The 55,178-nt window shown below is 66.1% G+C and carries 57 protein-coding genes, 1 other RNA gene and 1 riboswitch (1 of these 59 only partly in view); of the genes, 34 read left to right on the top strand and 24 right to left on the bottom strand.

Features of this window, described 5'->3' with window-relative positions; all coding sequences use genetic code 11:
* Positions 1-257, top strand: the 3' portion of a protein-coding gene (locus tag GGQ90_RS15800) for a molybdopterin oxidoreductase family protein (protein ID WP_188083032.1). Its footprint begins 1,378 nt before the window's first position; 257 of the gene's 1,635 nt are visible here — the last part of the coding sequence; its start codon lies off the left edge, out of view; its stop codon occupies positions 255-257.
* Here the strand turns inward: GGQ90_RS15800 and GGQ90_RS15795 are convergent.
* A complete protein-coding gene (locus GGQ90_RS15795; RefSeq protein WP_188083053.1) occupies positions 254-1,768 on the bottom strand; it encodes a M20/M25/M40 family metallo-hydrolase in 1,515 nt (504 codons plus the stop codon). The two genes, GGQ90_RS15800 and GGQ90_RS15795, sit on opposite strands and share 4 nt — an antisense overlap.
* 416 nt (positions 1,769-2,184) lie before the next feature.
* On the opposite strand from GGQ90_RS15795, the gene GGQ90_RS15790 reads away from it, so the two are divergent.
* Positions 2,185-2,970: a spermidine synthase family protein gene (locus GGQ90_RS15790; protein WP_246428264.1), complete on the top strand. Its 786-nt coding sequence runs from the start codon at positions 2,185-2,187 to the stop codon at positions 2,968-2,970.
* A gap of 96 nt (positions 2,971-3,066) precedes the next feature.
* Here the strand turns inward: GGQ90_RS15790 and GGQ90_RS15785 are convergent, their stop codons facing one another.
* Positions 3,067-4,266: a glycosyltransferase gene (locus GGQ90_RS15785; RefSeq protein WP_188083031.1), complete on the bottom strand. Its 1,200-nt coding sequence runs from the start codon at positions 4,264-4,266 to the stop codon at positions 3,067-3,069.
* Positions 4,267-4,323: 57 nt separating this feature from the next.
* Positions 4,324-4,887: a helix-turn-helix domain-containing protein gene (locus GGQ90_RS15780; protein WP_188083030.1), complete on the bottom strand. Its 564-nt coding sequence runs from the start codon at positions 4,885-4,887 to the stop codon at positions 4,324-4,326.
* 100 nt (positions 4,888-4,987) lie between these two features.
* Here GGQ90_RS15780 and GGQ90_RS15775 point away from each other — a divergent pair, with 100 nt between their 5' ends.
* Positions 4,988-5,446 (top strand): DUF6456 domain-containing protein, encoded by a 459-nt coding sequence (locus GGQ90_RS15775; RefSeq protein WP_188083029.1) that lies wholly within the window; start codon positions 4,988-4,990, stop codon positions 5,444-5,446.
* Between the two features lie 111 nt (positions 5,447-5,557).
* On the opposite strand, the gene GGQ90_RS15770 is transcribed toward GGQ90_RS15775, so the two are convergent.
* Genes GGQ90_RS15770 through GGQ90_RS15755 form a run of 4 tightly spaced genes read right to left on the bottom strand, consistent with a single transcriptional unit; the run spans position 5,558 to position 8,187 of the window.
* A complete protein-coding gene (locus GGQ90_RS15770) occupies positions 5,558-6,100 on the bottom strand; it encodes an NUDIX hydrolase (RefSeq protein ID WP_188083028.1) in 543 nt (180 codons plus the stop codon).
* Positions 6,097-6,723, bottom strand: coding sequence for a TPM domain-containing protein (locus GGQ90_RS15765; RefSeq protein ID WP_188083051.1), 627 nt, complete (start codon positions 6,721-6,723; stop codon positions 6,097-6,099). The genes GGQ90_RS15770 and GGQ90_RS15765 overlap by 4 nt, the downstream gene beginning before the upstream one ends.
* A gap of 50 nt (positions 6,724-6,773) precedes the next feature.
* Entirely contained in the window at positions 6,774-7,574 is an 801-nt protein-coding gene (locus tag GGQ90_RS15760; protein WP_188083027.1) for a TPM domain-containing protein, read from the bottom strand.
* Positions 7,575-7,584: 10 nt separating this feature from the next.
* Positions 7,585-8,187 (bottom strand): LemA family protein, encoded by a 603-nt coding sequence (locus GGQ90_RS15755; RefSeq protein WP_188083026.1) that lies wholly within the window; start codon positions 8,185-8,187, stop codon positions 7,585-7,587.
* 101 nt (positions 8,188-8,288) lie between these two features.
* On the opposite strand from GGQ90_RS15755, the gene mscL reads away from it, so the two are divergent.
* The 14 genes from mscL (at position 8,289) to GGQ90_RS15685 (ending at position 20,701) form a co-directional block, all read left to right on the top strand.
* On the top strand, positions 8,289-8,723 hold the full coding sequence (gene mscL / locus GGQ90_RS15750) for a large conductance mechanosensitive channel protein MscL (RefSeq protein ID WP_188083025.1): 435 nt from the start codon (positions 8,289-8,291) through the stop codon (positions 8,721-8,723).
* A gap of 143 nt (positions 8,724-8,866) precedes the next feature.
* Positions 8,867-9,139 (top strand): hypothetical protein, encoded by a 273-nt coding sequence (locus GGQ90_RS15745; protein ID WP_188083024.1) that lies wholly within the window; start codon positions 8,867-8,869, stop codon positions 9,137-9,139.
* A gap of 138 nt (positions 9,140-9,277) precedes the next feature.
* Positions 9,278-11,647: a chemotaxis protein CheA gene (locus tag GGQ90_RS15740; RefSeq protein WP_188083023.1), complete on the top strand. Its 2,370-nt coding sequence runs from the start codon at positions 9,278-9,280 to the stop codon at positions 11,645-11,647.
* A gap of 11 nt (positions 11,648-11,658) precedes the next feature.
* Positions 11,659-12,096 carry a chemotaxis protein CheW gene (locus tag GGQ90_RS15735; protein ID WP_188083022.1) on the top strand — a complete coding sequence of 146 codons (438 nt, stop codon included), beginning with the start codon at positions 11,659-11,661 and terminating at the stop codon, positions 12,094-12,096.
* Positions 12,097-12,180: 84 nt separating this feature from the next.
* Positions 12,181-12,546: a response regulator gene (locus tag GGQ90_RS15730; RefSeq protein ID WP_188083021.1), complete on the top strand. Its 366-nt coding sequence runs from the start codon at positions 12,181-12,183 to the stop codon at positions 12,544-12,546.
* A gap of 64 nt (positions 12,547-12,610) precedes the next feature.
* Positions 12,611-13,696 (top strand): chemotaxis protein CheB, encoded by a 1,086-nt coding sequence (locus tag GGQ90_RS15725; RefSeq protein ID WP_188083020.1) that lies wholly within the window; start codon positions 12,611-12,613, stop codon positions 13,694-13,696.
* Positions 13,696-14,565 (top strand): CheR family methyltransferase, encoded by an 870-nt coding sequence (locus tag GGQ90_RS15720; protein ID WP_188083019.1) that lies wholly within the window; start codon positions 13,696-13,698, stop codon positions 14,563-14,565. The genes GGQ90_RS15725 and GGQ90_RS15720 overlap by 1 nt, the downstream gene beginning before the upstream one ends.
* A 136-nt stretch (positions 14,566-14,701) precedes the next feature.
* Positions 14,702-15,400 (top strand): N-acetylmuramoyl-L-alanine amidase, encoded by a 699-nt coding sequence (locus GGQ90_RS15715; RefSeq protein WP_188083018.1) that lies wholly within the window; start codon positions 14,702-14,704, stop codon positions 15,398-15,400.
* A 29-nt stretch (positions 15,401-15,429) separates the two neighbouring features.
* An RNA gene (gene rnpB / locus GGQ90_RS15710) (RNase P RNA component class A) lies at positions 15,430-15,815 on the top strand.
* 82 nt (positions 15,816-15,897) lie between these two features.
* The gene (locus GGQ90_RS15705; RefSeq protein WP_188083050.1) at positions 15,898-17,859 is read left to right on the top strand and encodes a hypothetical protein; all 1,962 of its coding nucleotides are present in this window, start codon (positions 15,898-15,900) and stop codon (positions 17,857-17,859) included.
* Between the two features lie 49 nt (positions 17,860-17,908).
* Positions 17,909-18,457: a J domain-containing protein gene (locus GGQ90_RS15700; protein ID WP_125997175.1), complete on the top strand. Its 549-nt coding sequence runs from the start codon at positions 17,909-17,911 to the stop codon at positions 18,455-18,457.
* Complete coding sequence (locus GGQ90_RS15695; protein ID WP_188083049.1) at positions 18,430-18,780, top strand: (2Fe-2S) ferredoxin domain-containing protein; 351 nt, start codon at positions 18,430-18,432, stop codon at positions 18,778-18,780. The genes GGQ90_RS15700 and GGQ90_RS15695 overlap by 28 nt, the downstream gene beginning before the upstream one ends.
* 71 nt (positions 18,781-18,851) lie before the next feature.
* The gene (locus tag GGQ90_RS15690) at positions 18,852-19,172 is read left to right on the top strand and encodes a hypothetical protein (RefSeq protein ID WP_188083017.1); all 321 of its coding nucleotides are present in this window, start codon (positions 18,852-18,854) and stop codon (positions 19,170-19,172) included.
* Positions 19,172-20,701 (top strand): methyl-accepting chemotaxis protein, encoded by a 1,530-nt coding sequence (locus tag GGQ90_RS15685; RefSeq protein ID WP_188083016.1) that lies wholly within the window; start codon positions 19,172-19,174, stop codon positions 20,699-20,701. The genes GGQ90_RS15690 and GGQ90_RS15685 overlap by 1 nt, the downstream gene beginning before the upstream one ends.
* Before the next feature lie 7 nt (positions 20,702-20,708).
* On the opposite strand, the gene GGQ90_RS15680 is transcribed toward GGQ90_RS15685, so the two are convergent.
* Both GGQ90_RS15680 and GGQ90_RS15675 read right to left on the bottom strand, forming a co-directional pair.
* Positions 20,709-21,146 carry a hemerythrin domain-containing protein gene (locus GGQ90_RS15680; protein WP_188083015.1) on the bottom strand — a complete coding sequence of 146 codons (438 nt, stop codon included), beginning with the start codon at positions 21,144-21,146 and terminating at the stop codon, positions 20,709-20,711.
* Positions 21,147-21,324: 178 nt separating this feature from the next.
* Positions 21,325-21,939, bottom strand: coding sequence for a superoxide dismutase (locus tag GGQ90_RS15675; protein ID WP_188083014.1), 615 nt, complete (start codon positions 21,937-21,939; stop codon positions 21,325-21,327).
* A gap of 420 nt (positions 21,940-22,359) precedes the next feature.
* On the opposite strand from GGQ90_RS15675, the gene rnk reads away from it, so the two are divergent.
* Positions 22,360-22,764: a nucleoside diphosphate kinase regulator gene (gene rnk / locus GGQ90_RS15670; RefSeq protein ID WP_188083013.1), complete on the top strand. Its 405-nt coding sequence runs from the start codon at positions 22,360-22,362 to the stop codon at positions 22,762-22,764.
* A 120-nt stretch (positions 22,765-22,884) separates the two neighbouring features.
* Here the strand turns inward: rnk and ispZ are convergent, their stop codons facing one another.
* The 5 genes from ispZ to GGQ90_RS15645 all read right to left on the bottom strand — a co-directional run bounded on the left by ispZ (position 22,885) and on the right by GGQ90_RS15645 (position 27,685).
* The gene (gene ispZ / locus GGQ90_RS15665; protein WP_188083012.1) at positions 22,885-23,553 is read right to left on the bottom strand and encodes a septation protein IspZ; all 669 of its coding nucleotides are present in this window, start codon (positions 23,551-23,553) and stop codon (positions 22,885-22,887) included.
* 104 nt (positions 23,554-23,657) lie between these two features.
* Entirely contained in the window at positions 23,658-24,596 is a 939-nt protein-coding gene (ftsY, locus tag GGQ90_RS15660; RefSeq protein ID WP_188083011.1) for a signal recognition particle-docking protein FtsY, read from the bottom strand.
* Positions 24,596-25,837: a tRNA (N(6)-L-threonylcarbamoyladenosine(37)-C(2))-methylthiotransferase MtaB gene (mtaB, locus tag GGQ90_RS15655; RefSeq protein ID WP_188083010.1), complete on the bottom strand. Its 1,242-nt coding sequence runs from the start codon at positions 25,835-25,837 to the stop codon at positions 24,596-24,598. The genes ftsY and mtaB overlap by 1 nt, the downstream gene beginning before the upstream one ends.
* Before the next feature lie 2 nt (positions 25,838-25,839).
* A complete protein-coding gene (gene dapF, locus GGQ90_RS15650; RefSeq protein ID WP_188083009.1) occupies positions 25,840-26,652 on the bottom strand; it encodes a diaminopimelate epimerase in 813 nt (270 codons plus the stop codon).
* Positions 26,653-26,692: 40 nt separating this feature from the next.
* On the bottom strand, positions 26,693-27,685 hold the full coding sequence (locus GGQ90_RS15645) for a threonine ammonia-lyase (RefSeq protein WP_188083008.1): 993 nt from the start codon (positions 27,683-27,685) through the stop codon (positions 26,693-26,695).
* A 139-nt stretch (positions 27,686-27,824) separates the two neighbouring features.
* Positions 27,825-28,058: riboswitch (cobalamin riboswitch) on the top strand.
* A gap of 170 nt (positions 28,059-28,228) precedes the next feature.
* On the opposite strand from GGQ90_RS15645, the gene GGQ90_RS15640 reads away from it, so the two are divergent.
* Genes GGQ90_RS15640 through GGQ90_RS15630 form a run of 3 tightly spaced genes read left to right on the top strand, consistent with a single transcriptional unit; the run spans position 28,229 to position 31,848 of the window.
* Positions 28,229-30,073, top strand: a complete 1,845-nt coding sequence (locus GGQ90_RS15640) for a TonB-dependent receptor plug domain-containing protein (protein WP_188083007.1) — start codon at positions 28,229-28,231, stop codon at positions 30,071-30,073.
* A 12-nt stretch (positions 30,074-30,085) separates the two neighbouring features.
* A complete protein-coding gene (locus tag GGQ90_RS15635) occupies positions 30,086-31,081 on the top strand; it encodes a FecCD family ABC transporter permease (RefSeq protein WP_188083006.1) in 996 nt (331 codons plus the stop codon).
* Complete coding sequence (locus tag GGQ90_RS15630; RefSeq protein ID WP_188083005.1) at positions 31,075-31,848, top strand: ABC transporter ATP-binding protein; 774 nt, start codon at positions 31,075-31,077, stop codon at positions 31,846-31,848. The genes GGQ90_RS15635 and GGQ90_RS15630 overlap by 7 nt, the downstream gene beginning before the upstream one ends.
* A gap of 36 nt (positions 31,849-31,884) precedes the next feature.
* Here GGQ90_RS15630 and GGQ90_RS15625 read toward each other — a convergent pair whose 3' ends face one another.
* Positions 31,885-33,090, bottom strand: coding sequence for a penicillin-binding protein activator (locus GGQ90_RS15625; protein ID WP_380766733.1), 1,206 nt, complete (start codon positions 33,088-33,090; stop codon positions 31,885-31,887).
* An 11-nt stretch (positions 33,091-33,101) separates the two neighbouring features.
* Here GGQ90_RS15625 and rsmI point away from each other — a divergent pair, with 11 nt between their 5' ends.
* From rsmI to GGQ90_RS15605, 4 genes are all read left to right on the top strand, one after another.
* Complete coding sequence (rsmI, locus tag GGQ90_RS15620; protein WP_188083004.1) at positions 33,102-33,959, top strand: 16S rRNA (cytidine(1402)-2'-O)-methyltransferase; 858 nt, start codon at positions 33,102-33,104, stop codon at positions 33,957-33,959.
* The gene (locus GGQ90_RS15615) at positions 33,956-34,309 is read left to right on the top strand and encodes a YraN family protein (protein ID WP_188083003.1); all 354 of its coding nucleotides are present in this window, start codon (positions 33,956-33,958) and stop codon (positions 34,307-34,309) included. The genes rsmI and GGQ90_RS15615 overlap by 4 nt, the downstream gene beginning before the upstream one ends.
* 147 nt (positions 34,310-34,456) lie before the next feature.
* A complete protein-coding gene (gene gshB, locus GGQ90_RS15610) occupies positions 34,457-35,431 on the top strand; it encodes a glutathione synthase (RefSeq protein ID WP_188083002.1) in 975 nt (324 codons plus the stop codon).
* Positions 35,432-35,572: 141 nt separating this feature from the next.
* Positions 35,573-36,172, top strand: a complete 600-nt coding sequence (locus GGQ90_RS15605) for a DedA family protein (protein WP_188083001.1) — start codon at positions 35,573-35,575, stop codon at positions 36,170-36,172.
* Positions 36,173-36,187: 15 nt separating this feature from the next.
* Here the strand turns inward: GGQ90_RS15605 and GGQ90_RS15600 are convergent, their stop codons facing one another.
* Positions 36,188-37,078 (bottom strand): tyrosine recombinase XerC, encoded by an 891-nt coding sequence (locus GGQ90_RS15600; protein ID WP_188083000.1) that lies wholly within the window; start codon positions 37,076-37,078, stop codon positions 36,188-36,190.
* Positions 37,079-37,283: 205 nt separating this feature from the next.
* Positions 37,284-37,574: a GIY-YIG nuclease family protein gene (locus GGQ90_RS15595; protein WP_188082999.1), complete on the bottom strand. Its 291-nt coding sequence runs from the start codon at positions 37,572-37,574 to the stop codon at positions 37,284-37,286.
* 111 nt (positions 37,575-37,685) lie between these two features.
* Here GGQ90_RS15595 and GGQ90_RS15590 point away from each other — a divergent pair, with 111 nt between their 5' ends.
* The 8 genes from GGQ90_RS15590 to GGQ90_RS15555 are packed head-to-tail and all read left to right on the top strand — an operon-like array spanning position 37,686 to position 45,838.
* Complete coding sequence (locus GGQ90_RS15590; protein ID WP_188083047.1) at positions 37,686-38,564, top strand: MBL fold metallo-hydrolase; 879 nt, start codon at positions 37,686-37,688, stop codon at positions 38,562-38,564.
* Positions 38,549-39,262, top strand: a complete 714-nt coding sequence (locus GGQ90_RS15585) for a DUF4230 domain-containing protein (RefSeq protein ID WP_188082998.1) — start codon at positions 38,549-38,551, stop codon at positions 39,260-39,262. Before GGQ90_RS15590 ends, GGQ90_RS15585 begins: the two co-directional genes overlap by 16 nt.
* 31 nt (positions 39,263-39,293) lie before the next feature.
* Positions 39,294-40,280: a quinolinate synthase NadA gene (gene nadA, locus GGQ90_RS15580; RefSeq protein ID WP_188082997.1), complete on the top strand. Its 987-nt coding sequence runs from the start codon at positions 39,294-39,296 to the stop codon at positions 40,278-40,280.
* A gap of 24 nt (positions 40,281-40,304) precedes the next feature.
* Complete coding sequence (gene cls, locus GGQ90_RS15575; protein ID WP_188082996.1) at positions 40,305-41,720, top strand: cardiolipin synthase; 1,416 nt, start codon at positions 40,305-40,307, stop codon at positions 41,718-41,720.
* A gap of 32 nt (positions 41,721-41,752) precedes the next feature.
* Positions 41,753-43,879 carry a prolyl oligopeptidase family serine peptidase gene (locus GGQ90_RS15570; protein WP_188082995.1) on the top strand — a complete coding sequence of 709 codons (2,127 nt, stop codon included), beginning with the start codon at positions 41,753-41,755 and terminating at the stop codon, positions 43,877-43,879.
* 12 nt (positions 43,880-43,891) lie between these two features.
* Positions 43,892-44,170 carry a hypothetical protein gene (locus GGQ90_RS15565; RefSeq protein ID WP_004210462.1) on the top strand — a complete coding sequence of 93 codons (279 nt, stop codon included), beginning with the start codon at positions 43,892-43,894 and terminating at the stop codon, positions 44,168-44,170.
* Positions 44,155-45,018, top strand: coding sequence for a carboxylating nicotinate-nucleotide diphosphorylase (gene nadC / locus GGQ90_RS15560; protein WP_188082994.1), 864 nt, complete (start codon positions 44,155-44,157; stop codon positions 45,016-45,018). Before GGQ90_RS15565 ends, nadC begins: the two co-directional genes overlap by 16 nt.
* A complete protein-coding gene (locus GGQ90_RS15555) occupies positions 45,011-45,838 on the top strand; it encodes a ribonuclease T2 family protein (protein ID WP_188082993.1) in 828 nt (275 codons plus the stop codon). Before nadC ends, GGQ90_RS15555 begins: the two co-directional genes overlap by 8 nt.
* A gap of 6 nt (positions 45,839-45,844) precedes the next feature.
* On the opposite strand, the gene GGQ90_RS15550 is transcribed toward GGQ90_RS15555, so the two are convergent.
* Positions 45,845-46,267 (bottom strand): DUF4112 domain-containing protein, encoded by a 423-nt coding sequence (locus GGQ90_RS15550; protein ID WP_188082992.1) that lies wholly within the window; start codon positions 46,265-46,267, stop codon positions 45,845-45,847.
* A gap of 65 nt (positions 46,268-46,332) precedes the next feature.
* Entirely contained in the window at positions 46,333-47,841 is a 1,509-nt protein-coding gene (locus tag GGQ90_RS15545; protein ID WP_188082991.1) for an ABC transporter substrate-binding protein, read from the bottom strand.
* A gap of 246 nt (positions 47,842-48,087) precedes the next feature.
* On the opposite strand from GGQ90_RS15545, the gene GGQ90_RS15540 reads away from it, so the two are divergent.
* Positions 48,088-49,527: a porin gene (locus tag GGQ90_RS15540; protein ID WP_188082990.1), complete on the top strand. Its 1,440-nt coding sequence runs from the start codon at positions 48,088-48,090 to the stop codon at positions 49,525-49,527.
* A gap of 15 nt (positions 49,528-49,542) precedes the next feature.
* Here GGQ90_RS15540 and GGQ90_RS15535 read toward each other — a convergent pair whose 3' ends face one another.
* The 5 genes from GGQ90_RS15535 to GGQ90_RS15515 form a co-directional block, all read right to left on the bottom strand.
* Complete coding sequence (locus GGQ90_RS15535; RefSeq protein WP_188082989.1) at positions 49,543-50,964, bottom strand: carboxylesterase/lipase family protein; 1,422 nt, start codon at positions 50,962-50,964, stop codon at positions 49,543-49,545.
* A 180-nt stretch (positions 50,965-51,144) separates the two neighbouring features.
* Positions 51,145-51,516: a 50S ribosomal protein L7/L12 gene (gene rplL / locus GGQ90_RS15530; RefSeq protein WP_188082988.1), complete on the bottom strand. Its 372-nt coding sequence runs from the start codon at positions 51,514-51,516 to the stop codon at positions 51,145-51,147.
* Positions 51,517-51,591: 75 nt separating this feature from the next.
* Entirely contained in the window at positions 51,592-52,107 is a 516-nt protein-coding gene (gene rplJ / locus GGQ90_RS15525; protein ID WP_188082987.1) for a 50S ribosomal protein L10, read from the bottom strand.
* A 602-nt stretch (positions 52,108-52,709) separates the two neighbouring features.
* Entirely contained in the window at positions 52,710-52,964 is a 255-nt protein-coding gene (locus GGQ90_RS15520) for a hypothetical protein (protein WP_188082986.1), read from the bottom strand.
* A gap of 6 nt (positions 52,965-52,970) precedes the next feature.
* Positions 52,971-55,076, bottom strand: a complete 2,106-nt coding sequence (locus GGQ90_RS15515; protein ID WP_188082985.1) for a RelA/SpoT family protein — start codon at positions 55,074-55,076, stop codon at positions 52,971-52,973.
* Positions 55,077-55,178 lie beyond the last annotated feature (102 nt).

Below are 55,178 nucleotides of genomic sequence, written 5' to 3'. Positions count from 1 at the left end.
GGATCGTCACCCGGGTCGCGCGCGCCATGGGCTGGCAGGCGGCATTTCATTATGAATGGGCGGCGGAAATCTATCGCGAGCATGTGCGGCTGACCGCCTATGGCAATGACGGCGCGCGGCTGCTCAACCTGCGCCGCCATGCCCCGATTTCCAACCCCGCCTATGAGGAACTGACCCCCTGGCGCTGGGGCGAGCTGCCGTTCGACGAGGGGCGGTTCCCGACGCCGGACGGCAAGGCCCGCCTGCTGCCGCTCTAAACCATGGCCATCTGGTAGAGAAAATCGACGAAGCCGGCGGTGGCGCCGTCATAGCCCATCACCTTGGGATTGCTGCTGTCGATCAGCAGATATTCGTCCGGCGCATGGGCGCCTGATCCATGGCCCAGGCCAAACTGGCCGGCGGGCAGCGACACCGGGGCGGAGGTGAAGACATAGCCGGGCCATGACCCGGCGAGGCGCGGATAGACGCTGGTTTTTACCCCGGCGCGTTCATAGGTGGCGCGTTCCGCCTTGATGAGCGGGCTGTCCTCCGCTGTCTCGGTCGGGTCATAGCCGCCCGAGACATTGACCGCGATGTCGCCATAGCCGCGCTTGGCGAGATGCGCCTTCAGCTTGGCAACGCAATCCTCCATCGTCTGGTTCGGCACCAGCCGCAGGTCGAGCTTGGCCACGGCGCGGCCGGGCAGGATGGTCTTGCCGCCCGGCCCGGTATAGCCCGACACCAGCCCCTCGATATTGACGGTCGGCATCGCCGCCAGCCGCTCCAGCGTCTCCTGCCAGCCGGTCTCGCCGACCCATTGCTTGACGCCGAGCTGCTTCAGCTCGTCGGCGGAAGAACGCTTGGCCGCGCTCCCGGCGATCAGCGCCTTTTCACGGGGCGTAAGCGGCCTCACCTTGTCGAACCAGCCATCGATCGCGGGCGTGTTGCCGTCAGGCGTGACGAGCGTACCCAGCGCCTCGACCAGGCGCCAGGCGGGGCTGTCGACGATCGCCTTGTAGCTGGAATGGATGTTCTTGGCCGGACCCCGGCCCCAGGCCTCGCCCGACGCGACCAGTTCCAGTTCGACCACGCCCTTGGCACCCAGATTGATCGCCACGCCGCCATCGACCGGGCTTTGCCAGGAGGCGGGGATGATTACGCCGCTGCACGGCTTGAGCGCGGCCAGCACATCGGGGCGGCGGACGATCTGGGCGAAATGGGGCGATCCGATCTCCTCCTCGCCCTCCGCCACCAGCACCAGGTTGACCGGCGGCCTGATGCCGGCGGTGCGGAAGGCGTGGAGCGCGGCGAGCATCGCGCTTTCCGGCCCCTTCTGGTTGGTGGCGCCGCGACCGACCATCACCTTGCCCAGCCCCGGCCTGTCGACGATCCGCCCTTCGAGCGGGGGCGAACTCCATTCGGCCGGGTCATATTGCTTGACGTCATACATGAAATAGAGGCCGAGCGTGCGCCTGGCGCGGTTGTCCATGGTGGCAAAGACGCCGGGCGCGCCGTCGGTCGGCACCCGCTCCACCTTCTGGAAGCCGGCCTCCTTGGCCAGCATCATCATATGGGCGCAGCCCTTTTCCATGTCGCGGTCCTCGGCCGCGATCGAGGGTAGGGCGATCCAGTCGCGCAGCCGGGCGACGGCGGCGTCATGATTGGCGGCGATCGCCCGGTCGAGCTTCGCCCGGTCGCCGCCGGCGGCGGCCAACCCCGCACCCGGCGCCAGCAGCGCCGCCCCCATCGCCGCGCCCTTCAACATGGTCCGTCGATCCGCCTGTTCCATCATGAGTATCTCCCCTGTGAAGCGGCCATGGTTGCGGATCGGCGGCGGGAAGAAAAGGGGGCTGGTGCATCGGCGCGACGCGACAGCGCGACGTTCATAGCGTTGCGCGGCATGCGCCGGGCATTTTTGGACGGATTTGCGTGAAGCAGGTGCAATCGCCGCGATGAGGCGCGCGCCTATGGGGCTATAGCTAAGCGATGATGAGGCAACACTGAAGCGCTACCGGGGGCAGTGGGACAGGCGAAAAAGGAAAGAGGTGGCACGCCATATTACATTTTCGGGAAAGTGTCGGGAGGCATGCTCAGCCGAGCCGCCCTTGCCATGCTTGCCGGCGCCGGGCATGGTCGATCGTCACCGCGTAATGGATGCCATCCTGGTTTACGTCGCGATTGATTTACGAGCGCGGCAGGAAAAGCATGAATCGTATCGAAGCGCGCAGTCCTCGATCATCGGATCGGGCAAGCGTCGTCCCATGCCAAGTGTCGCATCGGGCCACTGAAGATCGGCTGGACGAGATCGGACCCGATGTTCGGCCCCCTATAATCACCGTGGATATTGCAGACATACCCGGCGGTGGGCAGCTCCATTTGCTGCGATGCGGCAAGGAGTTTTCCATCCAGTTCGGCGATGATGAACTCATGGGCAGCCAGGATCATATATCCGAAAAGGCGCTGGCGACGCTCACAAGCGAACGTCTGAGGCGCCAGGATGGACATATTCTGATCGGCGGTCTTGGCATGGGGTTTACGCTGGATGCGGCGCTCAAGGCATGGAGCACCGAGGCATCGGTAACCGTTGCGGAGCTGGTTCCCAAGATATTGACCTGGGCAAAAGGCCCTTTGTCTCACCTGTTTGGCGCAAGTCTCAAGGATCCGCGGGTGAAGCTGCGCATGGCGGATGTCTATGATGTGATTGTCGAAAAGCGGGAACGGTTTGATGCAATCCTGCTGGACGTCGATAACGGACCGGATGGCTTTATCACCGTGGCGAACGATAGGCTCTATTCTTCGAACGGTCTGGCCGCAGCCCATGCCGCGCTGAAACCCGGGGGCCTGCTGTCGATCTGGTCATCCTATGGCGATGACCTCTTCGCGGAAAGGCTGGAGCAGGCGGGTTTTTCTGTCGATGAGATCATCTTGCCGGCCTATGTCGGCAGTTCGGAGCGCTGGCATAATATATGGTTCGCAGCCAAAAGTGCATGATTGAAGGATTGCGGTAGGCCTGGTGCCAACGCGATCCGGCTGCATCGGCTCGGTCGTAAATCTGATGGGCGTATCATCCAGTTTATTGTGATGGATTTAAGTGCTTCCGTTGATTGACGTGGATTTGTGCATCCGCGCGATTCCCTGCAGATGATCGAACAGGGCGTCGCCATTGGCGGTCCAGGTGAAGCGCAGGGCCGCGGCGCGGACGGCTTCGCGCTCGGGCGGGTCGGCGAGCAGGTCGCCGATCGCTTCGCCCAGGGCTTCGGGTTCGCGCTCGACGATCTTGCCGGCTTCCGGGCGGTCGAGCAACTCGCGGGCACCGCCGACATCGGTGATGACAATGGGCGTGCCGCAGGCGAGCGATTCCACCCAGGCATTTGCGAGCCCTTCGGATTCGGACGGCAGCGCCATCACGTCGGCGGCGGCATAGAGACGCGGCAAGCGGTCATGCGGCACCGAGCCAAGAAAGCCGATGCGCCGTTCGACGCCCAGTTCCTGCGCGAGATTTTCGAGCATCCGGCGATATTGGCCCTGGCCGGCGAGCAGCAGGGTGGCGCCGGGCAATTGGGGCAGGGCGCGGACCAGAATATCCTGGCCCTTGCGCGGAATGAGCGCGCCGACGCAGAGGATGAGCGGGCCTTCGAAGCCGAGTGCGGCTTTGGCCTGATCGCGGTCGGCGATTTCGAAGCGGTCGAGATCGACGCCGGTATAATGCACCCGGATCTTGTCGGCATCGATGCCCATCCGGCCCATGGAGCGGCGCATCGCGGCCGATACGGCGAGCAGGCCGGCAGCGCCGTCGGCCGCGCGCTTCACCATCTTCTTGGTGCCGCGTTGCGTGCCCCAATAATGGATATCGGCACCGCGCGCCTTGACCGAATAGGGGATGCCGAGCGCCTTGGACAGGCGCTGGGCCACTGGACCGTCGGGGAAGAAGAAGCTGGCGTCGATCACGTCGAATGGGGTCTGGGCGTGCAGCCGCCTGACCAGTGGGAGGATGGCGCGGGTCATGGTGAGCACATTGGTGCGGCCACCGAATTTCGGGATGATCGGGAAGGTCGGCCGATAGACGGTCAGATCCTTCCACCGCTCCTTGGCCGGCAGGGCGCGCAGCGGGGCGTAGCGGCCGGCGCGTGATAGCGGCCAGGGCGGCATGCCGATCGGGGCGACGACGGTGACGCTGACGTCGGGGCGGCTCGCCAGTTCGCGCGCCTGTCGCTCCACGAAAACGCCGAAATTGGGCCGGCTCATGTCCGGGAAGAGCGTGGAAAGCGTGAGGACGTTGAGTGTCATGGGCCTTCCCTACTGCACGGCGGTTAAGCGAGGCTTAGGCATGGCGGCGGCGCTTGGCTATAGCCGTCGGACGAGTTGCACTGCCACTGCGCCCCAGGGCGGGTCGGTGAGCACCTGTTGCCGGGCGCCATGGCCGAGTGGCAGGATCTGGAGCCGGTCACCCTCGCGCCCGATGAGACGGCCGAACAGGTAGCGGCCGGCGGGGCGGGGGAAGAGGACGTCGCGGTTCAAGGCGCTGGCGAAATCGGCCGGGGCGATGCGGCGGCACCAGATGGCGTCGCCGCTGCGATAGTCGCCGATGCTGGCATTGACCTGGATGCCGATCATGCCGTCGGCGGGCACGGGCGGCGGGAAGGACAGGGCGCGGACGGGCGCGCGCGCGCCCTCCGGCCCGAGCAGCGCGGCGACCGGCACTTCGCTCTGGCCGGGCAGGGCGACCAGTTCGGCGCTGGTGACGCCGAGCGCGTCGGCGATGCGGTTCAGCCATTTGACCGAGACGGTGCGGGTGCCGGTTTCGAGCCGGCCGATCGTCTGGGCGGTGGTGGGCGGCACGCAGAGCAGGCCTACCTGTTCCAGCGTCAGGCCCTTGGCCTTGCGGACCTCGCGGATGCGGGTGATCATGGCAGTCCTCGGATTGATAACCTATTTGGTTTTCTCTTTCCTACAGATTATCCGTCATGGCAAGCCCCTGGCCTTTCCCATCCTGTCAGGAGATGCCGCCATGGCCGCCCATTTTGTCGACCAGATGATCGAAGACCCTGCCGGCACGATGCAGGCGGTGAAGCTGCATCTGGGGGAATCGCCGCTCGGCTGGCTGCATGCGCGGGGCCATGTGAGCGACCGGCAGCTTGCGGCGGGCGAGAGGCTGCGGCGCGACTGGGAGCAGGCGGGACTGGGCGCGCGGGTGACGATGCGCTGGGACGGGGCGCCGGCGGAACGGCGACGGGGCGGTGCGGCGGCGATGCCCGATCCGAGCGCCGCGCAGCTCTCGGCGCGCGAGCGGTTCGACGACGCGGTGCGGGCGGCGGGGCCGGGACTGGCCGATATATTATGGCGAGTGGTGTGCGCGGGCGAGGGGCTGGGGCCGGCGGAGAAGGCGCTGGGCTGGCCCAGCCGCGCCGGCAAGCTGGTGCTGGGGCTGGCGCTCGACCGGGTGGCGGACTGGTATCGGGTGGGGTGAGGGGGGGGGATGCTGCGCAAGCGGCGGTCCACATCGATGGGGCAGAAGCTCGCTGCGCTCGCTACCCACCCCAACCCCTCCCTGGAAGGGAGGGGCGCGGTATGTTTGCATTCAGGCCATGAACCCCGCGCCGAGGAGCAGGAGCAGTTTCACGTCCATGGCGAAGCCCTGTTCGCGCCAGGCGGCGATCTGGTCCGGCAGGGTGGCGAGGGGGATGCGGTGGACGCGGATATCCTCGCTGTCGCCGCCGCCGCCCTCGCCGGTCTTTACCAGATCATGGGCGCGGAACAGGGTGAAGCTTTCCGAGACCATGCCGGGCGAGCTGAAAAATTCGCCGAGCGATTCGAGGCGGCCGGGAAGATAGCCGGTCTCCTCCTCCAGTTCGCGGCTGGCGGCGAGGCTGGCGTCCTCGCCGGCGTCATGATCGCCGACCAGGCCGGCCGGCAGTTCGATGCAGCGCTTGCCGAGCGGCACGCGATACTGGTCGACCAGCAGGACATGGCGGCCGTCCGCATCCTCGTCGATCGCCAGGATGACGGCGGCGCGTATGCCGCGGGCGCGGCCGACATATTCCCATTTGCCGCGCTTCTTCGCGGTGATGAAGCGCCCGGTCCACATGATTTCCTCGGGCGCGTTCCAGTCATTGTCGCTCATAATTCGATCAGTCTGTCCGGCAGTTCGTTGATGTCGTCGGCGGCGCGGGGGAAGTGCGGCGCCAGGATCGCGCCGACCCGGCCGATGGCAAGGGCAAGCCCTTCGCCCGGCCGGTCGTCGCGCACCGCATCGATCAGCAGCGCCATCGCCTCGCCCCAGGTTTCGGGCGTGACGCGATCGTTGATCGCCTTGTCGGCGACGATTTCGGCGCGATGCTCGTCGAGCGAGAGATAGATGAGCACGCCGGTGCGGCCGGCAGTGCGGGCCTCGGCGGCGGCGCGGAACAGCAATATGGCGCGGCGGCGGACCCGGCGCGCCTTGGTCGCGCGCGGGGTGAGCGCCATGCGGAGCGGCATGATCGCGAGCAGATAGCGCACCACGAGGAAGTCGAGGATGAGGTCGCCGAGCAATATGGTCAGCATCTTCCAGTCGGCGACCTGATGGTCCCAATCGCCCATCAGCCGGCCGGCCAGGTCGCGCAGATAGTCCGGGAAGACGGCGAAGAAGGCGAGGGCGACGAAGACGGTGCCGATCGCCCAGTGCAGGCCGACATCATGATAGGCGTCGGACCGGCGCGCGACGATCGGCACGATCTCGCCCGATGTCTGCTTTTCGGCCTCCATCACGGCGGCCGAGACAAGGTCATGATCGCGTTCGCTGAACTGTACCGGCTTCACCAGCTGCCTCCCGCACCGCCGCCGCCAAAGCTGCCGCCGCCGCCGGAAAAGCCGCCGCCATCGCTGCCGCCCCAGCCACCACCGCCGCTGCCCCAGCCGGAACCACCGCCGCCGCCCCAGCCGCTGTCGGACGGGCCCCAGATGATGACCGGGCCGGCGCCGCCCCTATAACGCCTTCCGCGACCGCCGCGGCTGGCGAACATGGAGATGGCGACGATGACGATCACGATGACCCAGAAGACCAGCATCACGGCGCCGCCGCCGCTGTCGCCCTTGCGCTCATCCGCCTCGGCCGCGGCGGCGCGTGCCTTTGCCTCCTCGGGCGGCAGGGTCAGCAGGGTGGCGAGTTCGTTCACGCCCGCATCGATGCCGCCGGGAAAGTCGCCCGCCTTGAAGCGCGGGATGATGGCGGTGCGATAGATGCGCGAGGCAAGCGCGTCAGTGACGATGCCCTCGACACCATAGCCGGTGGCGATCCACACCTTGCGCTCGTTCGGGGCGACCAGCAGGATCGTGCCGTCGTCCTTCTCCTTGCTGCCGATGCCCCAGCTGCGGCCGAGCTGATAGGCATAGTCGCCAATCTCATAGCCCTGGAGATCGGGGACGGTCGCGACCACCACTTGCCGGCCGCTCTGCTTGTCGAGCGCGGCGAGCTTGGCGGTCAGCGCCTGTTCCTGCTGCGGCGAGAGCAGGTTGGCGGCATCGACCACCTGGCCGGTCAGTTTAGGGAACGTCTGTGCCTGCGCCGCCGGTATGAAGACCAGCAGCGCAAGGACCAGAAGCAGGCGCCTGAGCATCGTTATCGGCTCAATTGCCGAAGTCGACCTTGGGCGCTTCTTCCGCGCCGGGCGTGACCGCCTGGAACGGAGCCATCGGCTTGGCGCCGTGGATCAGCTTCGCGCCGATCGCGTCGGGGAAGGTGCGGATGCGGGTATTATAGGCCTGCACCGCTTCATTATAGTCGCGGATCGAGACGGCGATGCGGTTTTCCGTGCCTTCCAGCTGCGACTGGAGTTGCAGGAAATTCTCGTTGGTCTTGAGGTCGGGATAGGCCTCGACCGAGGCGAGCAGGCGGCCAAGCCCCTGGCTGAGCTGCGCCTGTGCGGCCTGATATTGCGCGACCTTGGCCGGATCGGACAGGTCGGTGGCATTGATCTGGATCGAGGTCGCCTTGGCGCGCGCTTCCGTCACGGCGGTCAGGGTCGCCTGTTCCTGCTTGCCAGCCGCCTTGACCGTGGCGACGAGGTTGCCGGTCAGGTTGGCGCGGCGCTGATATTGCGCCTGGACGTCGGCCCATTTGGCCTTGGCATTTTCCTCGGCAGAGGGGACGCTGTTGATGCCGCAGGCGGACAGCGCGAGCGCGCCCATGACCGGCAGCAAAAGGCGGGAGAGGCGACGCGGGAAAAGCATGGAACATCCTCGGCTCTGTTTCGCTGACGGAAATAGGGCGTTGTCGGATGGCGCGCAACGGGCCATGCAGAGTTTATCGAAGGCAGGACAAGAGGTTCGTCATGGGGCTGATTTCGGAATTCAAGACTTTCATCAATCGCGGCAATGTCATGGACCTTGCGGTCGGTGTCATCATCGGTGGCGCTTTTGCCACCATCACCAAGTCGCTGACCGATGATCTGATCATGCCAGTGGTCGGCTATCTTTTCGGTGGTGCGGATTTTTCGGGCTACTTCCTGCGCCTGGGCGACCTGCCCGAGGGGTTCAAGGGCAATCCCAACAGCTATGCCGACCTGAAGGCGGCGGGCGTCGCGATGTTCGGCTGGGGCCAGTTCCTGACCGTGCTGGTCAATTTCATCATCCTGGCCTTCATCATCTTCCTGCTGGTGAAGCTGGTGAACAAGGTTCTGACCAAGCCCGAGGAAGCGCCGGCACCGGCTGTCACGCCGGAAGATATCGTGCTGCTGCGCGAGATTCGCGACTCGCTGAAAAAATAAGCGATTGCGACGAATCGAGGCCCTGACGGGAACCATTGGGGACGCGGCCGGTTGATCGGCGTCAGGGTTCGGGATGGCGACGATCATCCCGAACCTCGTGTCGAACATGTCAGCCCTGAGGGGGCGCAACAGGAGAAAACGCTGTGAAAAGCTTCGTCGCAATCCTTGGCCTTGCCAGCATGGTCTCGCTCGCCGCGTGCGATTCCAAGCAGGAAAACAAGGTCGAGAATGCCTACGAGAATCAGGCGGACGCTCTCGACAACCAGGCCGCGAACATGGAAGCGATGGCCGACAACCTGTCGGGTAACGCCGAAAACGCTGCCGAAAACGCGGCCGACGCGCTGGAGAACAAGGCCGACGCCACCCGCGAAGCGGGCGAAGCGGCCGCCGATGCGGTGGAGAAGAAGCAGCCCTGATCCGCTGCGGCACCGACTATCGGGCCAAAAGGGGGCGTCGCGCTTGCGACGCCCTTTTTCTTTGCCTGTCCGCGCCTTTAACGGCCCCTTAACCACGGCCGGCCATGGTGCCCTCGCGCGCATCCAAAGGTCGTGGGAATGGACGAGTTACTTCAGGAATTCATATCCGAAACGCAGGAAACGCTGGAGGCTCTGGCGGGCGAGGTCGTCGCCTGGGAGGCCAATCCGGCCGACAGCCAGCGGCTGGACGCCATTTTCCGCTTCTTTCACACGGTCAAGGGGAGCTGCGGCTTCCTCAATCTGCCGCGCTTCGAGAAATTGAGTCATGCGGCCGAAGATGTGCTGTCGGAGATTCGCGCCGGCAATCGCAAGCCCGATCCCGCGACCGTCAGCGCGGTGCTGGCGATCATGGACCGGATCGGCGAACTGGCCGAGGCGGTAGCGCGCGGTGCGGCCCTGCCCAACGAGAATGATGAATATCTGATCGGGGCGCTGACGCAGGTGGAGGCGCCGGCCGCGCCCGCGGCGGAAGCGGAGCCGGAAGAACCGGCAGCCCCGGTCGCGGCCGTGCGCCAGGGCCAGGCGCTGCGCACCATCCGCCTGCCGCTGTCGCTGATCGACCAGTTGATGAACGGCGTGTCGGACATGGTGCTGGCGCGCAACGAATTGTCGCGCAAGCTGCGCGACCGGTCCGCCGATCCCGAACTGGACAGCGCGTTCGAGCGGCTGTCCACCTGTGTCGCGGACATGCGCGACGTGATTTCCAAGACCCGCATGCAGCGGGTCGAGCGCCTGTTCGCGGCGATGCCGCGCATGGTGCGCGACCTGAGCCGCGATCTCGACAAGCGCATCGACCTGACGCTGGAGGGTGGCGACGTCGAGATGGACCGCGAGATGGTGGAGATGGTCGTCGACCCGCTCACCCATATCGTGCGCAACAGCATCGACCATGGCATCGAGACACCCGAGCGGCGGCGCGCGGCGGGCAAGCCGGAGGCCGGTCGGCTGCGGCTGGAGGCGCGCCAGTCGGGCAATCAGATCGTGATCGAGATCGGCGACGATGGCGCCGGCATCAACACCGCGCGGCTGGTGGAAAAGGCGATCGCCTCCGGGCGGCTGACGCCCGATGCGGCGGCGCGGATGACCGAGCAGGACAAGCTGGACCTGATCTTTCAGCCGGGACTGACGACGGCCGCCAAGGTGACGGCGGTGTCGGGCCGTGGCGTCGGCATGGACGTGGTGCGCGCCAATATCGAACGGATCGGTGGCGTCATCGCGCTCGACAATCATCCGGGACAAGGGCTGCGCATCACGCTGCGCGTGCCGCTGACGCTGACCATCATTCCGGGCCTGATCGTGCGCGCCGGCGGGCTGCATTTCGCGATCCCGCGCGCGGCGGTGGTCGAGATACTGCATGACAATAACGAGATGATGCAAATTGCCGATGTCGGTGGCGCCAAGATCGCGACGATCCGGTCGCTCCGCCATTCGATGATCGACCTGGAAGATGTGCTGGGCATGGACAAGCCGCAGCAGGTCGGGCCGCGCGCCGTGATGGTGGTGCGATCGGCGACCGGCGTGCCCTTTGCCATGGGCGTGTCCGCCGTGGAGAATCATGAGGAACTGGTGATCCGTCCCGCATCGCCGCTGGTGATGGCGAGCGGCGTCTATGCCGGCATGACCTTGCCCGACAATGGCAAGCCGATGCTGCTGCTGGATGCGGCGGGCCTGGCCAATGCGGCGCGGTTGCCGAACCTGATCGACGATCGCGCCCATGGCGCGGTGGCGGACGCTGCAGCCGAGGAGGCTGGCGTCGAAATGGTGGCGGCGCTGCGTTTCGAGGAATTGTCGGGCGAACGGCGCCTGCTGCGCCTTTCGCTGATCGAGCGGGTCGAGGATATCGATGCCGGGCTGTTCGGCCGGTCGGGCGGTCAGGCGTTCGTCCGGCTGGACGAGCGGCTGGTGCCGGTCGTGAACGGGCAGCATGGCTTTGACGATGGCAAGGTCTGCGCGCTGCGCCTGCGCGATGGCAGCCTGGAAGCCTGCTATCCGGTCGCGGCGGTGTTGGACATCGTCCAGATGCCGCTGGTGCCCGACATGGTGGCGATGCACGGCGTATTGAGCGGTGTCGCGGTGGTCGATGGCGAACATCTGGAGGTCATCAACCCCTTCGCCCTGTTCGCCGCGCTGCCGCAGGAGCCGATCGCGCCGCACAGCCGGGGCCGTTGCCTGCTGGCCGATGCGGAGGATGGCTGGACCCGCGAGATATTGGCACCGTTGCTGCGCCAGGCGGGGCATGAAGTGGTGCTGGGCCTGCCGGGCGACGCCGTCGATGCGCAGGATATCGTGCTCTATTCGGCGGGTGATGTCGGCCAGGTGGCCGAGATCATGGGCTGTCGGGTGGTGCATCTGCGCGCCACGCCGCGGGGCACCGGGCCAATGGATGCCAGCATCTACCGCTATGACCAGGATGCGCTGATGGCGGCGCTGTCCGGCACGCGCGGATAAGAGGAAGAGCGATGGAGCAACTTTATCTGTTGGCGACGCTGGCGGGCGCCCGCATCGCGGTCGATGCCAGTGAGGTCGAGGCGGTTGTCAAACTGATCGATGTATCCCCGGTGCCGGGCATGGGCGCGCATGTGGCGGGCCTGTCCGCGCTGCGCAGCCGGGTGCTGACCATCATCGACGTCGCCGCGCTGATTCACGGTCATGCCACGCCGGCCGACCAGCGCGACCTGGCCGTCATCGCCAATATCAGCGGCCATAGCTATGGCCTGATGGTCGATGGCGTGTCGGATATCTGCCGCGTGCCCGAAGGGGAACTGCCGCTGCGGGGGCAACTCGATTCGGCCTGGATGCCCTTTGCGCGCGGCGTCGTGGAACATGAGGGCATCCCCCATCTGCTCGTTTCGCTGGCCGGTTTCATCGAGGCCGGCGCGCAGGCGCAGGCGGCCTGATCGCTTGGCCGCGTCGTTTACCATTTCCTCGCCTTTGGCGTTTACGCCTCTCCTCCCGGCACGTAAAAATCAAAGGGACGCTTCATGAAGAACTGCCTGGTCGTCGATGATTCCAAGGTCATCCGCAAAGTGGCACGCCACATATTGGAATCGCTGGACCTGACCGTGACCGAAGCGGTGGACGGGCAGGATGCCCTGACCCAGTGCGAGGCCAGCCTGCCCGACGTGGTGCTGCTGGACTGGAACATGCCGGTGATGAGCGGGATGGAATTTCTGCAGGCGCTGTCGGCCACCAAGATGGAGGCCCGGCCCAAGATCATCTTCTGCACCACGGAAAATGGCATCGGCCATATCAAGGCGGCGGTGGAAGCCGGGGCCGACGAATATGTGATGAAGCCGTTCGATCGCGAGACGCTGGAAAGCAAGCTGGCGATCGTCGGGGTCATCTAGGCCCGGTCCCTCCTTTCGAGGATATCGCCGTCTTTCCCAGCCCCTTCGTTCTGAAAGCCCGTCAATGACCGCCTTTGTGCCGACCATGGTCAGCCTCAGCCGTAACACCGCTGCCGCGGTGCGCACGCTGGTGGTGGACGATTCGGTGGTGGTGCGCACGGTGATCGAGCGCATCCTGAACGCCGATCCGGCCTTTAGCGTGGTCCACAAGACCAACAGCGCGGAAAATGCGCTGCGCTATCTGGCCGAGCATAGCGTCGACCTGGTGCTGCTCGACATCGAGCTGCCGGGGCAGAGCGGCCTTGCGGCATTGCCCGCGATCCTGCGGTCCAATCCGCAGGGCAAGGTGGCGATCCTGTCCGGGCGTTGCGAAGAGGGAAGCTCTGCAGCGATCGAGGCGCTGGCGTTGGGCGCGAGCGACATTCTTTCGAAACCGGGCAGCGGCAGCTTTGGCGAACAGTTTCCTCAGGCATTGATTGATCGGCTCGGCCGGTTGTTTGGCGGCGATGCGCCGGTGCCCATGCCCCAGCGTCCGGCCCCTTCATTGTCGGTCGATCGAGGCATCGAACCGCTGGCATGTCTGGGTATCGGTGCCTCGACCGGCGGCATCCATGCGCTTAGCCAGTTGTTTGGCGGCCTGACCGCGCCGCTGGGCGTGCCGATCCTGCTGACCCAGCATCTGCCGGTCAGCTTCACCGTCTATTTTGCGCAGCAACTGGCACGCATGACCAGCCTGCGGGTCAAGGTGGCGGAGGCCGGCGACCAGCTGGCGCCCGACACCGTCTATGTCGCGCCGGGCGACGCCAATCTGCTGCTGCGGCGCGGGCTGCATGGCCGGGTGAGCGTGGTGCTGGACCCGGAGCGGACGCCGTCGGGCAATCTGCCGGGCGTCGACCCGATGTTCGCCGCCATGGCCGAAGTCTATGGCGCGGGCGCGGCGGGGATCGTGCTGACCGGCATGGGCCGCGACGGCACGGCGGGCGCACGGGATATCGTGGCGGCGGGTGGCTGGATCGTCGCCCAGGATGAAGCAAGCAGCGTGGTGTGGGGAATGCCGGGATCGGTCGCGGGGGCGGGGCTGACCTGTGCCCTGATGGAACCCCATGCGATCATGGATTTTGTCGCACGACGCGGAAAGATGAACGACTGATGGCCTTGCCCCCTTCCAGAATGGGATCGGGCGCTGCCCGGATTTTGACAGGTCTGCTGGAAGCGCGGACCGGCCAGGTTCTGTCCGAGGGGCGGGCCTGGCGCATGGAGACGGCGCTCAAGCCCGTGCTGCGCGACCATGGCTTGCAGGATATCGACGAACTGGCGGGCAAGCTGCTCCGCAGCCGGAACTCACGCCTGGACGAGGATGTGGTGAACGCGCTGCTGAACAACGAAAGCAGCTTCTTTCGCGACCTGCAGATTTTCGACCTCATCCACCGGCAGATATTGCCGCGCATCCAGGATGAGCGGGGCGACCGCGTGCTGCGGATCTGGAGCGCGGGCTGTTCGACCGGGCAGGAAGCCTATTCGCTGGCGATCCGTTTCTGCAACGAGGCGGCGCGCTGGGCGGGCTGGCGGATCGAGATATTGGCGACCGATATTTCCAGCGCGGCGATCGACCAGGCGCGCAGCGGCGTCTTTTCGCAGATGGACGTGCAGCGTGGCCTGCCGATCGGCGACCTGATCAAATGGTTCGAGCCGGCCGGCGACGATTGGCGCGCGAACCCGGAGCTGCGGCGGATGATCGATTTCCGCCAGGATAATCTGTTTGCCGCGCGCGTGCCGACCGGCGCCTATGACCTGCTGCTGTGCCGCAATGTGCTGCTCTATTTCTCGCCCGAACGGCGGCAGAGCGTGTTCGACCTGCTGGCCCGGCACAGCCATGACCGGTCGGTGCTACTTCTGGGCGCGGGCGAGGCGGTGATCGGCCAGAGCGAGGAATTCGTGCCGCATCCCGAATTTCGCGGCAGCTATGCGCGGCGGGGGCCATCGGCCGATGCCGGCAATTCGGCCCGGCGCGCGGGCTAATCGTCCGCCGATCATTTACCACGCTTGATTGCCGCGCCGGTCTCGGCCATGATTCCCCTGTGGCTGCATGACGCGGCGCGACGCAGGGCGGAACAGGGCGTGAGACTGGACTTTTCGTGGTGACAGGCCCTTTGCGATGACCGACATCCCCATGATCGAGACACCGTCGCCCAATTATGACGAGCGCAGCCTGCCGATCACCATGCTGGTGCTCCATTATACCGGTATGCCGGATGCGGCGAGCGCCATCAACTGGCTGGCTAACGCCGAATCCAAGGTGTCGGCCCATTATGTCGTGACCGAGGATGGCCAGATCATCCGCATGGTGGCCGAGGACAAACGCGCCTGGCATGCCGGCCGGTCGCACTGGCGCGGGATCGACGATGTGAACAGCGCCAGCATCGGCATCGAGATCGTCAACCCTGGCCATGAATGGGGCTATCGTCCTTTCCCCGAGGCGCAGATGGGATCGCTGATCCCGCTGGTCCATGACATCGTCCAGCGGCACCGGATCACGCGCGGCAATATTGTCGGGCACAGCGACATCGCGCCCGCGCGCAAGCAGGATCCGGGCGAGCTTTTCCCCTGGGCGCAACTGGCGCGGTTGCGGCTGGCGCTGCCCCGACCGACCAAGAATCTGATGGACCCGCATTGGACCGATAGCGGCTTCATGCTGGCGCTCGAACGCTTCGGCTATGACATCGCCGAGCCGGAGCCGGCGGTCGTCGCCTTCCAGCGGCGCTTCCGCCCCGAACTGATCGACGGCGTCATCGACGGCGAATGTCGGGCGATTTTGCTCGCCCTGCTGCTGCCCAAGCCGACAGGGGATGACTGACCCGATTTTTGCGCCTATAGGCGCCTGTGCCAGAGGGCCGGGCGGCTGCGGCGTGGCGGGTAACTTCCACGGCGAGGAAAGTCCGGGCTCCACGAAATGACGGTGCCGGCTAACGGCCGGCTGGAGTGATCCAAGGGACAGTGCAACAGAAAGCAGGTCACTAAGGCTTCGGCCCAGTGAAATTGAAAGGGTGCGGTAAGAGCGCACCGCGTCTGCGGCAACGCAAGACGGCACGGTAAACCCCACCGGGAGCAAGACCGAATAGGGGCGGCGCGCAGCTTGACTGCTAGGTCTGTTTCGACTGAGACCGCCCGGGTTGGTTGCTTGAGGGACGGAGCAATCCGTCCCCTAGAGGAATGGTCGCCTATCCCCCTTTGGGGGTGGACAGAACCCGGCTTACAGGCCCTCTGGCATTTCCCCTGTTGCGAGGTTATCGCAATAATCGGTCCGCGGTCTTGGGGGGATTCGGTTTGCGTAACAGATATTTGGCCTTGCTGATGGCGATGGCCGCCATGCCCGCTATCGGGCATGCGATGCAGCAGGCGGCGCCGGCAGCGCCCGCGCCCGCAACTGGCACGATCCAGCAATTGTTCGAGCAATCGACGCAAGCCACCGAGGCGGCGGACTATCCCCGCGCGCTCGAAATCCTGACCACGCTGGAGGGACGGGTGGTGCGCAATCCGCGCAGCCTGGCAATCGTGCGCGTGCGCAAGGCGATGGTGCTGGCGGAACTGTCGCGCTGGGCCGAGGCGCGCGACTTGCTGAACCAGGCGGCGCCGGCCCTGCCCAGGGATGATGCCAGCCTGTCGACCGACCGCTATCGTGCCGCCTATACGCTGGGCCGCGTGTCGATGGGCGACCTCGACTATGTCGGTGCGCTGGCCCATTTCGGCGCGGCGCTGGCCGAAGCGGAGGGGCCGGCGGCGCGCATCCAGGCGCTGCTGGGGCAGGCGCAGGCCGGCACGTTCGTCGATCCGGCCGAAGCATTGAAGGCCGCCGAGGCAGCCAATGCCATCGCGGTCGCGGACCCCAAGATGTTCGACAAGGCGTCGCTGGCGCATATCGACCTGATCCGGGGACGGGTGCTGCTCAATCTGGGCCAGTTCGATCCGGCCGAAAGGCTGTTCGCGCGGGCGGTGAAGCAGCAGGGCGGGTTGACCACCAGGGTCGATTTCGATGATCTGGTGACCCGGTCGGATGCGTCGATCGCCGCCATGCTGGCCGGCCATCGCGACACGGCGCGCAATTATCTAGTCTATACCGGTGCCGGGCGCATGCCGCAGCAGGACTTTACCCAGGGCGCGGATATGGCGCTGCCGCGCTGTGGCGAGGATGGCATCCAGCCGGACGATTATGCCGTGGTCGAATTCGGCATCAGCGATAGCGGCGCCGTTTCCTATGCGCGTCCGGTCTATGGATCGCGTCCCGGCCCTTCGGCGCTGGCGTTCGCGCGGGCGGTGCGGGACTGGTCGTGGAGGCCCGATGACGTGAAGAAGATCCCCGCGCTGTTCCGGTTCGTGACGCGGTTGGAACTGCGTTGTTCGACGGCGGAAGGCGGCCCGTCGATGCTGGCAGGGCCGACCAAGGCGCTGGCCGACTGGCTGGAGGCCAAGCGCGTTCCCGGACCGGTGCTGGACAATGTGCCGATGGCCCGGCAGCGCGCCCTGCTGTTGCAGCAGGCGCAGCTGATCCGCAGCCAGAAGGGCGATGCGGCGGTGGAACTGGTGCCGGTGCTGATTCCACTGCTCGCCGGATCGATGGCCGCGCGCGAGGATGTCGAGAGCTATGGCCCGCTGCTGCGCCAGGTGGTGCGGACGGCGGATGCCCCGCCGCTGGCGCAATTGCTGGTCGACCGCCTGGTTCATGATGCCGCCGAGCATGTGGATATCCGTATCCGGGCCGATTCTCCCTATGCGTTGCGCGCCGCCGATTATCAGGCCGAAGCCGATTCACGGGCGACCTTCGCGATCCTGGCCTATGACGATCTGAGGCCCCGAGAAAAGGCCGGGTCGCAGGCGCTGCTCAACGCGGTGATCGACGATGGCGCCTTGCCGGCCAATGATCCGCTGCGCGTGGCAGCGCTGGTGCGGCGGGCGAGCCTGCAGGCGACCGGCGGCAATCTGGAAGCGGCACGGGCCGATTATGCCGCGACCGGATTGTCGGCGCAGCAATGTTCGATCGTCGATGCCAAGCCCAGCCTGCGCAGTGCGCCGGTGTCCTCCGCCGATTATCCCACGGACATGGTGTCCGTCGGGGTCGAGGGATGGACGCGGGTCCAGTTCGACATTGCGGCGGACGGCACGACCCGCAACCAGCGGGCCGTCATCACCTATCCGCCGATGATCTTTGGCACCAACGGCACGAAGATCGTGACGCGCGCGAAATATGAGCAAAGCTATCGCCCCGATGGTGGCCTTGGCTGCGGCGGCAACATGCAGGGTGTGACTTTCCGCCGTTAATCCCGGCGCGGGGCTGGCTTTCCGGGCGCGGCTTCCCTAATTTGGCCCGATGGCAAGACAGAGCCGATCCAATGACTGGGGTTTTCCTCGCTGGCGTGCCTATGGCGCGACGCGGGAAGCGCAGCGCGTGCGCATCTGCGACCGTTTCGGCTGTGACCAGCCGGGTAACTGCCCCGCGCCCAAATCGCCCAACAGCCCGGACCGCTGGTATTTCTGCAGCGAGCATGCGGCCGAATATAACCGCAACTGGGACTATTTTCAGGGGCTGGACGAGGAAGAGCGGGCCGAGCGGGAGCGCACCGAGCGGCGCGATGCCGGCGGCTATCAGTCGAGCGCCCATCATAGCTGGGGCGGTCCCGGCGACGGCAGCCGGTCGCGCGACGAGATGCACGCGCTGCAGGCGCTGGGGCTGGAGGATGACGCCGATTTCGAGGCGGTGCGCAAGAGCTGGCGGAGCCTGGCCAAGGAATATCATCCCGACGTGAAGCCGGGCGATGCCGAGGCGGCGGTGCAGTTCCAGACGATCCAGGCCGCCTATGAGGTGCTGCGCGCGGCTGAGGAACGGCGCACCTGGAAGCCGCGGGGCGCCAGCGATTGAAGGATCATGTCCGGTCCAACTGGCATAATGCCGTGCTGGTCTGCCGCAAATGCTCGAAGAAGCTGGACGGCGGCTTCGGCAAGGATGGCGAGGAGCGGCTGGCCAAGGCGCTACGGCGGCATTTGTCGCTGAAGAAGGGGCGCAAGGCGGCGGCCGGCATCATCGAGGTGAATTGCCTGGGTATCTGTCCCAGGGGCGCGATCACAGTGGTCAATGGCGCCGCGAGCCGCGACTGGATGCTGGTGCGGCCGGGGACGGATCTGGATGAACTGGCGGTGGCGCTGGACCTGACAGCATCGGCGGATGCCCGCGATCCGGACTGACTTACGCAAAATGCGTAAATTCTGGGTGAGTGTTAAGCCTATCCTTACCAACATTGCCTAGGTCGGGCGCCATGCGGATATGGCTTCCTTCCTCGCGCGGAGTGGTGTTGCTGGCTCAGCTTGCAATCATCCTCCTTGGCCTCGCCCTGCTCTACGGCAATCCGCCGGCACAGGGGCGTATCCTGTTGATCCCGATGACGGCCGGCGCACGCGCGCATCTGGTGCCCGATGCGGTGGCTCATGGCGCCCGGCTGGTGGCGAGCGGACGCCTGCCCGGATCGATGGTGGTGGAGGGGCAGCGCGACGCGCTGCTACCCTTGTTGCGGGGCGGCATATTGCCGCTGCGGGCCTTTGCCGCGGCCTGTGGCGAACCAGTAGAGGGGATCGCCTGATGGCACTCAAAAGCCTCGACAGCCTGCGCTTGCATGGCCTGCGCATCCTGCTGCTGTGCAGCCTGATCTGGACCGTGGTCATTGGTATTGGCGGCATGATGATCGGCAATGAGCGGGCGGCGCCCGCGCTGCTGCTGTCGGCGCTGGCCAACATCTTGCCGACCTGGATGGTGATGCGGCGTCGCAACGACCTGGAGGTGCGGCTGGCGATGGGGACGCTGGCGGCGGTGCAGCCGGCGATCACCCTGTTCCTGCTGAGCGGCCATGTCTGGCAGATGGACGCGCACATGTATTTCTTCGTGGCGCTCGCCTCGCTGGCGGTACTCTACGACTGGCGGCCGATCCTGCTGGCGTCGGTGCTGATCGCGCTGCATCATCTGGTGCTGACCTATGTCGCGCCCAATTGGGTATTTTCGGGCCAGGCGGAGCTTGGCCGGGTCATCGTCCATGGCTTTGCCGTGATATTGCAGGGCACGATCCTGGGCTATCTCAGCATCAAATTGCATGCGCTGCTGCTGGCGCAGGACGCGCATGTGGCGGATACAGCGCGGCTGGCGCGGGAGGCGCAGGCGGGGCGCAATGCGGCGGAATCGGCGATGGATGCCCAGCGCCAGTCCGACGCGCGCGAGGCGCAGTTGCGGGTCGACCGGGATGCCGAAAAGACACGGATGGCGCAGGACCGGCGCAGCGAGACGCTGGCGCTGGTCGGCGCGTTCCGCCAGTCGGTGGCAGGCGTGGTGAGCGCTGTCAGCGCGGCGACGGGCGAACTCAAGGAATCTGCCGGGCTGCTGCATGATCTGGCGCGCCGGGCGAGCATGGGCACGGGCGAGACGATGACGGCGGCGGGGCAATCCTCGGCCAGCGCGGCGATGCTGGCGCAGCGGATCGAGCAATTGTCGGAATCGATCAGCGCGATCGCAGCAGCGGCCAGCCAGCAGGCGAGCCTGGGCGGGGCGGCGCAGCGTGTGTCGGTGGCGGGGCATGAAGCGATGCAGGCGATGGAAGGGCGCACCGCCTCGATCACCAGCTTTGCCGATTCGATCACCGAGATCGCATCGCGCACCAATTTGCTGGCGCTCAATGCCACGATCGAGGCGGCACGGGCGGGCGAGGTCGGGCGCGGCTTTGCCGTGGTGGCCGGCGAGGTGAAACAGCTGGCCAGCCAGACGGCGAGTGCGACGGGGGAAATCCAGTCGCTGGCCTGGTCTGCGCGGCAGGGTGCCGGCGTGGCGCAGGAAGCCTTGTCGGACGTGGCGGGCAGTGTCGAGGAACTGGCGCAGGCGGCGCAGGCGATCCAGCGCGCGGTGGCGGACCAGCGCGATGCGACGGCGGCGATCGGCCAATCGGCGCGCGATACCGCCCGCGATGCCGATCATATGGCGCAGCGCATGGCGACCGTCGCCGATGTCGCGCGCAATACCGAGAATCTGTCGGATCGGGTGTCGATCGCGGCGGCCGGCCTGTCGCGCACGGCGCAGGAGTTGCAGCGCGCGACCGATTTGTTCGTGGCGCAGCTGGAAGCGGCCTGATCGCCGTTCAGCCGGCGCGGGCTATCTTGCTTGTCGTTTGGTCGTCGACGGAGCGCGCCAGCGGATAGAGGATGCGTTCTTCCCGATCGATCCTCCGGCCGAGGGTATCCAATATCCGGCCGCTGTCGGCGCAGAAGCCGCGCCAGTCGCGGGTGATCCGCTCGTCGGTCCAGGCCGCCATGTAGCGGGCGAAACTCTCGGCCAGGGCGCCGATTTCGGCCTGGATGCGCGCGGCGGTGGCGCGGACGCGATCGTCGCCCTGGCGCTGGAGCGCGGGGTAGAGGATGCGATCCTCCAGCGCGAGATGGGCCATCAGCTTGCGCGCCAGTTGCCAGCGCAGCGCGCTCACCGCCTGGGGCTGGTCGGAATCGGCGATCGCTTGGCGCAGTTGCGCGGCGATCAGGGCGATCTCCTCATGCTGCGTGCCCAACTCGTCCATGTTCATCGCGATCGTCCTCCCTGCCCCGTGCGATCATGCGTCGGCCGGCGTTAAGAGGGGATTGGAGCGCCGGGCGGGCAAAGCGCGCAAAGCCTGTAAAAAGAAAGACCGCCCGGCGCCTGCGCACCGGACGGTCTTTCTGTCATCGATCCTGTGGATCAGGCCCTGACCGGGCCTGCCGCAATCAGGCCGACTGGTCGGCGCGGCTGGCGCCCTGGCCGTCGAGATTGAGGGCAGCGAAGTCCCAGTTGATCGCTTCCTTCAGCAGCTTTTCGGCATAGGCCGGGCGCAGGTTGCGATAGTCGATATAGTAAGCATGTTCCCACACATCGAGGATCAGCAGCGGTGCGTGGCCTTCATGTGCGACCGGGGTGTCGGCGTCATGATAGCTGGTCACTTCCAGCTTGCCGTCCTTCAGGATCAGCGCGGCCCAGCCGCTGGCGAAGTGGCCGACGGCCTCTGCCTTGAGCTTCTCGATCAGCGAGTCGACCGAACCGAAGGCCTCCTCGATCTTGGCGAGCAGTTCGCCGGTCGGGGCGGTCTTCACCGGCGACAGCGAGTTCCAGTAGAAGGTGTGGTTCCAGATCTGGCCGACCTGGTTGAACAGGCCGCCCTTCGACGACTTGATCAGTTCGACCAGCGATTTGCCCTGCAGGCTCTCGTCGGCGGCGACCAGTTCATTGGCCTTCACGACATAGGCATTGTGATGCTTGCCGTGGTGGAAGTCGAAGGTTTCGACCGACAGGATGTCGCCAAAGGCGTCCTTGGCATAGGGAAGGTCGGGCAGAACAAAAGCCATGGCGGAACTCCTCGGGTTCGTTATGGGGCGGCCGGGCAATGGCTGGCGCGGCCGGTTGATTCTATGGTCCGGGCGGGGCGTTGACGCCTCCGACGCTTCCCATATGCGCACCCAACGCCCAAGAAAACCAATATGTGCCTATTGCGAAACGATCGCAGAAACAGGCGGTTGGCGGGGCTTTCGGGCGGTGACGGCCGGGGCAGGGGCGGGGCGGCTTGCTTGACAGGCGGGACGGGGCCGAACATGATCCCGGCCATGCCGTTCAAGGTCATCTTTGCACGCTTCCGCCATCATGGGGGACAGCTTCTCGCGGGCCATCCGCCCCGGACCTGACAGGCGCGCTGCCGGCAGATCCGGGGCACCCTTCTTGACGCTTTGCGTCCGAGCACCGGGCGCGCACCCCTATCAGGAAGTTTTCCCATGACCCTGCAACAGAAGTGGGCGGCCGTGCCGCCGATCCATATTGTCGAATCCGAAGCCGACATGATTTCCGATCTGGCCTGGGCGGCGCGCGACCGCTTCCCCGATGCCAGCCAGTTGCTGCTGGAGGAGGTCGGCCGGGCGCAATTGTGCAGCCGGGCGGCGCTGCCGGCCGATGTCGCGGCGATGGGATCGACCATTCTCTATCGCGATGGTGCGCGCGGAGCGCCGCGCCGGGTGGAGCTGGTCTATCCCAGCCATGCCGATGTGGCGCTGGGCCGGATATCGATCCTGACGCCGGTCGGCGCCGCGCTGATCGGGATGCGGGCAGGCAATGCCATCCTGTGGCCGGACCGCGACGGCCATCTGCGCGATATCCTGGTGGATGAAGTGGTTCAGGTGTGAAGCTAGTCCAGCTTCACATCCGTCATCCTGACGGAAGTCAGGATCCATTCGGCGCTACGCCCGAGAGCGAGCGCAGAATGGATCCCGGATCAAGTCCGGGATGACGGCAGTTTTTAGGGGTCAGCCCTGCGGCGGGGTGGTTTCGCCCACCTCGTCGCTGTCGAGGCCGTCGTCCAGGGTCAGGCCGTGGCGCAGCAGCATCGGAATGTTGGCGCCAGCGAAGACGACCGAGACGATGGTGACGCCCCAGACCTTGACCGCAAGCCAGGTGTCGAAGCTCATCGACCGGCGCATGAGTTCATTGGCGACCGCCATGGCGACGAAGAATAGCGCCCAGTTACGCGACAGCTTGCGCCAGCCTTCCTCGCTCAATCCGTCATAGGCGGCCTGGAGCAGATATTTGAGCAACGGCTTGCCGCGCAGCAGCCCGGCGAACAGCATCAACGCGAAAAAGGCGTAAATGATGGTCGGCTTCAGCTGGATGAAGCGCTGGTCGTGGAAATAGATGGTGAGGCCGCCGAAGAAGAGGATCAGCAGCGCCGAGAGCCACAGCATCGGTGAGACCCGGCCGAGCTTCACCTTGGAGATGATGACGGCGATGATGATCGCAGCCATGAAGGCAGCGGTGCCGAAGCTCATGGCGGTGATCGGATTGCCCGCACCCCAGAACCAGCCCGCGCCCTTGTAGCTCAGGAAAAAGACCAGCAGCGGCCCGAAATCGAGCGCGAGGCTGAGGCTGCCGCCATGGGCGGGCTTTGCGGCGGGTTTGGAAGGCTTGGTGTCAGCCATAAATCTACTCCGTCATGCCAGCGAAGGCTGGCATCTCACTTTCTCAATGAGATCAGGCAGGAAGAGAGACCCCAGCCTTCGCTGGGGTGACGAAAAAGGGGGCGTCAGCGGGCATAGGCCGTCCCCGCGATCGCGCGTGCCATGTCGCCGGCATCGAAGGGGCGCAAATCCTCGATCTTTTCGCCGACGCCGATGGCGTGGATCGGCAGGCGGAATTTCTCCGCCGCCGCGACCAGCACCCCGCCCCGCGCGGTGCCGTCGAGCTTGGTCATGACCAGGCCCGTGACCTGTGCGGTTTCCTTGAAGACTTCGATCTGGTTCAACGCATTCTGTCCCGTGGTGGCATCGAGGACCAGGACAACGTCGTGCGGGGCGGCCGGGTTCAATCGGCCGAGCACGCGGCGCACCTTGGCCAGCTCGTCCATCAGTTCGGTCTTGTTCTGCAGGCGGCCCGCGGTGTCGACGATCAGTACGTCGATGCCGGTGGCCGTCGCCTGCTTGACCGCGTCGAACACGATGCCCGCCGCGTCGCCGCCTTCCTTGCCGGCGACGATGGGAATACCCAGACGCTCGGCCCAGACCTTCAACTGGCCGATCGCGGCCGCGCGGAAGGTATCGCCCGCCGCCAGCATCACGCCATAATCCTGTTCCAGGAAATTATTGGCGAGCTTGGCGATGGTGGTCGTCTTGCCCGAGCCGTTGACGCCGATCACCAGGATCACCTGCGGCCGCGGAAAGGCCTCGATCTCCAGCGGGCGGGCGACCGGGGCCAGCACCTTCTCGATCTCCTCCGCGATGATCTCGCGCAGATATTCCTCGGTCAGTTCCTTGTTGTAGCGTCCTTCGGCGAGGCGATCGCGCACCCGGCCGGCCATCGCCGGGCCGAGATCGGACATGATCAGGGCTTCCTCGATCTCGTCGAGGGTCTGGTCGTCGAGCGCGGCCTTGGTGAAAAGGCCGGTGAGATTCTCGCCGAGCTTGTCGGATGTGCGCTTGAGGCCGCCGAAGAGGCGGTCGCGCCAGCTGGTGCCGGTGTCAGTCATTATTGCGCCTCTTGCGCGATCAGCGCGCCATTCTCAAGGCCGCTGATGCGGGCCGCGACGATCGTGGAGGGGGGCTGGGGCGTGGTGAAGCGCACCGGCGCGAAATTTTCGGCATGGCCCGACAGGCCATTGCGTTCGACCAGCACCGACTGGCGGGTGCCGACCAGGCGGGCGAGCCAGGCGTCGCGCTGGGCCGCGCAGGCGTCGCGCAGCAGCGCGGCGCGCGCCTTGATGGTGGCGCGATCCAACTGGGGCATGCGCGCGGCCGGCGTGCCGGTGCGCGGCGAATAGGGGAAGATATGGCCATGGACGATGTCGCAATCGGCGATCAGCGCCAGGCTGTTGGCGAACATGGCGTCATCCTCGGTCGGGAAGCCGGCAATGATGTCGGCACCGATGCTGATGTCCGGGCGGGCGGCCTTCACCCGCTCGACGATGCGCACGGCATCGGCGCGGGCATGGCGGCGCTTCATACGCTTCAAGATCATGTCGTCGCCCGCCTGCAGCGAGAGGTGCAGATGCGGCATCATCCGCGGCTCATGGGCGATGAGGTCGAACAGCCGCTCGTCAATCTCGACACTGTCGATCGAGGAGAGGCGCAGCCGGGGCAGGTCCGGCACATGGCGAAGCAGCCGTTCGACCAGCTGGCCGAGCGACGGGCTGCCCGGCAGGTCGGGGCCATAGCTGGTAACGTCGACGCCGGTCAGCACGATCTCGCTATAGCCCGCATCGACCAGTTGCTTCGCCTTGTCGATCACCGCGCCGGCGGGGACGGAGCGGCTGTTCCCCCGGCCATAGGGGATGATGCAGAAGGTGCAGCGATGGTCGCAGCCATTCTGCACCTCCAGAAAGGCGCGGGCATGTTCGGCAAAGGCGCTGGCCATGTGCGGCGCGGTGTCGCGCACGGCCATGATGTCGGAGACGTTGACCTTATCCGCGACCGGAGCGAAGGCGGCGGCCTCCAGCTTCTCGCGGTTGCCGATCACGCCGTCCACTTCCGCCATGGCGGCGAAGGTCTGGGGTTCGGTCTGGGCGGCGCAGCCGGTGACGAGGATGCGGGCGTCGGGGCGGTCTCGCCGGGCGCGGCGGATCGCCTGCCGGGTCTGGCGCACGGCCTCGGCCGTCACGGCGCAGCTGTTGACGACGATCAGGTCGTCCTGTGCGCCGGCCATCTCCCGGATCGCCTCGCTCTCTGCGATGTTGAGCCGGCAGCCCAGGGTGATGATGTCGGGACCGGCCACGGTCAGAAGCGGTCCCAGTCCGCCTCGCCGTCGAACACATGGGTGGCGGGGCCGGTCATGCGGATCGTGCCGCCCGGCGCCCAGTCGATTTCCAGATCGCCGCCCGGCAGGCTGACCGTCACCGGGCCGGCCATCAGCTTGCGGCGGATCGCCGCGACGGCGGTGGCGCAGGCGCCAGTGCCGCAGGCGCGGGTGAGGCCCGCGCCGCGTTCCCAGACGATCAGGCGCAGATGCTGCGGGCCGACAACCTGCGCGAAATTGACGTTCACGCGGGCGGGGAAGAGCGGGTCATGCTCGATGAGCGGGCCGAGGCGCTCGAAATCGACCGCGTCCAGATCCTCGACGAAGAAGATCACATGCGGATTGCCGACATTGACGGCGGCCGGCGCGGGCAGGTCTTCCCAACTGGCCGACATCGCCAGCGTGTCCATCGGATAGGCGAGCGGGATCGCGTCCCAGTCGAAGCGGGGCGCGCCCATGTCGACGCTGGCGCCGCCATCCACGCCCTTGGCGTCGAGCAGCCCGGCTTTGGTGCGGATCAGCACGTCCTTGCCGACGAACAGCGGCACGCAGCGCGTGGCATTGCCGCAGGCTTCCACCTCCGAACCGTCGGAATTGAAGATCAGCATCGATACGTCGGCCTGATCGCCGGCTTGCGGGGAGCCGATGACGATCAACTGGTCGCAGCCGATGCCGGCATGGCGATCGGCAATGGCGCGGGCGCGCGCCTCCGTCATCGCGACCGGCGCGCTCCGCGCGTCGATCACGACGAAATCATTGCCCAGACCGTGCATCTTGGAAAAGCGGCTCATCATGGCGCCGCATTTAGTGTGGGACGGGGCAAAAGACCAGCGGTCAGGCGTTCTGGCCGCCGATGATGGCTGCATAATCCTGCGGATCGACATTGGCGCCGGAGATGACAAGGGCGGTGGCGCCGTCGGTGGGCGGGGCGAGGCCGGCGAGCATGGCGGCGAGCGCCACCGCGCCGCCCGGTTCGACCACCAGCTTGAGCGTGGTGAAGGCGAAGCGCATCGCGTCGCGCACCTGATCGTCGCTGACGACCAGGCCGCCGGCCAGCAGGGCATGGTTGATCGGGAAGGTGAGCGCACCGGGGCTGGGCGCCAGCAGCGCGTCGCAGATGCTGCGCGCGTCGGGCGAGACGCTTTCACGCACGCCGCTGGCGAGCGAGCGGGCGGTATCGTCGAAGCCGGCGGGTTCGACCGCATAGACGCTGATGTCGGGGCGGGCCGCTTTGACCGCCGTCGCAGTGCCCGCGACCAGCCCGCCGCCACCGCAGCAGACGAGAATCTGCGTGAGGTCGGCGCCGGTGGCCTGTGCCTGCTCCAATATTTCGAGGCCGATCGTGCCCTGGCCGGCGATGATGAAGGGATCGTCGAATGAGGGAACCAGCGTCGCGCCGCGTTCGGTGGCAAGGGCGGTGGCGATTTCCTCGCGGCTCTGGGTGAAACGGTCATAGGGGACGACTTGCGCGCCGAGCGCACGCGTGTTGGCCGTCTTGATCGCCGGGGCGTCGGCCGGCATCACGATCGTGGCCGGGATGCCGAGCAGGCGGGCGGCGAAGGCGACGCCCTGGGCATGATTGCCCGAGGACCAGGCGACGACGCCCGCCGCGCGTTCGGCTGCATCAAGGCGGGCGAGGCGGTTATAGGCGCCGCGGAACTTGAACGATCCGCTATGCTGGGCGCCCTCGAACTTCACCAGCACGCGCCGGGCGCACAGATCATTGAGTGCGGCATTCTCGATCAGCGGGGTGCGGACCGCCGCCGGCGCGATCAGCCGCGCGGCATCGGCGACGTCGGCGGCAGTGATGGCAAGCGAATCGGTCATGTCGGCTCCTTCGGTCAGAGGCCCCTGCATAGCCGCCCGCCGCCGCCGCGCAACGATCCGCCGGGGCGATCCCGGCCCGCTTGGCAGGGCTTGCGCTTTGGCCTATGGGGGCCGCGCGCCGGGGTGATCGAAAGCCCCGGACGCGCATGATCGCGCCGGTGCCCGCAAGGGCTGAAAACGGGAATGCGGTGCGGGGGGCAAGCCCTTCCAAATCCGCGGCTGTCCCTGCAACTGTAAGCGGTGAGCGCGATGCGCAGGGTCCGATGCTCTCGAAAGGGCATGGACCGGCCACTGGACCCACAGGTCCGGGAAGGCTGGCGCATCGCTGCCCTGACCCGCGAGCCAGGAGACCTGCCGGCGTCTGGTCGCTCTTGCCCTGGCCCAGGGGATGGCCATGGCGCGGTGTTTCCGTCGAGCGACGCCCATGGCGGCCGGGGCCGCATCGGTGCGTGGAGCGGGGCGCTGGCGTCTTCCTGATCTCCAAGCAGCGACCGTTCGCGCGGACGCCCCGGTTCATGACGACGGACGCCGGGGGATGATAAAATGAAGATGTTGGGGATTTCGCTGATCGCACTGCTGGCCGCTACGCCGGCACTGGCCCAGGATGATGACATCGTCGTCACCGCTTCGGGCATCGAACAGCCGCGCGACGAGGTCGGCCAGGCGGTCACGGTGATCGATGCCGACACGATCAGGACCCGCCAGGCGGTCGATGTCGTCGATCTGCTCGCCACCACGCCGGGTGTCCGCTTCAGCCGCAACGGTTCCACCGGCGGCGTCACCGGCGTGTCGCTGCGCGGGGCGGAGACGACCCAGACGCTGGTGCTGATCGACGGGGTCAAGGTCAACGACCCGAGCGGCATCGGCGACGGCTATGATTTCGGCCATCTGCTGACCGGCAATATCCGCCGGATCGAAGTGCTGCGCGGCTCCAATTCGATCGTCTATGGCAGCCAGGCGATCGGCGGCGTGGTCAATGTGATGACTGGCGCGCCGAGCGAGGGTTTCGCGGTCAATGCCTCGGCCGATTATGGCTATAGCGACACGCTGAACGCCAAGGCCGATGTGTCGGGCACGCGCGGCGCGGTGTCGGGCGGCGTCGGCGTCGCCTATTTCAACACCGACGGCATTTCCTCGGTCGGCCGGTCGTTCGGCGGCGTGGAGAAGGACGGCTATGAGAATATCGCCACCAACGCAAAGCTGAAGATCGCCTTTTCCGACACTCTGAGCCTCGACCTGCGCGGTTACTATATCCATGCTGATCTCGACTATGACAGCTTCTTCGGCGCGCCGGCCGACAGCAGCGATGTCAGCAAGCTGGACCAATATGTCGGCTATGCCGGGATGAACCTGGCGCTGCTCGACGGCAAGTTGACCAACCGCGCGGCCGTGACCTGGCTGCGCAACGATCGCGACTATTATTTCGTGCGCGGCACCGACCCGGACTATGGCTATTCGGGCACCAACCTGCGCTTCGAATATGAGGGCGTCTATGCCCCGGTCGACCAGGCGAAGCTGATCTTCGGTTATGAGCATGAGCGGCCGGACTATGATTATTTCGGTTTTGGCGACATAGCGAGCGCGAAGGCGAATATCGACAGCGTCTATGCACTGGCGGTGGTGAAGCCGCTTACCGGCCTCGCCGTCACCGGCGGGCTGCGCCATGACGATCATAGCCAGTTCGGCGGCGCGACCACCTTTGGCGCCAACGCCAATTACACGCCGAACGCCGGCGCGACCAATATCCGCCTCTCCTATGGTGAGGGGTTCAAGGCGCCGTCCCTCTATCAACTCTACGACACCTATAGCGGCAACAGCGCGCTGCGGCCGGAGCGCTCGAAGAGCTATGACATCGGCTTCGACCAGAGCCTGGACGGGGACAAGGCTATGCTGTCGCTGACCGCCTTCCAGCGCGATACCCGCAACCAGATCAACTATGATTATGCGACCTACACCTACGGCAATCTGGACCGGACCCGCGCCAGGGGCGTGGAAGCGACGCTGACGCTGAAGCCGGTCGAGGCGCTGACGGTGGCGGCATCCTACAGCTATGTCGATGCGCGCGACCGGTCGGGCGGGGCCACCGACGGCAATCGCCTGCCGCGCCGCGCCGCCAATGCGGTCAGCCTGTCTGCCGACTATCTCTGGTCCTTCGGCCTGTCGACCGGCGCGACGCTGACCATGGTCGGCGACAGCTATGACGACACGGCCAACACCCGCCAACTCGACGGCTATGGGCTGGCCGGGCTGCGCGCATCCTTCCCCGTGGGCGAGCATCTGGAAGTCTATGGCCGGATCGACAATCTGTTCGATGCGGATTACGCCACCGCCTATGGCTATGGCACCTATGGCCGGTCGGCCTATGGCGGCGTGCGTGTCCGCTTCTAAAGGGCGTCGCGCATGAGCGGGCGGCGGCATCCTTTGTTGCTGCCGGGGCTGATCGCCCTGCTGCTGGTCGCGGGAATCGCGTCGGTCGCGCTGGGATCGGTGACGATCGCGCCGGCCCGCATCCTGGCGGTGCTGGCGGGCGGCGGCGACATGGTGGCGCGGGCGATCGTGATCGACCTGCGCCTGCCGCGCATGGCGATCGGCCTGCTGGTCGGTGGCATGCTGGGCCTGTCGGGCGCGGCATTGCAGGGCTATCTGCGCAATCCGCTGGCCGAACCCGCCGTGCTGGGCGTGTCCAACGCGGCGGCGCTGGGTGCGGTGATCGCGCTCTATTTCGGCCTGTCCGAACTGCATCCGATGGCGTTGCCGCTGCTGGCGATCGTCACCGCGCTGGCGGCGATCGGCGCGCTGTTCCTGCTCGCCGGGCCGTCGGAAAGCCCGCTGACGCTGATTCTCGCCGGCATTGCGGTCGCGACGCTGGCGGGGGCGGGGATCAGCCTGGCGCTCAACCTGTCGCCCAATCCCTTTGCCGCGATGGAGATCATGAGCTGGCTGATGGGGAGCCTGGAAAATCGCAGCATCGACCATCTGCTGCTGGCGCTGCCCTGCGTCGCGGTCGGTGCGGCGCTGTTGCTTTATGACGGACGCGCGCTCGACGCGCTGACCCTGGGCGAGGATGGTGCGCGGGCGCTGGGCGTCGACCTGTCGCGGGCGCGGCTGCGGCTGATGGCGGGCGTGGCGATCGGCGTCGGCGGCGCGGTGGCGGTGACCGGGTCGATCGGCTTCGTCGGCCTGATCGTGCCGCATCTGGTGCGGCCTTTGACCGATCGGTCGCCCTCCGCTCTGCTGCTGCCGTCCATGCTGGGCGGCGCGGTGCTGTTGACCCTGGCCGATATCGGCGTGCGCATCATCCCGAGCAGCAGTGAATTGAAGCTGGGCGTGGTGACGGCGATCCTGGGCGTGCCGGTCTTCCTTATTCACCTGATGCGGGAGCGGCGGCTATGGTGACCCTGTCGACCGAGCAACTGGACGTCCGGCTGGGCCGTCATCTGGCGGTGCGCGGCGTCAATCTGACCATGGCGCCGGGGCAACTGATCGGCGTGATCGGCCCCAATGGCGCGGGCAAGTCGACCTTGGTGCGGACGCTGCTGGGGCTGGTGAAGCCGGCCGCCGGTCGCGCCCTGCTGGACGGGACGCCGGTCGAGCGGCTGTCGCGCCAGGCGGTGGCGCGGGCGATCGCCTATCTGCCGCAGGGACAGACCTTGCACTGGCCCTTGGCGGTCGAGCGGCTGGTGGCGCTGGGGCGATTGCCGCATCTGGGGCCGCTGTCACGCCTGACCGCCGACGATGAGGCGGCGATCGAGGATGCGATGGTCCGCACCGATGTCACCGGCTTCAAGGGCCGGATCGCGACCGAGCTGTCGGGCGGCGAGCGGGCGCGGGTGCTGCTGGCGCGGGCGCTGGCGGTGGGCGCGCCGGCGCTGATCGCCGACGAGCCGCTCGCCGCGCTCGACCCCGGGCACCAGATCGACGTGATGGCATTGTTGCGGGCGCAGGCGCAGGGCGGGGCGCTGGTTGTCACCGTACTGCATGATCTCGCCATGGCGGCGCGCTATTGCGACCGGCTGCTGCTGATGGATGGCGGCGCGCTGGTGGCGGACGGGGCGCCGATGGCGGTGCTGACGCCGGAGCGGCTGGCATCCGTCTATGGCGTCGCCGCGCGGATCGACGTCAACGACGGCCTGCCGCTGATCGTGCCGACGGCGCGGGTCTGATCTGTAAACGAAAGGGGGCCTTCCGGCCCCCTTTGCTTAATTGCCGAAGCCGCGCGGGGCGGGATCGACCACGCTGATCGTGCCGGCGCCGACCTCGCTCACTTCCAGCGCGCGTTCGGCGATGCCGTTGCGGTTGAAGCGGAAGGCGCCGTCGATGCCGGCAAAGCCGCCCGGATCGCGCAGGCGTGCGGTGGGGAAAGGCGCGCCCGGCTTCCAGTCCTGGGCGATCCGCACCGTCAGCAGCACCGCGTCATAGCCCATCGAGGACAGGCGGAACGGCGCGCTGCCGTAGCGGGTGCGATATTTGGTCGCGAGCTGGCGATAGAGGCCGTCCGACACGCTGGCATACCAGGCGCCGCGCAGCATGGGGCTGGCGGCCAGCGATTCTTCGGTATTCCAGATTTCGGTGCCGAGCAGGCGGGCATTGGCGCCGCCATTCTTGCGCACGATCGGCGCGACCTGCAGCGCGACCCGGCCGCTGTCGGCGATCAGCAGCGCGTCATAGCTGGACGAGGCCTGCAATTTCTTGACCGCAGCGGTGATCGAGGCGGGGGTGCGATCGAAGGTCTGCATCGACACTACCGTGCCGCCGGCCTGTTCGACCGCGCGCAGCAGCGCATTGCCGGCGCGCTCGCCATAGGTGCCGCGCGGCACCAGCGCGCCGAAATTGGACAGGCCCTTTTCGCGGGCAAAGCCGATCACGCGCTCGATCGACTGGTTGGGGGTATAGCCCATCAGATAGACATTGCTGCCGGCGACGCTGGTGTCGTTGGAGAAGCTGATGACCGGGACATTGGCCTTGGCCGCGATCGGCCCGACGATGCGGGCGTCATCGGCCAGCAGTGGCCCCAGGATCAGGCGGTTGCCGTCGGCCAGCGCCCGGTTGGCGGCCGCCGCCGCGCCGGTGGCGGTGTCATAGGTGGTGATGCGGACCTTGTCGGTCTTGATGTCCATCAGCGCCAGCGTGGTGGCGTTGGCGATCGACTGGCCCACGCCCGCATTGGGGCCGGACGTCGGCACCAGCAGCGCGACGCGGTGGCGCGCAGTGTCGGTCGGCAGGCCCTGGGTCACGTCCGGACCGGTGGGCTGGGCGGGGCCGGTGGGCTGAACGGGACCGGGGCCTTTGGGCACGATCGACTGACAGGCGGCCAGCATGATGGTGCTGGCAACGAACAGCAATCGCGCGCTGCGCTTCATCGCCGCGAACATGTTCGCTTGCCGGGGGGCATCCGTCTCTGTCATCTGGGATCCTTATGGAAACTATATTGGCATCCGGGCTTGAGCCCGGGCTTTACATCGTGGCGGGGCCGATCGGCAACCTTGGAGACCTTACGCCGCGCGCGGCGGAAGTCCTGCGGTTGGCCGACGTGGTCGCCGTGGAAGATACACGGGTCAGCGCAAGGCTGCTGCGCCATGCGGGATCGGATCGGCCGATGATTCCCTATCATGACCATAGCGCAGAAAATGTGCGGCAGCGGCTGATCGAGCGGATGGTGAGCGAATCGGTCGCCTTGCTGTCGGACGCGGGGACGCCGCTGATTTCCGATCCGGGCTACAAGCTGGTGCGCGATGCACGGGCGGCCGGGCGCAGGATCACGACCCTGCCGGGGCCGAGCGCGGCGATCGCGGCGCTGACCTTGTCGGGCCTGCCGACCGACCGTTTCCTGTTCATGGGCTTCCTGCCGAACAAGGCGAAGGCGCGCGGCGACGTGCTGGCCGAAGTGGTGGCGCTGCGCGCGACCCTGGTCTTCTACGAAAGCGGGCCGCGCCTGTCGGATAGTCTGGCGGCGATGGCGACGGCGCTGGGCGATCGCGAGGCGGCGGTCAGTCGCGAGATCAGCAAGACGTTCGAGGAGACGGCGACCGGCACGCTCACGGAACTGTCCGCCCGCTATGCCGATGCGCCACCCAAGGGCGAGATCGTCGTCATCGTCGGCCCGCCCGGCGAGGCGCCGCCGGCCAGCGCCGAGGATGCCGATGCGGCGCTGCGGGAGGCGCTGACCCGGCTGCCGGTGTCGAAGGCGGCGGGCGAGGTTGCCAAGAAGCTGGGGCTGGACCGGCGGGCGCTCTATGACCGAGCGAACGAACTCAAGGGGGAACGGGAGGGGTGAACCGCCAGCAGGCGGAGAAGCGCGGCCGGCAGGCCGAACGCATCGCCGCCTGGTGGCTGCGCCTCAAGGGCTGGCAGATTGTCGGCCAGCGCCTGCGCACGCCCGCGGGCGAGGTCGATCTGGTCGCGCGCAAGGGGGCGATGCTGGCCTTTGTCGAGGTGAAGAGCCGGGCCACCGATGCCGAGCTGGACGTCGCGATCGACCAGCGCCGGCTGGCGCGGGTAGCGGCGAGCGCCGAAATATTATGGCATCAGCTGGCAAGACCCGGAGACGACATGCGAATTGACGTCATCCTCCTTGCGCCCGGCCGCGCGCCACGCCATCTGGCCAATGTCTGGCATGGGGGGTGAAAATCATCCGCCGTTCGCCCTGAGTAGCCCCTGAGCAAAGTCGAAGGGGCGTATCGAAGGGTGAGTGCCGAATGATGCTTCGATACGGGACTTCGTCTTCGCTCAGTCCCTGCTCAGCACGAACGGATATGGAAGGAAACCGCGCCGATGACCGAATTCAACCCCCTGACCGTCGCCATGCAGATGGACCCGATGGACGGGATCAAGATCGCCGGCGATTCGACCTTCCACATCATGCTGGCGGCGCAGGCGCGGGGGCATAAGCTCTATCATTATTTGGCGCCCGACCTGACCTACCGCGACGGCCGGGTGCTGGCCAAGGCGCGGCCGGTGAAGGTGCAGAAGGTGCAAGGCGACCATTATGCGCTGGGCGAGCCGGAGATGCTGGATCTGGGCCGCGACGTCGATGTCGTGTGGATGCGGCAAGACCCGCCCTTTGACCTGAGCTACATCACCGCGACCCATTTGCTGGAGCGGGTGCAGGAAGAGACGCTGGTGGTGAATGACCCGGCCAGCGTCCGCAATGCGCCCGAAAAGCTGTTCGTGCTCGATTATGCCCGCTTCATGCCGCCGACGATGATCACCCGCGACCTCGCCGAAGTGAAGAGCTTCCTGGCCGAGCATGGCGAGATCGTGGTGAAGCCGCTCTATGGCAATGGCGGCGTCGCGGTATTCCATGTCGGCAGCAATGGCGCGAACCTGTCGTCGCTGGTGGAACTGTTCAAGGCCTCGTGGGTCGAACCCTTCATGGTCCAGGCCTTCATCCCCGGCGTCGCGCAGGGCGACAAGCGCATCGTGCTGGTCGATGGCGAGGTCGCGGGCGCGGTCAACCGCATTCCGGGCGCGGGCGAGATCCGGTCCAACCTGGCGGTCGGCGGATCGGCGGCCAAGACCGTGCTGACCGATCGCGAGCGCGAAATCTGCGAGGCGATGGGGCCGGAACTGAAGCGCCGCGGCCTGCTGTTCGTCGGCATCGACGTGATCGGCGGCGAATGGCTGACCGAGATCAACGTGACGTCGCCGACCGGCATCGTGTCGATCGACGCGTTCGACGGCACCGACACCGGCGGCCTGATCTGGGACGCGATCGACGCGCGCCTGGCGGCGCGGGCGGCGGCCTGACGGATGTGCGCCATTCCTCCGTTCGTCCTGAGTAGCCATTGAGCATGTCGAAATGGCGTATCGAAGGATGTTGCACTCGATGCTTCGATACGAGGCTTCGACTTCGCTCAGCCTCTACTCAGCACGAACGGGTATAGGGGCATGACCGACTGGGTGCTGCGGCTGATCGATGCAGGGGGCTATTGGGGGATATTCCTGCTGATGATCCTCGAAAATATCTTTCCGCCGATCCCGTCCGAACTGATCATGGGCATTGGCGGCATTCGCGTCGGCCAGGGACGGATGGCGATGGAGGGACTGTTGCTGGCGGGCACGCTGGGCACCACGATCGGCAATTATTTCTGGTATCTGGTCGGCCATATATTGGGCTTTGGCCGGTTGAAGCCGCTGGTCGATCGCTTCGGCCGATGGGCGACGCTGGAGTGGCGCGATGTCGAGGCGCTGGACCGGCTGTTTGGCAAATATGGCCAGATCGTCGTCTTCGTCTTCCGCTTCATGCCGGCCTTCCGCACGATGATCTCGCTGCCCGCCGGGCTGTTCCGCATGGGCCATGTGCGCTTCCTGATCTGGACCGCCGGGGGCGCGCTGGTGTGGAATCTCGTGCTGGCCTATGCCGGTTTCCTGCTCGGCCAGAATTTCCGCGATATCGACAAATATGTGGGGCCGGTGGCGACCGCCTGCGTGGTCGGCGCGGTGCTTCTCTATCTCTGGCGGCTGGCGACCTGGCGGCCCAAGGGGTAGGGCGGCCCTCGGCTGCTATGCGCGGGGATGGGCGGCGCGATAGACGTCGAGCAGATGGGCGGCATCGACCTGGGTATAGACCTGGGTCGAGGTCAGGCTGGCATGGCCGAGCAGTTCCTGGAGGGAGCGCAGATCGGCGCCGCGGCCGAGCAGATGGGTCGCGAAACTGTGGCGCAGCGCATGGGGCGTGGTGCGGTCCGACAGGCCGAGGCGCCCGCGCGCGCCCTGCACCGACCGGCGGATGAGCGCGGCCGAAAGCGGACCGCCGCGCGCGCCGCGGAACAGCGGCTGGTCGCGTTCGGGCGCCCAGGGGCATTGGTCGGCATAGGCCTCGATCGCGGCACGGACCTGCGGCAGCAGCGGCACCAGCCGCGTCTTTCCGCGCTTGCCGGTGACGCGGAGCGTGGCGCCGAGCGGCATGATGTCGCCCATCAGCCCCATTGCCTCGCCGATGCGCAGGCCCGCGCCATAGAGCAGCAGCAGCACCGCCCAGTCGCGCGCGCCGATCCAGTCCTCGCGCGCGCCCTCGGCAATGTCGCCGGCCAGCGCCAGTGCCTCGTCGGGGGAGATGGGGCGGGGCAAGCCGCGCTTGACCCGTGGTCCCTTGAGCTGGGGAATGCGGGCGTCCGTGCCGCCGACATATTTCAGGAAGCCGCGCACCGCCGACAATTCGCGCGCGGCGGAGATATTGCCGATACCGTCGACCCGGCGGCTGGCGAGATAGGCGCGCAGGTCCGCCTGCTCCAGCCGGGTGAGGCTGGCGGCGGTCACGGCCTGGCCCTGATGCTCGGCGAGGAAGGCGACCAGCCGCTCGGCCGTGGCGACATAGGCCCGCACCGTATGGGTGGAGCGCCGCCGGTCGAGGCTGAGATGCTGGCGCCAGCGTTCGGGGAGGGAGGGGGTCATGTTGGAAATGCCGCGCTTAACTTCGCATATTTCCCGCACATTTTAATAGTATCAAACAAGAGTTGGAAATCTTGTTGCGTGGAGCGGGGAATGCGGGGAGGGGCTGCGTTGCGCATGGCGGCAGCCTAGCAGAGGGGGGCGATGTAGGACAGGTGGCGCGCTCCTACCTGATCGTCACCCCAGCGAAGGCTGGGGTCTGTGGCCTTCAAACGATATGGTCGAAGAGATCATCCCAGTCCGGGTTGGCCTGTTCGATCAGCCGGATTTTCCAATCGCGCTTCCAGGCCTTGAGCGCTTTCTCCCGACTGATCGCCAGCAGGATATCCGTGTGATGTTCGACGAGGACCAGACGTGTCAGCCCATATTTGCGGCAGAAAATCGATCCGGTGCCGCGCCGATGTTGATCGATGCGCGCGGCGAGATCGGCGGTGACGCCGATATAGAGGACGCCGCCCGGCTTGTTGGTCATGATGTAGGTATAGCCGCCCTGCGCCATTCGGCGATGCTACATATAAAGGCCTGAGATGCCAGCTTTCGCTGGCATGACGTATATTCTGGAATGGCGGCGTGCCCTTGAAATCCGCCGGGAAATGGGCACATGGGTGCCATGGCTACCCCGTTTGATCCGGCCGATTTGCCGACCGGCATCCTGATGACGCTGTCGCCGCTGGTGGCGCGCGTGCTGGCGCCCAATCCGTCGCCCTTCACCTATACCGGCACCCAGACCTATCTGGTCGGCGGGGCTGATGTCGCGGTGATCGATCCGGGGCCGGATGAGGCCGCGCATCTCGATGCGCTGATCGCCGCGATCGGCGGGCGGCGCGTGGTGGCGATCCTGTGCACCCACACCCATCGCGACCATAGTCCGGCGGCCCGGCCGCTGAGCGGGCTGACCGGCGCGCCGATCATCGGCTGTGCGCCGTTGACGCTGAGCGACGACGGGCCGCGCGCGGACGCGGCCTTTGACGCGGACTATCGGCCCGACCGGGTGCTGGGCGATGGCGAGGGGGTGGCCGGCACCGGCTGGACGCTGGCGGCGGTGGCGACGCCGGGCCATACGTCCAACCATCTCTGCTTTGCTTTGGCGCAGGACAAGGCGCTGTTCACTGGCGACCATGTGATGGGCTGGTCCACCAGCGTCATTTCCCCGCCCGATGGCGACATGACCGCCTATATGCGCTCGATGCAGCGGCTGCTGGAGCGGGACGATGTCGTCTATTATCCGGCCCATGGCGAGCCGGTGGAAAATCCGCAGCGGCTGGTGCGCGGCATGATGGGCCATCGCAAGCAGCGCGAGGGGCAGATCATGCGCTTCCTGGAGCGCAATGGCGACAGCGCCATCCCCGACATGGTGGCGGAAATGTACAAGGGCGTGGACCCGCGCCTTTACGGGGCGGCCGGGCGATCGGTGCTGGCGCATCTGATCGACCTCAATGGCCGGGGCATGGCCGCGCCGCTGGAGGATGGACGATGGCAGATGCGCTGAAGCGCTATGCCGGGCCGATCGCGGTCGCGCTGCTGATCCTGATCGTCGGCGGGGCGATGCTGGTCGGCTGGCAGCGCTATAATCGCGACTATGTGGTGAGCGTCGAGGATGACGGGACAGCGGTGACCAAGGTCATTGCCGAAAAGATCGCCGGCACCAGCAGCCTGAAGGTTTCCGAACTCAGCGGCACGATCCAGAGCAGCGCCCGAGACGTGCGCGGCTTTGGCTGGCTGAAGTCCGATCAGGTGGTGAAGATGCCCTTTTCGGTCGATTATTTCGTCAATGTGGGCGCGATCGGCGCGGATGATCTGGAATGGGATGCGGAGCGCCGCACCCTGATCGTCAACGCGCCCGAGGTCACCGTCGGCAAGCCCAATGTCGACGAGAGCCAGCGCACTCTGGTGCGCACCGGCGGGCTGTTCGTGACGCGCGAGGCGGGCGAGGCGCTGAGCCGACGCACCTCCGCCTATGCCCAGGCGCGGGCCACCAAATCGGCCGGTTCGCCCGAGCGGATGGCGCAGGCGCGCGAATATGGCCGGGCCGCGCTGGTGAAGCTGATGGGCGCGCCGCTGGCGGCGGCCGGGCAGGGCGATGCGCGGGTGATCGTCACTTTCCCGGCGGAGCGACCCAATCGCGATCGCTGGGACGTGACCACGCCGGTTAACGAGGTACTGGCAAACCGGAGACAGGCCCGCTAGGGCGCCCGGTAAGACCGAGGAGTCACAGGGTATGAACGCTTTCACCGATATTCCGCAGGGGACGGACCTGCGCGCGGAGATCGACCGCCTGCGCAAGGAGCGCAACGCCGTCATCCTGGGCCATTATTACCAGTCGCCCGAGATTCAGGACCTGTCCGATTTCGTCGGTGACAGCCTGGAACTGTCGCGCAAGGCGGCCGAGACCGATGCCGATGTCATCGCCTTTTGCGGCGTGCGCTTCATGGCCGAGACGGCGAAGATCCTGTCGCCGCAGAAGATCGTCGTGCTGCCCGACATGGACGCCGGCTGTTCGCTGGAGGACAGCTGCCCGCCCGCCCAGTTCAAGGCGTTTCGCGAGGCGCATCCCGATCATATTGCGCTCAGCTACATCAACTGTTCGGCCGAGGTGAAGGCGCTGTCCGACATCATCGTGACATCGTCGTCGGCCGAGAAGATCCTGGCGCAGATCCCCAAGGACCAGAAGATCATCTTCGGCCCCGACAAGCATCTGGGCGGCTACCTCAAGCGCAAGCTGGGCCGCGACATGCTGCTGTGGCCGGGCGTGTGCATCGTGCATGAGGCGTTCAGCGAGACCGAATTGCTGAAGCTCAAGGCGCAGCATCCGCAGGCGCCGGTCGCCGCGCACCCGGAATGCCCGCCCTATATCGTCGACCATGCCGATTATGTCGGGTCGACCAGCGGCATATTGGACTTTGCCAAGACGATGCCGGGCGACACGCTGATCGTCGCCACCGAACCGCATATCATCCATCAGATGCAAAAAAGCGTGCCGGACAAGAATTTCATCGGCGCGCCGGGCGCGGACGGCAACTGCAACTGCAATATCTGCCCCTATATGGCGCTCAACACGATGGAGAAGCTCTATCTGTCGCTGCGCGACCTCAGCCCGCGCATCGAGATGGACGAGACGCTGCGCGTCGCCGCCAAGAAGAGCCTGGACCGGATGCTGGACATGGCCAGCGGCACGGTCGGCCAGGGCGATCTGGGCGCACGCTGAGGATAGACGGGGGAGGTCGGTCACATGGTCAACCTCCCCGACAGCGACTTCGGCCTTTTCTATTATTGCCTCGAATGGGCGATCCGCATCGGTGCGCTGATCGCCGTGCCCTTTCGCCGGACGCCGGCGGCGACGCGGGCCTGGCTGCTGCTGATCTTCTTCCTGCCGGTGCCGGGGCTGATCCTGTTCTGGATCATCGGCAGCCCGCGTTTCCCCGAATGGCGGCGCGCCCGGTTCGGCGAGCTTGATCCCTGGTTCGGTGGCATTGCCGCGCGGCTGCTGCCCCATGCGCCATCACCCGACCCTGATCGCGCGCCGATCGTCGACCTTGCCGCAAAGCTGGGCAAGATGCCGGCGACCGGCGGCAACAAGGTCGATCTGATCTTCGACTATATCGTCGCGATCGACCGGCTGGTGGCGGACATCAATGCCGCGCGGCACAGCATCCGCATCCTCGTCTATATCTTCGCCGACGATGCGGTGGGGCGGCGGGTGGCCGATGCGCTGGGCGCGGCGGTCAAGCGCGGCGTCACCGTGCAGGTGATGTATGACCCGGTCGGATCGCGGCCCTGGCGCAAGGGGATGGAGGCGATGCTGACGGCAGCGGGGGTGGAGCTGTGCGCCGCCCTGTTGTTCCGCTGGATCCGGGGACGCACAAGGCGCGACATGCGCAACCATCGCAAGCTGTTCGTGATCGACGGGACGATCGGCCATGTCGGATCGCAGAATATCGTCGCGCGCGACTTCAAGCCCGGCATCGTCAACCAGGAACTGGTGGCGCGGGTGACCGGGCCGGTGGTGGCGGAGCTGGAGGCGCTGGTGCGGGCCGACTGGTATATGGAGACGCATCAGTTGCCCGAGGGGCCGGTGGTCATTCCCGAGCCGGCCGGCGACGCGGTGACGCAATTGCTGCCGAGCGGGTCCAACTATCCGCTGGAAGGGTTCAAGACTTTGCTGGTGTGGCAGCTGCACCAGGCGCGCAGCCATGTGATGCTGGTGACGCCCTATTTCATTCCCGACGACGACCTGGTCGATGCGATGCGCACGGCGGTGGTGCGCGGGGTGAAGGTCGACCTGATCGTGTCCAAGCCGGTGGACCAGTGGCTGGTCCATGCGGCGCAGGCCTCTTATTATGCCGAGCTGATGGCGGCGGGCATCGGCATCCATGCCCATCGGCCCGAATTCGTCCATGCCAAGACGGTCAGCATCGACGGCCGGCTGGCGGTGGTCGGCTCCTCCAATGTCGACATGCGCAGTTTCGAACTGAACGAGGAGGCGAGCCTGCTCATCTATGACGCGGAAACGGTGGCGGCGGTGGAGCTGGTGCAGCGCCGCTTCATGGCGCGGGCGGAGACGCTGGACCGCGAAACATGGCGGGCGCGGCCGCTCTATCGCAAGGTTGCGGAAAATGTCGCGCGGATGGTCGGCTCGCTGTTGTAACGGCCCCGCATCATCGCCTATCGCATCGGGCCATGAGACATAAGCTGACGCTCCGTTCCACCCTGATGGCGATCGCCATCGCTTCCGCTCCCGTCCTGATCGCTGCCGCGCCCGCCACGGGCGATGATCCCTATCTCTGGCTGGAGGATATCGAAGGCACCAAGGCGATCGCGCAGGTCGAGCAGTGGAATGGCGAGACGGAAAAGCTGTTGCGTGCCAGCCCGCGCTTCGAGGCGGACCGGGCGCGGGCGCGCGCGATCCTGGACGATGAAAGCCAGATTGCGGTGCCCGACAAGGTGATGGGCGATCGCGTCACCAACTTGTGGCGCGACGCGAAGAATCCGCGCGGGCTGTGGCGGTCGAGCGACCTGGCCTCCTATCTGGCGGGCAAGCCCAACTGGACGACGATCATCGACGTCGATGCGCTGGGCAAGGCGGAGGGCAAGAGCTGGGTCTGGCATGGCGCCGATTGCCTGGCGCCCGATTACAGCCGCTGCCTGATCTCGCTGAGCGCGGGCGGCACCGATGCCGATGTGGTGCGAGAATATGACCTCGCCACCGGCAAGTTCGTCGAGGGCGGCTTTACCCTGCCCGAAGCCAAGAGCGACGTCGCCTGGGCGGACAAGGATACGCTGCTGGTCGGCACCGATTATGGCGCGGGATCGCTGACCGCGTCGGGCTATCCGCGCATCGTCAAGCGCTGGAAGCGGGGCAGGCCGCTGTCATCGGCGACCTTGGTCAAGGAAGGCGTGGACAGCGACATTTCGGTGCGGCCGCGCGTCGAGCAGGATGGCGACAAACGCTGGGTCTTCATCGACCGGGCGCTGACCTTCTACACCAACGACCTCTATATCGAGGGCGCGGACGGCCAGCTGATCCGCACGCCAGTGCCCGATACGGCCGATTTCCGCGGCCTGATCGACGGGCAGATGATCGTGCTGCTGAACAAGCCGCTGGGTGATATTCCGACCGGATCGCTGGTGTCCTGGCCGATCGCCGATGTGGCGGCGGGCAAGGCGGGGGCGCCGCAGGTCGTGCTGAAGCCGACCGCGACCACCGTGGTCGAGGAAGTGCGCACCACCGACCATATCCTGTGGGTGAAGCAGCTCGACAATGTGTCGGGCGCGCTGCTGGCGATGACCCGCGACGCCGCCACCGGTCGCTGGACCAGCCGTTCGGTGCCACTGGCCGACAAGGCGACGGTCCATCTGGTCGGCACCGACGACAAGGGCGACCGGGTCTTCGCCTCGGTCGAGGGGATGCTGACGCCGCCCAGCCTGATGGTGGCAGGGGCGCAGGGGCCGGCGCAAACCATCCAGCAACTGCCCGCGCGCTTCGACGCCAGCCAGTTCCTGGTGGAGCAGCGCTTCGCGACGTCGAAGGACGGGACCAGGGTGCCCTATTTCCTGGCGCGCAAGAAGGGCGTGACGGGGCCGGTGCCGGCGTTCATCCATGCCTATGGCGGGTTCCGCGCGGCGCAGACGCCGACCTACCTCACCACCGAACCCTATCGCGCCGGGCCGCTGGGCCTGTTCTGGGTTGAGGATGGCAATGCCTATGTGCTCGCCAATATCCGCGGCGGCGGCGAATATGGCCCAGCCTGGCATCAGGATGCGCTGCGCGAGAAAAGGCAGAATGCGTTCGACGATCTGGCGGCAGTGGCCGAGGATCTGGTCAAGACCGGCGTGTCGGCCAAGGGCGATATCGGCATTTCCGGCCGCTCCAATGGCGGCGTGCTGGTGGGCGCGGCGATGACGCAGCGGCCCGACCTGTATGGCGCGGTGATCGCAGGATCGCCGCTGGAGGACATGAAGCGCTATTCGCATTTGTCGGCCGGCGCATCCTGGGTGGCGGAATATGGCGATCCCGATGTGCCGTCGGACTGGGCGTTCATGTCCAGATGGTCGCCCTATCAGAATGTGAAGACCGGGGTGCAGTATCCGCCCGCCTTCTTCTACCTGTCGACCAAGGATGACCGGGTGCATCCGGGCCATGCGCGCAAGATGGCGGCGAAGCTGAAGGCGACCGGCAGCATGGTCTATTATCATGAATATCGCGAGGGCGGTCATTCGGTCGGCGCCGACCATGCCGAGGATGCGGTGCGCGCGGCGCTGCTGCACGCCTTCCTGACCCGCGAACTGGTGGAGAAGAAGAAGTGAGCGGGGGCGGCCATGCCCTATTATGAATGCTCGATCAGAGGAGCGCATTTTCCGGCTGAATTGATAGGCAAGAAAGGCATGTGTGGTTTCAACACCACGCGATGGTTGGAAGCCGATGATCCCGATGATGCCGAGATGAAAGTCGTTCAGATGCTGCGTGGAGAGCGAAGCTTTCAATGGCGTGGCAAGCCAGAGCGAATGGCTGACGCACGGATATTCGTAGAGACCATCCGTGAGATCAAGAAACTTCCCAAGTCCCAAGGTGGCGGCGCAACATGGTACACAGAATGAATAGCTTTACCCTGGAGGCGTTCGACCTCGACGCCTTTGTCGCTTCGACGCTGGCGGAGGATCTGGGGCCGGATGGCCGCGACGTCACCAGCGAGGCGGTAATCCCGGCCGATGCGATCTTCGACGGGGTCATGGACAGCCGAGACGCGGTGACGCTCGCCGGGCTGCCGATCGCGGTCGCCTTCTTCCGGGCGCTCGATCCCGATGTCGAGATCGCGCTGCTGCATCAGGATGGTGAGCAGGTGGCGGCCGGGACCGACATCATGCGCATCCGGGGCAAGGCGCGCGCGCTACTGACGGCCGAGCGGTCGGCGCTCAACACGGTGCAGCACCTGACCGGCATCGCCACCATGACGCGCGCCTATGTCGACGCGATCCTGGGCACGGGCACGACCTTGCTGGATACCCGCAAGACGATCCCCGGCCTGCGTCGGCTGGAGAAATATGCCACCCGCATGGGCGGCGCGACCAATCATCGCATGGGCCTGTGGGATGCGGCGATGATCAAGGACAATCATGTCGCGGTCGCCGGATCGGTCGAGGAAGCGGCGCGCCGTGCAGTCGCCGCCGGCATCGCCCAGATCATCGTCGAGGTCGACCGGGTCGACCAGATCGAGCCGGCGCTGGCCGCAGGCGCCACCCATTTGCTGCTCGACAATATGGATGCAGCCACGCTGCGCGGCGCCGTGACCCTGGTCGGCGGACGGGTGCCGACCGAAGCATCGGGCGGCGTCACGCTGGAGACGATCCGCGCCAAGGCGGAGACCGGCGTCACCTATATCAGCGTCGGCCGCCTCACCCAATCTGCCCCTGCCGCCGACATCGGACTGGATTTTTCCCATGCGTAACCTGATTTTCGCTCTCGCCCCCATTCTGACCCTTGCCGCCCTGCCCGGCACTGCGCTCGCCCAGGCAGCCTATTGCAGCCCACCCAGCCAGCCGGCCCGGCCCGAACCGGAACTGCCCAGCGACAAGGAACCCAAGCGCGTCCTGCCGATCGGCAGCTATACGCTGGCGATCAGCTGGTCGCCGCAATATTGCGCGACCGCCAAGGGGACGGGAAACAGCGTCCAGTGCGGTGGGCGCAATGGCAAGTTCGGCTTCACCCTGCATGGCCTGTGGCCCGACGGATATGGCAAGGAATGGCCGCAATATTGTCGTGCGACCGATCTGGTGCCGCGCGCGGTGATCCGCCAGAATATGTGCGCCACCCCCTCGGCCCAGTTGATCCAGCATGAATGGGCCAAGCATGGCACCTGCATGGCGACCAAGCCGGAGCTGTATTTCAACCTGTCGCGCGCCTTCTATGAATCGCTGCGCTATCCCGACATGGCGGCGCTGTCGCGGCGTCCGAACCTGACCGCCGGCCAGTTTGCCCAGGCTTTCGCCAAGGCCAACAAGGGCATGACGGCGGACATGATGCGCGTCACCACGACGCGCGACAACAAGCTGAGCGAAGTGTGGCTGTGCATGGACCGGGCGCTGGAGTTCACCCGCTGCCCCGGCCATCAGGGCGGCGTGCCCGACAGCGCCTATGTCAAGATCACGCCCGGCCCGATCATCCTCAATCCCCGCCGCCCGGTGCCGCCGCCAGCCAATCCGACCAAGCGGCCGGGGTTGATGCTGGATCTCGACCCCAACGCCCAGCCGCCGGTCGAGGGCAACTGACAGACATCAACCGTCGATCGTCACCGTCGAGGGATGGTGGCGATCGAGATGCTTGCGGATGATGCGTAGATTCTTCGTGTTCGACTTGTAGAGAAAGTCGAAGATATCGCCGGCAAAGGGGATGGCGCCAACCAGCGTGTCGACGCCGACATTGGCGGCCATCCGGGTGATCTGCCATTTGGACAGGCCGAGGTTCCGGGCTTCCCACACGATCCAGGCGCCCATGGCGGCGGTCGCGATGTCGCCGACGACGGGCACGAGGCCGACAAGGCTGTCGAGGCCCACCCGCCGCTTCGTGCCGGGGATGACGAACAGCCCTTCCAGGAGGGCCTCCATCATCTCGATCCGGCGGCGGATCGAGACAGGATCGCGGCCGAAGCCGGGCATGTCACGAACAAGGTCATCGAATTGCTTGGTCGAAACGGGCATTCCATCACTCTCCAAAGCCCTGTGCTGCCGGATAACGTCCAGCGCGGCAAAAAGGGCGCAGACCCTTAATTGGTGCTGCGGAAGAGATGGTTCAATGGGTGACGGCCACGCGGCGAGGGCAGGAAGCCGCTGAGCCGTTTCGACACCAGCGACCAGCGGATCGGCGCGCCGAGCGGGATATAGCCGTCATGGCCCTGAATCAGGCCTACCGCCTGGGCGACGCGGGCGGCGCGTTCCTCCGCCGTGCTGGCGAGGCTGGCGGCCTGCAGCGCGGATTCGCCTTCCGGGCTGCAGTGAATCTTGCGGGCGCAGCCGATCCGGCCGAGATACCAGAGCGCGCTGTCATAAGCGGCGACCTCGTCGATCAGGGTGAGGTCCGCCTTGTCCGCCAGATCGACCCGCTCTGCGGCAAGGCCGATGGCGCCCAGATCGCGCGCCAAAAGGCCGAACAACAGGGTCGAGCCGGGGCCGGCGGGCAGGGCGATGCGCAGCGGCGGTGGATTGCCATGGGCGGCGCGCCAGCGGTCGATGATGGCGCGGCCCTGCGCCCGGCGATCATCCATCGCCTGCCCGACCCAGGCGGGCGTGGGCGGCGCGACCGGCAGGTCGAGCTGGCCGGGCAGCAATTGCTCGCTGATCGCCCAGCCGCCCAGCGGGAACATCTGGAGCAGCTGGTCGCGATCGACCGCCATGTTGATCGCGGCGCGCACGCCGTCATCGTCGAGCAGATCACCCTTGCCGGTAATGGCAAGGCCCAGCAGCCCCTGCACCGGGTCCATGCGCACGGCGTCGCGATCGATGCCGGCGGGCACCAGCAAGGGCAGGTCGGCATAGCGGCCGCCCAGCACCAGCGCCGACTGTTTTTCGCGGAATCGGATGATGGCGAGGGCCGCGCGCTCAGGTCGCAAGATTCGAGTCTGCCAGGCGGGGACGCCGCCTTCCTCCTCATCGCTGTCGGCATCGTCGCCGCTCAGGCGATCGACCGGGGTCAACATTGCCGCGCCGCGCTGCCAAGCGCTGCGATAAGGGCCGGTGCCGCCGTCGCGGGACAGCACCGCCATTTGCGGCTGGGCCAGCATCTGCAGCACATAGGGGCGGGCGGCGGCCATGCGAATCTCGATCACCTCGCCGGTCATCGGCACGACCGCCTGCACCGCGTCGAGCGGCCCGTCGGGGTCGAGCTGGCGCAGCATTTCGATCCGCGCCATCAGCATGCGGGCGACATCGGGCGCGGTGACGCGCGCGCCATTGGCCCAGAAGGCGCGGCGCAGGCGGAAAATATAGCTGCGCCCGTCATCCTCCACCACCCAGCGCTGGGCGAGTGCGGGCAGGATGTCGCCGCCGGCATCGAAGGCGACCAGCCCCTGGGCGGTGGCTTCCAGGATCAGCTTGGCGGCCGGATTGGGCAGGTTCGGCAAGGGCTTGGCGAGTTCAGCGCGGTTGCCGATGACGCTGACGACGACCGGGCCGCTGCCTTCGTTAGAGCAACTGCCGAGCGCAAGGCTAAGGCTGGCCCCGGCGATCAGGGCAGCGCGGCGCGACAGGCGACGCAGGCGGGGCGGGACGGCGAACATGCAGGAACGGGCTTAAAGCGTTTTCCAATCAGGTGGAATCACCTGATGACTCGGAAAACGCGGGAAATCAAAAATATGGAGCAGCCGATCCGGCACAGCCGGATCGAAATCTGCTCCAGCCCGATGGGGCGCCGCCGCCAACCGCGATCGGCGCTTTTGTCGATGTCACAAAACCGACATCTGAAAGACGCTGCGATGTAACATAAAATTCATACTGGCGTCCCCGAAACAGGGGAATGAACAGGAATGACGCTCCGATTGCGACTGGCCGCCGGCACCGCGCTGGCGACGCTGATGCTATCCACGCCGGCACAGGCGCAGGATAATGCGGCCTTGCAGCGCCAGATCGACGAACTCAAGGCGCAGGTGCAGGCGCTGACCGCCGCACTGGCCGCCAACAAGGGCGCGCAGCCGGCGGCGCCCGCGCCAGCGCCTGTCGTTGAATCCGCTGCGGCGCCTGCGGCGCCCGTTGCCCTTGCTGCCGCGCCGGTCGCGCCGGCCGCCGTTCCGGCGTCGGCGACCCCGCCCAAGTCCAAGGCCTGGTATGAGAAGTTGTCGCTGCGCGGCTATACCCAGATGCGCTACAATGCCTTCCTGTCGGGCGACGACACGGCGCCGGCCGGCCAGTCGCGGCTCCGCTCGGTCCATGACAGTTCGATTTCCGATCGCGGCAGCTTCTCGCTGCGCCGGGCGCGGCTGGTGCTGCAGGGCGATGTGTCGGACCGGGTGTCGCTCTATCTCCAGTCCGATTTCGCGTCGGCGGTGAACAACCAGGCGGGCAGCGAGCGGCGCGAGGGCTTCGTCCAGTTGCGCGATGCCTATGCCGATGTCTTCCTCGACAAGGACAAGAATTGGCGTGTGCGCTTCGGTCAGTCGAAGGTGCCGTTCGGCTGGGAAAATATGCAGTCCTCGTCCAACCGTCTGACGCTGGACCGCAGCGACGCGATCAACAGCGCGGTGCCGAGCGAGCGCGATCTGGGCATTGTCGGCTATTATACGCCGACGTCGGTGCAGCAGATCTGGGACCGGCTGGGGCATGACGGGCAGAAGCTGTTCGGCAATTATGGCGCCTTTGGCCTGGGTGTCTTCAACGGGCAGGGCACCAACCGGACCGAGCAGAATCGTGGGCTGATGAAGGTCGCCTTTGCGACCTGGCCGTTCGAACTGGACGGGCTGGGCGGTGCCTTTGAGGGGCAGGTGCTGGAAATCGGCGGATCGGCGATGATGAACGATGTGCAGCCCGAACTGCGCAGCGGCGGCGTCAGCACGATCGCCTATGATGATGATCGCGTCGGCCTTCACGCCATTCTCTATCCCCAGCCCTTTGGCATCCAGGCCGAATGGAATTGGGGCAAGGGACCGGAATATGACGTCGCCAGCCAGTCGATCGAGACCAAGAATTTGAGCGGCGGCTATGTCCAGATGATGTATCGCCTGCCGACCGAGACGATCGGCGCGCTGATGCCCTATGGCCGCTGGCAGCATTATCGCGGCGGGTGGAAGGCCGGCACCAACGCGCCGCGGCTGGAAACCGACGAGTTCGAACTGGGGATCGAATGGCAGCCGTGGAAGGCGCTGGAATTCACCTTCGCCTATGCCCGGATGAAGCGCGCCGAAGCCGACGAACGCCGCACCGGCCGGGCGGAAGGCAATCTGATCCGCACCCAGGTGCAGTGGAACTACTGACCGGCCAATCTACCCTCAGGGCGTGACCGGCGGTAGCGGATCCTTCTGCGCTGCGGCCTTGCCGTCGGGGTCGAACAACATGATCCGGTCCTCGCTCGCGTCATAGCGCGGCCAGGCGGTCAGGCCGGTGCCGTTCGGATCGCCGCTGCGCGCGAAATTGACAATATAGGCGCTGATGGTGCGGCCCATCTCATTGTCGCGCGGTGTTGTCGCGGCGCCATATTTGATCGCCTGGGTGTCGAAGAAATAGGGGATGTCGGTGGCATGGCCCGCACCGGGCTTGCCGACCGAGGTCGCGACATAGTCGAAGCGATAGGCATAGACCGGCAGCTTCGCCGCCGCGAGCGTGGCGGCGACGGTGCGGGCGCCGCCGACCATGAAGCCGGTCGGCCCGCCAATATCGGCGCCGGTCGCGCCGACCATCACCGGCACATGAGCGAAATTGCCGGCCGCATAGGCGGCGGCGGGATTGACCGCGATCTTCCCGTCGGGGAAGGGCGGGCTGTAGGGGCCGAGCTGGCCCTTGAACATGCCTTCGAGGTTGAGGCCGTCGATCACCTGATCGGCGGGCAGCGCGCGCAGCGCCTTGAGCGTGGCGGCGTCGCTGCCCTTGATCCCCTTGGTCCCGGCGAAGGCTTCGCCGATCGTGGCGGCGCTGCCATCCTGTGGACCGCGCATCTGCCCGTCGCCACCCGACATGATGACCGCGCGCTGGAACAGGCCCTGCGACAGCGGCGAGGTCAGCAGCGCATGGACCGACATGCCGCCCGCGCTTTCGCCGATGATGGTGATGTTGGCGGGATCGCCGCCGAAGCGGGCGATGTTGCGCTTCACCCATTGCAGCGCCGCGACCTGGTCCATCAGGCCGTAATTGCCGGCGAGGCCCTTGTCCTCGTTCGCGGCGGCAAGGGCGGGGTGGGCGAAGGTGCCGAAACGGCCGAGCCGATAGTTGAAGCTGACCACCATCAGCCCCTGCTTTGCCAGCGCGGCACCCGAATAGGTGGGCGGCGACGATCCGCCATTCACGAAGCCGCCGCCATAGATCCAGAACAGGACCGGCAGCCTGGCGGTGGTGCCGGCAGGCTTCCAGACATTGGCGTAGAGGCAGTCTTCGGCCGGCGGGGTGCCGAGCGGCGCGGCATCGCTGGGGAAGGGCAGCTGCATGCAGTCGTTGCGATAGGCGGTGGCTTCGCGCACGCCCTGCCAGCGGGCGACGGGCTGGGGCATGCGCCAGCGCAGATCGCCGACCGGCGGCGCGGCGAAGGGAATGCCCTTCCAGCTTTCCACCCCGGCGTCGAGCGCGCCATGGACGATTCCCGCCTCGGTCTGGACCATCTGTGGCTGGGGCGTGGGGGAACGGGCGGCGAGCGGCGCCGTGCCAAGGGCGCTGGTGCCGAGCAACAGGGCGCTTAGCCCGATGATAGTGGTCCGCTGCATCGCCTGCATCCTCCATTCCATTCTGTGGGCGGGAATAGAGGCAAATTTGGCGGCGAAATCAATCGGCTTGATCGGGCGCTTGATCGGGCAAAGAAAAAGGGGCGGCTCCGTTAGGAACCACCCCATATCTCTCCGGCCGAAACCGGAAGGCTGGGCCTCGCCGAAGCGAGGCCGAACAGCTTACTTCAGCTCGACGGTCGCGCCGGCTTCTTCCAGCTGCTTCTTCAGCTTTTCAGCTTCGTCCTTGCTGGCGCCTTCCTTGACAGCCTTCGGGGCGCCTTCGACCAGAGCCTTGGCTTCGGTCAGGCCCAGGCCGGTGATGGCGCGGACTTCCTTGATGACGTTGATCTTCTTGCCACCGTCGCCGGTCAGGATCACGTCGAATTCGGTCTGCTCTTCAGCAGCCGGAGCAGCGGCAGCGGCCGGGCCGGCAACGGCGACGGCAGCAGCGGCCGAAACGCCCCACTTTTCTTCCAGAGCCTTCGACAGCTCAGCGGCTTCGAGGACGGTGAGGGCCGAGAGCTGATCGACCAGAGCGTTGATGTCTGCCATGATATATTTCCTTCTAAGCGGGGGAAGCCCCGCAATATGATGTTGAAACGATTACAAGAAGTCGGTCGGGGCCAATCAGGCCGCTTCCTTCTCCGCATAGGCGTTGAAGACACGCGCGAGCTGCGCTGCCGGTGCCTGGGTGACGGTTGCGAGCTTGGTAGCCGGAGCGACGATGAGGCCGATCAGCTTTGCACGCAGTTCATCCAGCGACGGCATCGATGCCAGGGCCTTGACGCCCTCCGCATCGAGCAGCACTTCGCCCATCGCGCCGCCAACGATCTCAAGCTTGTCGTTGGTCTTCGCGAATTCGACCGCAACCTTGGCGGCTGCGACCGGATCGGCCGAGGTGGCAAGGCCGACGGGGCCGGTCAGCAGGTCGCTGATCGAGCCGTAGGCGGTGCCGTCAAGGGCGATACGGGCGAGGCGGTTCTTCGTAACCTTGTAGGACGCACCGGCGTCGCGCATCTTCTGGCGCAGGACAGTCGACTGGGCGACGGTCATGCCGAGGTTGCGGGTCACGACGACCACGCCAACTTCTGCCAGCTCTGCGTTCAGCGCGGAAACGACCTCAGCTTTCTGATTACGATCCATGCCATTACTCCACTTCATGTCCATCGGACGACCCGATGGACGGCAAAAGCCCGTGCGTTTCCGCACAGGGCAATAGTCCGAAGGGGAGAGATCGACTGGCCGTGTCTCCGTTTCAGGAAAACAGGCAGACCCGAATCGGGCGCGTGGCCCATCCGGTAAAGAACTTTTCCCCGTCTAGGCTGGAGATTAAGAAGGGCAAATTCCCTTCACCAACTGTCTCGGACGGAAGACCAATGGCGTGAGCCACGGGTCTGCTGCTGGCGCCCTTACAGATTTTGGGTCATGCTGTCACGTGGAATCTGGCGCGGTGGCGGGATGCGCATGACGTCGTCAGGACTGCCCCAGTGCAGCCTTGCTGCGCTCGCCCACGATGCGGTTGACCGATATGCTGTCGAGAACGGTCTTCGACGATGGAGCGCCTGGTTTCAGGAAGATTAGGAATGTCTCTCCCACCTCGCCTTGCAGCGCATCGCCATTTCCCGGCCATTCGCAGCTGTCTTGGGCTATGGGCTTGAGCTGGAAACTCTGGAGCTTTCCTGTTCCCTTCAGCCAGCGAACAGGGCGCAGCCATACCTGCGGTTTCAGCAGGGAGTCGCCAAAGGCTACGGCTTCCGCCAGTAGGACGCGATCTGCCGAGGCCCAATTCTTCGCGTCTCTTTGCCGCTGAAACGGTCGACTTCCTCCTGATCCCTGCGCACGCGCTCGGCTTCGAACGGTTCGAGGCGTCTGGCATAGGCATCGTCGCTCTCTCCCTCCAGGCGGGAAAGGGTCGGTGGTGGTGGAAGGCACGCTATCGCGCTGTTCATCGACGCCGTCAAAAGGCTGGCCGTGATCAGCGAGACGATGCGTGCCTTCATCCAGGGTCAGACCCGGTCCGCCTGCACCACCGTATCGAGGGCGCGGAGTGCGGAGACGATGCGGCTGAGATGTTGGGCGTCGGCCACTTCCAGATCGATGATGTCGGTGTGGAAGGGGCCTTCGCGATTGACCAGTTGCAGGTTGAGGATGTTCGCCTTGGTCGCGCCGAAGACATTGGCGACGGCGGCGAGCGCACCGGGCTGGTTCTTGACGATGACCTGCAATCGGGCGGTGCCGCCCTTGGACTTGCTGTCCCAGCTCAGGTCCACCCAGTCATCATCCTGGCCTGTCTCCAGCGTGCGGCAGTCGATGGTGTGGACCTCGATCGGCTCGCCGGTGCGGCGGATGCCGACGATGCGGTCGCCGGGCACCGGGTGGCAGCATTCGCTCAGCTTGAAGGCGATGCCCGGCGTCAGGCCGCGGATCGAGACCGGGGCATGCTGGCGCGGATGGGCGTCTTCCAGTTCCTGGCCGCTGGTGGAGCCGGGGATCAGCGCCTCCATCACTTCGGAATCGAGCAGGCGATGGGTGGCGATGGCCACCATCAGCGAGGCGCGATCCTCCAGCTTGAGCCGCTTGAGCGCGGCATTGAGTGCCTTGTCGCCCAGCTCGCTCGCCAGTTCGGGCGAGAAGCGGCCGATGATTTCCTCATAGAGTTTCTCGCCCAGCGCCACTTCCTCGCCACGCTGCTTCTGGCGGATGAAGCGGCGGATGGCGGCACGCGCCTTGCCGGTGATGGCAAAGGTCAGCCAGCCGGGCTGCGGCTCCTGCCCGGCCGACTTGAGAATCTCGACCTGGTCGCCATTTTCGAGGGATGTGCGCAGCGGCACCACCCGGCCATTCACCTTCGCCCCGACGGTCTGGTTGCCGAGGGAGGTGTGGACGGCATAGGCGAAATCGACCGGGGTCGATCCCTTGGGCAGCTGGTGCAGCTCGCCCTTGGGTGAGAAAGCGAAGATGCGATCCTGATACATCGCCATGCGGGTATGTTCGAGCAGCTCGTCCGCATCCTGGCTCTGTTCCAGGATTTCGACCAGGTCGCGCAGCCAGGCGGCATTCTGGTCGGTGGCGTCGCCCTTCTGCTTGTAGGCCCAGTGCGCGGCGAGGCCGAGTTCGGCGTCATTATGCATGTCGCGGCTGCGTAACTGCACCTCGATACGGGCATTTTCCTGATGGATGACCGTGGTGTGCAGCGAGCGATAGCCGTTGCGCTTGGGGGTGGAGATATAATCCTTGAACCGGCCCGGCACCATCTTGAAGGTCTGGTGGATGACGCCCAGCGCGCGATAGCAATCCTCGGTCGTCTCGGTGATGACGCGGAAGGCCATGACGTCGGTCAGCTGTTCGAAGCTGATGTGCCGTTCCTGCATCTTCTTCCAGATGGAATAGGGGTGCTTCTCGCGCCCCGACACGGTGACGGACAGGTTATGGCCGCCCAGCAGCAATTGCAGTTCCGCGCCGATCCGGTCGACCTTGTCATGGCCGCCTTCCTTCAGCTGCTCCAGCCGCTTGGTGATGCTGTCATAGGCTTCGGGTTCCAGCACCCGGAAGGCCAGCAGCTGCATCTCGCGCATGAAGTCATACATGCCGATCCGCTCCGCGAGCGGGGCATAGATGTCCATCGTCTCCTTGGCGATGCGCCGGCGCTTCTGCTCATTCTTGATGAAGTGCAGCGTGCGCATATTGTGCAGCCGGTCGGCCAGCTTCACCAGCAGCACGCGGATATCGTCCGACATGGCGAGCAGGAATTTGCGCAGATTCTCCGCCGCCCGCTCATTTTCGGACATCGCTTCGATCTTGGAGAGCTTGGTCACGCCGTCGACCATGCGGGCGACATCCTTGCCGAACGCTTCCTCGATCTCGTCATAGGTGACCAGCGTATCCTCGATCGTGTCGTGCAGCAGCGCGGTCACGATCGTCTGGTCGTCCAGATAGAAGTCGGTCAGGATACCGGCGACCTCGATCGGATGGCTGAAATAGGGGTCGCCGCTGGCGCGCTTCTGGCTGCCATGCTTCTGGACAGAAAAGACATAGGCGCGGTTGATCATCGCTTCATCCGCATCCGGATCGTAGCGTTTTACCCGTTCGACAAGTTCATATTGGCGTAGCATCGTTTCCCGATTGTGTGGGAAGTGCCTTGCTGCGCAACCAAAAAATCCCGTTTTGTGATATTTGGGTTCCGTTTGTGCAACTTTTGCAACGATTGCCGCTTT

The organism is Sphingobium scionense, assembly GCF_014197035.1.
Classification (GTDB): Bacteria; Pseudomonadota; Alphaproteobacteria; order Sphingomonadales; family Sphingomonadaceae; genus Sphingobium; species Sphingobium scionense.
This window is presented reverse-complemented; position numbering and strand designations above follow the sequence as displayed.

Bases quoted from the DNA above. Each gene is read 5' to 3' on its own strand.
- GGQ90_RS15515 (WP_188082985.1), bottom strand. From the start codon at position 55,076: ATGCTACGCCAATATGAACTTGTCGAACGGGTAAAACGCTACGATCCG.
- GGQ90_RS15775 (WP_188083029.1), top strand. From the start codon at position 4,988: ATGGCCGCCCATTTTGTCGACCAGATGATCGAAGACCCTGCCGGCACG.
- GGQ90_RS15790 (WP_246428264.1), top strand. From the start codon at position 2,185: ATGAATCGTATCGAAGCGCGCAGTCCTCGATCATCGGATCGGGCAAGC.
- GGQ90_RS15545 (WP_188082991.1), bottom strand. From the start codon at position 47,841: ATGTTCGCCGTCCCGCCCCGCCTGCGTCGCCTGTCGCGCCGCGCTGCC.
- GGQ90_RS15585 (WP_188082998.1), top strand. From the start codon at position 38,549: ATGGCAGATGCGCTGAAGCGCTATGCCGGGCCGATCGCGGTCGCGCTG.
- GGQ90_RS15770 (WP_188083028.1), bottom strand. From the start codon at position 6,100: ATGAGCGACAATGACTGGAACGCGCCCGAGGAAATCATGTGGACCGGG.
- GGQ90_RS15690 (WP_188083017.1), top strand. From the start codon at position 18,852: ATGCGGATATGGCTTCCTTCCTCGCGCGGAGTGGTGTTGCTGGCTCAG.
- GGQ90_RS15635 (WP_188083006.1), top strand. From the start codon at position 30,086: ATGAGCGGGCGGCGGCATCCTTTGTTGCTGCCGGGGCTGATCGCCCTG.
- GGQ90_RS15730 (WP_188083021.1), top strand. From the start codon at position 12,181: ATGAAGAACTGCCTGGTCGTCGATGATTCCAAGGTCATCCGCAAAGTG.
- GGQ90_RS15725 (WP_188083020.1), top strand. From the start codon at position 12,611: ATGACCGCCTTTGTGCCGACCATGGTCAGCCTCAGCCGTAACACCGCT.
- GGQ90_RS15520 (WP_188082986.1), bottom strand. From the start codon at position 52,964: ATGAAGGCACGCATCGTCTCGCTGATCACGGCCAGCCTTTTGACGGCG.
- cls (WP_188082996.1), top strand. From the start codon at position 40,305: ATGGTCAACCTCCCCGACAGCGACTTCGGCCTTTTCTATTATTGCCTC.
- GGQ90_RS15755 (WP_188083026.1), bottom strand. From the start codon at position 8,187: ATGCTTTTCCCGCGTCGCCTCTCCCGCCTTTTGCTGCCGGTCATGGGC.
- GGQ90_RS15535 (WP_188082989.1), bottom strand. From the start codon at position 50,964: ATGCAGCGGACCACTATCATCGGGCTAAGCGCCCTGTTGCTCGGCACC.
- GGQ90_RS15625 (WP_380766733.1), bottom strand. From the start codon at position 33,090: ATGACAGAGACGGATGCCCCCCGGCAAGCGAACATGTTCGCGGCGATG.
- GGQ90_RS15595 (WP_188082999.1), bottom strand. From the start codon at position 37,574: ATGGCGCAGGGCGGCTATACCTACATCATGACCAACAAGCCGGGCGGC.
- ispZ (WP_188083012.1), bottom strand. From the start codon at position 23,553: ATGGCTGACACCAAGCCTTCCAAACCCGCCGCAAAGCCCGCCCATGGC.
- nadA (WP_188082997.1), top strand. From the start codon at position 39,294: ATGAACGCTTTCACCGATATTCCGCAGGGGACGGACCTGCGCGCGGAG.
- GGQ90_RS15555 (WP_188082993.1), top strand. From the start codon at position 45,011: ATGCGTAACCTGATTTTCGCTCTCGCCCCCATTCTGACCCTTGCCGCC.
- GGQ90_RS15700 (WP_125997175.1), top strand. From the start codon at position 17,909: ATGGCAAGACAGAGCCGATCCAATGACTGGGGTTTTCCTCGCTGGCGT.
- GGQ90_RS15785 (WP_188083031.1), bottom strand. From the start codon at position 4,266: ATGACACTCAACGTCCTCACGCTTTCCACGCTCTTCCCGGACATGAGC.
- GGQ90_RS15600 (WP_188083000.1), bottom strand. From the start codon at position 37,078: ATGACCCCCTCCCTCCCCGAACGCTGGCGCCAGCATCTCAGCCTCGAC.
- GGQ90_RS15645 (WP_188083008.1), bottom strand. From the start codon at position 27,685: ATGACCGATTCGCTTGCCATCACTGCCGCCGACGTCGCCGATGCCGCG.
- GGQ90_RS15765 (WP_188083051.1), bottom strand. From the start codon at position 6,723: ATGGAGGCCGAAAAGCAGACATCGGGCGAGATCGTGCCGATCGTCGCG.
- nadC (WP_188082994.1), top strand. From the start codon at position 44,155: ATGGTACACAGAATGAATAGCTTTACCCTGGAGGCGTTCGACCTCGAC.
- gshB (WP_188083002.1), top strand. From the start codon at position 34,457: ATGACCGAATTCAACCCCCTGACCGTCGCCATGCAGATGGACCCGATG.
- ftsY (WP_188083011.1), bottom strand. From the start codon at position 24,596: ATGACTGACACCGGCACCAGCTGGCGCGACCGCCTCTTCGGCGGCCTC.
- rplJ (WP_188082987.1), bottom strand. From the start codon at position 52,107: ATGGATCGTAATCAGAAAGCTGAGGTCGTTTCCGCGCTGAACGCAGAG.
- GGQ90_RS15720 (WP_188083019.1), top strand. From the start codon at position 13,696: ATGGCCTTGCCCCCTTCCAGAATGGGATCGGGCGCTGCCCGGATTTTG.
- GGQ90_RS15735 (WP_188083022.1), top strand. From the start codon at position 11,659: ATGGAGCAACTTTATCTGTTGGCGACGCTGGCGGGCGCCCGCATCGCG.
- GGQ90_RS15715 (WP_188083018.1), top strand. From the start codon at position 14,702: ATGACCGACATCCCCATGATCGAGACACCGTCGCCCAATTATGACGAG.
- GGQ90_RS15570 (WP_188082995.1), top strand. From the start codon at position 41,753: ATGAGACATAAGCTGACGCTCCGTTCCACCCTGATGGCGATCGCCATC.
- GGQ90_RS15640 (WP_188083007.1), top strand. From the start codon at position 28,229: ATGAAGATGTTGGGGATTTCGCTGATCGCACTGCTGGCCGCTACGCCG.
- GGQ90_RS15630 (WP_188083005.1), top strand. From the start codon at position 31,075: ATGGTGACCCTGTCGACCGAGCAACTGGACGTCCGGCTGGGCCGTCAT.
- GGQ90_RS15740 (WP_188083023.1), top strand. From the start codon at position 9,278: ATGGACGAGTTACTTCAGGAATTCATATCCGAAACGCAGGAAACGCTG.
- GGQ90_RS15685 (WP_188083016.1), top strand. From the start codon at position 19,172: ATGGCACTCAAAAGCCTCGACAGCCTGCGCTTGCATGGCCTGCGCATC.
- GGQ90_RS15675 (WP_188083014.1), bottom strand. From the start codon at position 21,939: ATGGCTTTTGTTCTGCCCGACCTTCCCTATGCCAAGGACGCCTTTGGC.
- GGQ90_RS15565 (WP_004210462.1), top strand. From the start codon at position 43,892: ATGCCCTATTATGAATGCTCGATCAGAGGAGCGCATTTTCCGGCTGAA.
- rplL (WP_188082988.1), bottom strand. From the start codon at position 51,516: ATGGCAGACATCAACGCTCTGGTCGATCAGCTCTCGGCCCTCACCGTC.
- GGQ90_RS15780 (WP_188083030.1), bottom strand. From the start codon at position 4,887: ATGATCACCCGCATCCGCGAGGTCCGCAAGGCCAAGGGCCTGACGCTG.
- GGQ90_RS15605 (WP_188083001.1), top strand. From the start codon at position 35,573: ATGACCGACTGGGTGCTGCGGCTGATCGATGCAGGGGGCTATTGGGGG.
- rsmI (WP_188083004.1), top strand. From the start codon at position 33,102: ATGGAAACTATATTGGCATCCGGGCTTGAGCCCGGGCTTTACATCGTG.
- GGQ90_RS15760 (WP_188083027.1), bottom strand. From the start codon at position 7,574: ATGCTCAGGCGCCTGCTTCTGGTCCTTGCGCTGCTGGTCTTCATACCG.
- mscL (WP_188083025.1), top strand. From the start codon at position 8,289: ATGGGGCTGATTTCGGAATTCAAGACTTTCATCAATCGCGGCAATGTC.
- GGQ90_RS15550 (WP_188082992.1), bottom strand. From the start codon at position 46,267: ATGCCCGTTTCGACCAAGCAATTCGATGACCTTGTTCGTGACATGCCC.
- GGQ90_RS15680 (WP_188083015.1), bottom strand. From the start codon at position 21,146: ATGAACATGGACGAGTTGGGCACGCAGCATGAGGAGATCGCCCTGATC.
- rnk (WP_188083013.1), top strand. From the start codon at position 22,360: ATGACCCTGCAACAGAAGTGGGCGGCCGTGCCGCCGATCCATATTGTC.
- dapF (WP_188083009.1), bottom strand. From the start codon at position 26,652: ATGATGAGCCGCTTTTCCAAGATGCACGGTCTGGGCAATGATTTCGTC.
- GGQ90_RS15705 (WP_188083050.1), top strand. From the start codon at position 15,898: ATGGCGATGGCCGCCATGCCCGCTATCGGGCATGCGATGCAGCAGGCG.
- GGQ90_RS15590 (WP_188083047.1), top strand. From the start codon at position 37,686: ATGGCTACCCCGTTTGATCCGGCCGATTTGCCGACCGGCATCCTGATG.
- GGQ90_RS15795 (WP_188083053.1), bottom strand. From the start codon at position 1,768: ATGGAACAGGCGGATCGACGGACCATGTTGAAGGGCGCGGCGATGGGG.
- GGQ90_RS15540 (WP_188082990.1), top strand. From the start codon at position 48,088: ATGACGCTCCGATTGCGACTGGCCGCCGGCACCGCGCTGGCGACGCTG.